Source organism: Dyella sp. ASV21 (genome assembly GCF_016428975.1).
In the GTDB taxonomy this organism is placed as follows: Bacteria; Pseudomonadota; Gammaproteobacteria; order Xanthomonadales; family Rhodanobacteraceae; genus Dyella.
The window spans coordinates 1-47,500 of record NZ_JAELTT010000011.1 but is presented as its reverse complement, the minus strand read 5'-3'; the positions used below and the strand labels follow the sequence as shown (position 1 = coordinate 47,500).

The following is a 47,500-nucleotide window of genomic DNA, read 5'->3' as shown; positions in this document are numbered from 1 at the left end:
GTGCTAACGTCCGTCGTGAAAAGGGAAACAACCCAGACCCGCAGCTAAGGTCCCAAAGTTATAGCTAAGTGGAAAACGATGTGGAAAGGCATAGACAGCCAGGAGGTTGGCTTAGAAGCAGCCACCCTTTAAAGAAAGCGTAATAGCTCACTGGTCGAGTCGGTCTGCGCGGAAGATTTAACGGGGCTAAGCTATACACCGAAGCTCGGGGTGCACACTTTGTGTGCGCGGTAGAGGAGCGTTCCGTAAGCCTGTGAAGGTGGATTGAGAAGTCTGCTGGAGGTATCGGAAGTGCGAATGCTGACATGAGTAACGATAATGGGGGTGAAAAGCCCCCACGCCGAAAGCCCAAGGTTTCCTCGCGCAACGTTCATCGGCGCAGGGTGAGTCGGCCCCTAAGGCGAGGCAGAAATGCGTAGTCGATGGGAAGCTGGTTAATATTCCAGCACTTGTCTGTAGTGCGATGTGGGGACGGAGAAAGTTAGGTCTACCGGGCGTTGGTTGTCCCGGGGAAAGGCGGTAGGCATGAGGGTTAGGCAAATCCGGCCCTCTTTATGCCGAGCACCGAGACGAGTCCTATTGGACGAAGTGACTGATACTACGCTTCCAGGAAAAGCCACTAAGCTTCAGCTACAGAGAAACCGTACCGTAAACCGACACTGGTAGGCAGGGTGAGAATCCCAAGGCGCTTGAGAGAACTCGGGTGAAGGAACTAGGCAAAATGGCACCGTAACTTCGGGAGAAGGTGCGCCCTCCGATGTGGTCACGTGCGTGACTGAGCATTGGAGGGTCGCAGTAACCTGGCCGCTGCGACTGTTTATCAAAAACACAGCACTCTGCAAACACGAAAGTGGACGTATAGGGTGTGACGCCTGCCCGGTGCTGGAAGGTTAATTGATGGGGTCAGCCGCAAGGCGAAGCTCTTGATCGAAGCCCCAGTAAACGGCGGCCGTAACTATAACGGTCCTAAGGTAGCGAAATTCCTTGTCGGGTAAGTTCCGACCTGCACGAATGGCGTAACGACAGCGGCGCTGTCTCCACCCGAGACTCAGTGAAATTGAAATCGCTGTGAAGATGCAGCGTTCCCGCGGCAAGACGGAAAGACCCCGTGAACCTTTACTACAGCTTCACACTGAACGTTGAGTTCTTCTGTGTAGGATAGGTGGGAGGCTATGAAACCGAGACGCTAGTTTCGGTGGAGCCATCCTTGAAATACCACCCTGAAGTGCTTGACGTTCTAACCTAGGTCCGTAATCCGGATCAGGGACCGTGTGTGGTGGGTAGTTTGACTGGGGCGGTCTCCTCCCAAAGAGTAACGGAGGAGCACGAAGGTACGCTCAGCGCGGTCGGACATCGCGCACTGTGTGCAAAGGCATAAGCGTGCTTGACTGCGAGATCGACGGATCAAGCAGGTACGAAAGTAGGTCTTAGTGATCCGGTGGTTCTGTATGGAAGGGCCATCGCTCAACGGATAAAAGGTACTCCGGGGATAACAGGCTGATACCGCCCAAGAGTTCATATCGACGGCGGTGTTTGGCACCTCGATGTCGGCTCATCACATCCTGGGGCTGTAGCCGGTCCCAAGGGTATGGCTGTTCGCCATTTAAAGTGGTACGCGAGCTGGGTTCAGAACGTCGTGAGACAGTTCGGTCCCTATCTGTCGTGGGCGTTGGAGATTTGAGGGGGGCTGCTCCTAGTACGAGAGGACCGGAGTGGACGTTCCGCTGGTGTTCGGGTTGTCATGCCAATGGCATTGCCCGGTAGCTATGAACGGAAGCGATAACCGCTGAAAGCATCTAAGCGGGAAGCGCGCCCCAAGATGAGATCTCCCGAGTCCCAGAGACTCCTTAAGGCACCATCAAGACTAGGTGGTTGATAGGCGCGGTGTGGAAGTGCAGCAATGCATTGAGCTTACGCGTACTAATGAGCCGTGCGGCTTGACCATATAACCCCAAGACGCTTCGCGAGACGGTCCGTCTCAACGAACATCCCGATTTCACCAGACGCTTGTCACTCGTTTACCCCTTTGCTGGAATGGCGCCTCACGGCGACTTCCACACCCTCTCCCTGGCGGCTATAGCGCTGTGGTACCACCCGATCCCATCCCGAACTCGGAAGTGAAACGCAGCTGCGCCGATGGTAGTGTGAATCCTCATGCAAGAGTAGGTCACCGCCAGGGTCTTTTTACCCGCAAACGCCTTCCCATCGGGGAAGGCGTTTGTCTTTGCGCGAAAGAAAAGTGCTTGCCATAGCGGATCTGCGCAGAGGCGCAGTCCTGCATTCCCCTTATCGCTATGATGCAAAGCCAGCCTGCCTGACTCGTTCGGAGCGCTTTATTCGTGTTTGTCCATGTAGAAACCCGTCGACGTCACCACGTGCAGTGGGCCACTGTGCTGCTGGTCGTCACGTGCGTGATCAGCTTTGTGGGTTTGGCTTTGATGCCAGCGCCACAGCGAGTGTCTATGTGGCTGCAATGGGGCACGGTACCTGCCGATATCTTTGACCCCAAGTTACCGATCCTGCATCAGTTGGCCGACCCTGCCCTGCTGCGCCTTGCCACAGCGCTTTTCATCCATCTGGCTTGGCTACACTTGCTCGGTAACCTGCTGTTCCTGGTGATCTTTGGCATTCCCGCGGAACGAACGCTGGGTTCGTTGCGTTTCCTATTGCTCTTTCTGTTGGGCGGCGTGATTGCGAACCTGGTCGGAGCTCTTTCGCTGGCTGGCGTGCGCGCTCCGATCATCGGTTGCAGCGGTGCCGTGTCTGCCGTGCTTGGTACGTACATCGCGCTGTTCCCGCGTGCACACCTCGGCCTGGTGCTGCCGCTCGGCTTGTACCTGGAGTTTGTGCGCGTACCTGCCTTCTTGTTGATCGGCATCTGGGTACTGCTACAGCTGCTCTTTAGCTATGCAGGCCCCAGTTATGGTGCGGTGGTCTGGTGGACGCATATCGCCGGTTTTCTGTTCGGCGTGCTGTTTGCGTTGCTTTCGCGCAATGCCATTGCGCGACGTTTGCGCGGCTAAAATAGACGCATGCGTACCAAGAAACTCTACAAAGTAACCTTCCTTCACCTGGGCAAGTGCTACGAGCTATATGCGCGGCACGTGGCTTCCAGCGCCCTGTGGGGCTTTACCGAAGTGGGTGAGTTGGTGTTCGAGCCTGCGGGCGAAGGCCTGTTGGTGGACCCCACCGAAGAGCGCTTGCGCGAGGAGTTCAAGGACACACGTGTGCTGCATTTGCCGATGCAGTCGGTTGTTCGCATTGAGGAAGTGGAGCAGAAAGGCGCGCTGGTTATTCGCGACGCGACCGATGGTCAGAAGATCACGCCGTTCCCTATGCCACCGCGCAGTCGGTGATCCGCCGCTTAAGTGTGGCGTACCACGGCGATCACGATTTCCAACACGATAAGCAGGATGATCGCCAGCTCCAATAGTTCGCCTCGCTTGCTGGAGGCCTCCTCGTAAAGTGCGGAGTAGCTGTCGCGGATAATGGCCAGCTTGCGATCCACGGCCTTGCTGACATGCGGCACGCGAAACAGCTCCAGCGCCGAGGCGTAGACGCGCGCGAGATAGACGTCCTCGGTAACCTGCAGTGCGTTGTCCACTTTTTCGGTGATCTCGGTGACTTCCGCCACCAAGGTATAGAGCTTGCGCGCCAGATCGGCATAACGGCGCGCTGCGAGCGGGCTGGCTGCGTGATGGGTCGCCTCCACCAGGTCGTACATGCGCGGCAGTTCGGCATCCAGCAGCTCGTCGTAGTAGCGCAGCTCGAGCAACTGCGCATTGGCGACCTCAAGGATATCCACCACATCGGAGTCGTCGCGCGGCTCATAGATGAAGGCGCGATCCCAGGTGAGCACCGCCAGGTCGTCGGTGTAATAGGAGAAGCGCTGCCGCAGCAAGTCCTGGCGTGCAGATTCGGAGAGTGCCCGCGTTTCGCCGGAAAGCAGTGGTACGAGATCGATTTCCTCGTGCAGACTAGCGGTGCTGGTGACGCCTTCCAACGCATGGACCAGGCCGAGCAAATAGTCCTCGTGAAGCGGATCGACGCTAGGCCGCATCAAGGCGGGGCGCATCAGCTCCACGATCTGCGACGCCAGGTCATGCCATATGCGCGTTCCCGAACCCAGTCCCAGTGTGGCGTCCACGGCGTTGACGCGAGCGGTGTAGTGCGGCCAGCTCAAATCATCGGTGGCGACCTTGATGGAGAAAGCGGCGACGCCGAATTCATAGAGCCGCACACCCACGGTTGCCGTCATGGCTTCGCTATCGATGGCGAGTTGCAGCGGCTCCAGCGTCAGTTCCACCGGCGGTACGCCGAAACTCACGGCCTTGGGCGGGGCACTGAGTAAACGACCGCGCGCAGCGGCGGTATGGGCATGTCGCGCCCATAAGGCTTCCGCCGCCGTCAGGTCGATGGTGTCCGCGATGTCCACCAGACGCATGGCGATAACCGCACCACGGTGAACATGCGGTTGTCGTTTTTCCATGAAACGTTCTCCATACCAAGGCAGCACGCCTCCCGGGGAAGCGTCGCGCGCATGGGAGGATTCTAGGCTTGCCCCATGACAAGGCGGGGTGGATCAGCCCGTTGCCAACCCATGGTGTCGTGCGAATTGACGAAGCAGGCGGCGCGCCAACGGGGTCGGCGCCACCTGGCGAAAAGTGTGATGAGGATCGAAGCCTTCCTTGTGCATCGCCTCGCGTTTGCGATGGATATAGGCGCGCATCACGTCCGCGTTGAATTCCGGGTGGAACTGTACGCTCAACGCGCTGGGTCCATATCGAAGCAAATGGTGGGCATCGCGCGCCGATCGGGCCAGCACGGTAGCACCCTTGGGTGGTTCCAGCACGCTTTGCTCGTGCGTGGTGTGGGCGCGGAAACTCGACGGCAGGTGCGATGCCAGCACATCATTGGTCGCGGTGGGCAGCACCTCGATCGGCATCGTTCCGATTTCCCTGCCGCCGGGCAGGTAATCCACTCGACCGCCCAACGCATGCGACATCAGTTGATGGCCGTAGCAGACGCCGAACATCGGCAGCTCAAGATCCATGGCATCGCGGATCCAGCCGGCCGTGCGTTCGCTCCATGCGGCGCGTTCGGTCACCATGGCCGCCGAACCGGTAATCAGTGCACCAGCGACTTCGTTAGGTGCGGGAAGGGATTCGCCAGCTTCCACATCCACCACTCGAACCCGATCTGGCGAAAGCTGCGCACCCAGGCGGAACCAGTGGGGAAAATCGCCATGGCGTGCGCGGATGGGGGCGGGTGCGCGACCGGTGCGGATAATCAGGACAGGCTTCATGCGTGCTGGAATTGTGGAAACGTCAAAAGGAGATGATGCGGATTCAGGCTGAACCGTGTTCGATCGGCGGTATTACCGTGAGTACTTCCTGCACGGTCGTCAGGCCCCGTGCCACCTGGTCAGCCGCTGAAATGCGTAGCGGACGCATGCCTTCGGCCAACGCGGCGTGGCCGAAATGTCCCAGATCCAATTGCGCCGAAATCAATCCGCGCAGGCGCGGCGATAACTGCATCATCTCGTACACGCCGGTGCGCCCCATGAAGCCGGTATTGCGGCATTCCAGGCAACCCACCGGTTTATAGACCTTCTCCGGCAGCGGCATCGACCAACCATGCGTGAGTGCGGTCCATTCGTGCTCGTCTTGCCGGGCGACCGCCTTGCAGTGAGGACATAGCGTGCGCACCAGGCGTTGTGCCACCACGCCGGTGAGCGTGGACTGGGTCAGATAGTGCGGTACACCGAGGTCCAGCAGGCGGGTGACCGCGCTGGGCGCGTCGTTGGTGTGCAGGGTCGAGAGCACCAGATGACCGGTGAGCGAGGCTTGCACCGCCATCTGCGCCGTTTCCAGGTCGCGGATTTCGCCCACCATGATGATGTCCGGGTCCTGGCGCAGCAGCGTGCGCACGCCAGCGGCAAAATCTAGGTCGATCGCTTGCTGTACCTGCATCTGGTTGAACTCGGGGGAGACCATTTCGATCGGGTCTTCCACCGTGCATACATTGAGCTCCGGCGTCGCCAGGTGCTTGAGCGTGGAATACAGCGTGGTGGTCTTGCCCGAACCGGTGGGGCCGGTCACCAGCACGATGCCGTGCGGACGCTCCACCATGGCGCGCCACACTTCCGCCTCCATCGCGGAGAAGCCCAACTGGGAGAAATCCTTGGCGACGATGTCCGGATCGAAAATGCGCATCACCACCTTTTCGCCGAAGGCGGTGGGCATGGTGGAGATACGCAGCTCCACTTCGCGGCCGCCACCGGAGCGGGTCTTGATACGGCCGTCCTGCGGGCGTCGCTTCTCGGCCACGTCCATGCGCGAAAGAATCTTGATGCGTGCGGTGACCGCGGTCATCACCGGCGGGGGCAGCTCAAACACCTTGTGCATCACGCCGTCGATGCGAAAGCGCATCTGCCCCGCCTCGCGGCGCGGTTCCAGATGGATGTCCGAGGCACGTTGTTCGAAGGCGTATTGCAGCAACCAATCGACGATATGCACCACATGGCGATCATCGGCGCCCACTTCGCCGCTCTTGCCCAACTCGACCAATTGCTCGAAGTTGAGAATGGCGGAGGAGTCGTAGCCGCTGCCCTTGGCATCCTGCGCCAGCTGAATCGAGCGCTGGACACCGTAGAACTCCAACAAGTAGCGATTGATGTCCAGCGGGTTGGAGACCACCCGCTTGATATCCCGCCGCAGCATCTGCGACAGGTCCGCGGCCCAGGCGTTGTCGAACGGCTCGCAGGTGGCAAAGGTGACCTCGCCCGGCGAGGCGGCCACCGGCAGAATCCGATGGCGCTCAGCGTAGGCGCGACTGACCACCTGGGTCACCGCGGCCGCATTGATCTTCATCGGATCGATCTTGAGGTAGGGCAGGGCGGCGTGCCCGGCCAGCCATTCGGTCAGCGCTTCCATGCTGAGCGGGCGGCCCGGATCACGCTGGTTGGGCAACTTGGCGTTGGCCACGATCACCAGCGGATGCAGTTCCACCGTGCTGCGCCCGCTTCGGCTACCCATGCGTACCTGCTTGGCATCCTCGGCCAGTACGTAGCCATCCACCACCAGGGCGGCGAGCAGTTCATCCAGGGTCAGCCGGGAGTGACGGCCAAGCAGGGAAACGGATTGCGGTGAAGCGGCCATGCGGCGATCTCTCCCTCAGGTGCCTTCCCACAAAATCCAGCGGAGAAAGCGGTCCCGGCTATACTAACCCGCTTTATCGAAGCCCACGGGAAGCCATGTCCGCGCGCACTTTTCAGGATGTGATCCAGACCCTCAACCGCTACTGGGCGGCACAGGGTTGTGTCTTGCTGCAGCCCCTCGACACCGAGGTCGGCGCCGGCACCTTCCACCCCGCGACTTTTCTGCGCTCGCTCGGTCCCGAGCCGTGGTCGGCGGCCTATGTGCAGCCCTCGCGCCGTCCCACCGATGGACGCTACGGCGAAAACCCGAACCGCCTGCAGCATTACTACCAGTACCAGGTGGTGATGAAGCCCAATCCGGACAACATCCTGGATCTGTACATCGGCTCGCTGAAGGAGCTGGGCCTGGACCCCTTGGTACACGACCTGCGCTTCGTCGAGGACAACTGGGAATCGCCCACGCTGGGCGCCTGGGGCCTGGGCTGGGAGGTGTGGCTGAATGGCATGGAGGTGACACAGTTCACCTACTTCCAGCAGGCCGGCGGCCTGGAGTGCCGTCCCGTCACCGGTGAGATCACCTACGGTCTCGAACGCCTGGCGATGTATCTGCAGAACGTGGACAACGTCTATGACCTGGTGTGGACCGAAGGCCCGCATGGCAAGGTCACCTACGGCGACGTGTTCCACCAGAACGAGGTGGAGCAGAGCACCTACAACTTCGAGCACGCCAATGTGCCGGAATTGCTGCGCTGGTTCGACGTGTGCGAAGGCGAGGCCAATAAGCTGATCGCCGCCGGTCTGCCGCTGCCTGCCTACGAGCAGGTGATGAAGGCCAGCCACACCTTCAACCTGCTCGATGCCCGTCGCGCCATCAGCGTGACCGAGCGCCAGCGCTACATCCTTCGCGTGCGAACGCTGGCCCGCGCGGTGGCCGAAACCTATGTGGCGCAGCGCGAGAAGTTGGGTTTTCCGGGCCTGAAGAAGAACGTGAAGGAGCAGGCCGCATGAGCGCCGTAAACAAGCCGCTGTTGATCGAACTGGGCACCGAGGAACTGCCGCCCAAGGCGCTGGACGAGCTGGCCGGCGCCTTCCTGCGCGGCATCTGCGATGGGCTTGCCAAGCGCGGCGTGGACGCCGCGCTCGATCTGGCCAAGGGCTATGCATCGCCGCGTCGTTTGGCCGTCTATATTCCGCAGGTGGCGGTGAATCAGCCCGAGCAGAGCGTCGAGCGTCGCGGCCCTGCGGTGAATGCCGCGTTGGACGCCAGCGGCCAGCCGAGCAAGGCGCTGCAGGGCTTCGCGCAATCGTGCGGTGTCACGGTGGAACAGCTGGAAAAGCTGGAAACCGACAAGGGCGCCTGGTTCGTGTTCCGCGCCGTGAAGCCGGGTCAGCCAGTGGCGACGCTGCTGCCGGAGATCGTGGACGAAGCCCTCAAGGGCCTGCCCATTCCCAAGCCCATGCGCTGGGGCGATCACGATTACAGCTTTGTGCGCCCGGCGCACTGGCTGGTGATGCTGCATGGCGCGGACATCGTCGATGGCGGCGTACTGGGCCTCAAGAGCGGCCGTCAGTCGCGCGGCCACCGTTTCATGCACCCGCAGCCGGTGCACATCGCCGATGCCGATAGTTGGCTCGATCACATGCGTGCCGCCAAGGTGCTGGCCGACCCGGCCGAGCGTCGCCAGAAGATCCGCGACGAAGTGGCCCGCGCGGCCAGGGACACCGGTGGCGTCCCGCAGCTGGATGACGCCCTGCTGGACGAAATCGCCAACCTCACCGAATGGCCGGTGGCGATCGCGTGCCAGTTTGAGCGTGCGTTCCTCGCCGTGCCGCCGGAAGCGCTGGTTACCACCATGGAGACCAACCAGAAGTTCGTGCCGGTGTTCGACGCCGAGGGCAAGCTCACCGAGCACTTCATCGGTATCGCCAATATCGACAGCAAGCAGCCAGGCGAAATCCGCAAGGGCTACGAGCGCGTGATCCGCCCGCGTTTTGCGGATGCCAAGTTCTTCTGGGATGAAGACCTCAAGACGCCGCTCGCCGGCTACCAGGACGCGTTGAAGAACGTGACCTACCAGCAATCGCTGGGCAGCCTCTGGGACAAGAGCGTGCGCGTCGCCGAGCTGGCACGCATCGTAGCCAGCCGCGTCGGCGTGGATGCCGGCGCCGCCACGCGTGCCGCCGCGCTGAGCAAATGCGATCTGCTTACCCGCATGGTCGGCGAATTCCCCGAGCTGCAGGGGGTGATGGGCCGTTACTACGCCACCCATCATGGCGAGTCCGCCGATGTGGCCGACGCGCTGGACAGCCACTACCAGCCGCGGTTCGCCGGTGACGCCATTGCCGCCGGTTCGGTAGGTCGCGTGCTCGCCGCGGCCGATCGCCTGGACACACTGGCCGGCATCTTCGCCGTCGGCATGAAGCCCAGTGGCAACAAGGATCCATTCGCCCTGCGCCGTGCCGCGCTAGGCCTGGCCCGCACTCTTGTCGAGGGCGGCCTGGAGCTCGATCTGCGCGGCAGCTTTGTCGAAGCATTGGAGCTGCTGCCCGAAGCCGCGCTCGCCGCCGGCCTCAAGCCGGGCAAGGACGGCAAGGCACCGGTGCTGGACGCCGGTAAGCGCCGCGCCACCCTGGCCGACGAACTGGTCGATTTCGTGCTGGAGCGCCTGCGTGGCTATTACGCCGAGCAGGGCTTTACCGCCGAGCAGTTCGAGGCGGTCTTGGCCGTGGCCCCGACCAGCCTGGTCGACTTCGACCGCCGTCTGCGCGCGGTGGGCGAATTCGGTCGTCGGCCGGAGGCGTTGAGCCTTGCCGCCGCCAACAAGCGCGTGGCCAACATCCTGCGCAAGCAGGCCGAGGACGCGGGTGCGCCTGCCGTGGGTACCACGGTCGACCCGACGCATTTCGAGGCCGACGCCGAGCGTGCGCTGGCCTCAGCGCTGGATGCGGCGCGCGCCGATACGGCGGCGCCCCTTCAGGCTGGCGATTACGGTGCGGTGCTCAGCCGCTTGGCTCAGCTGCAGGCGCCGGTCGATGCGTTCTTCGATAGCGTGCTGGTCAATGCGGACGATCCGGCCGTGCGCGCCAATCGCCTGGCCCTGTTGGGGCAGCTCAAGGCCCAGTTCGGTGCGATTGCCGACATCGCCCGCCTGTAAGCGTCGGGCGCGGCGCCCAACAAAAACGGCAGCCTCGCGGCTGCCGTTTTTTTATGCCTTACGCAAAAGCCAAGGGTTCAGGCGAGCGCCTGACGGCCACGCTTCACGCGCTCATGCAAGCGCTGGTTGAACGACACCATGGCGCCGGCGTCCACGTCGTTGCCGCCCGGGCCAAGGATTTCGTAAAGATCCGCCAGCATGTCGGCGTTGTCGGCCAGGGTGAGGCGGCTTTCGGCCAGGTCCAGCTCCGACTGCAGAATGCGCAGCGCCGTATTCAGGCGCTGCGGGTCCATGGCGATGCCGCTGGCGTGCAGGGTATCGGCCGCGGTACGCAGCTTGGAGCGATGGCGGTTGGTGGATGCCTCGGCGTTGGGCAGCTCTTCGCCCGACGCGATGGCGTCGGTGGCCTGGATCTGGCCTTCGCCGGCCACCAGCCACACCAGGGAAATACCCATGGTCTTGGCCAGTGTTACGCAACGAGCGCGCGAGGGGTCGGTGTTGCCGTCGCGCCAGCTGCGCACCACGCCCTCGGAAAAGCCGCACATGCGCGCAATCTCGGTCACGCTGCCCACTCGCTGAATCAGCACCTTGATACGGTCGGCAAAGGTGCTCGTAGATTCGATGTTCGTCATTTTATGCGTATTCATCGCGGATTCCTGGCGGATGGCGACTCGTTGTGATGGAGCGTGAACCGAAAGTGGAGCTCAGTGCGTGAAGCATGCATCGTGGTCGTGTAACTGCCGCACTATCTTTCCACAGGTTTCGCAAGTTTTATTGGATTTGTTGCCCGTCGGAGCAACTTCTGCCGATTTCAAGAACGCAAAGGCACTCGATTGGTAATCAACCTTCCGCTCTTTTGTTCAGCATCCAGACAGGAATCTGAGACCGGTAAGCCTTTCCTGCCAGCGACATAGGGGGTTCCGTCCCATCCGCCCCGGAGAACATCGCTCGGCGCGTGTGTCATATGTAACGTAAGTTACCCTTCAATAAACTTACGAAGGGGCGGAGACTTTTGCGAGGCGGCTTGACCGGCGCGATAGCGGAAAAGCGGCTATTTCCGGGCGGGCCTTTCTTTCAGTGAGGCCGGCCCTTGGTGGTAAGGGTGTAAGCCAAAACCTTGCGGCGCATGAAAAAAACGGCGGCCATGTGAGGCGTTAACCGACAGGCCGGCAGGCGGCCCAGGCGGATACGCAAGCGCATGGTGTGAACTTTTACAAGCCCTTACCTTTGGGCTATCCTCAGAGCTTCCCCCGTGATGAGTCGAGGCGTATTTGGACGTCTGTCGGTTCTCGCGTAAGCCCTGACAGTCGATAGAGGTTTTCCCATGCGCAGGTTGGTTTGGTCGCTGATGTCGGTTGCGGCACTGGCTCTCGCCGGTTGCGGCAATTCTTCCGATTCCTCCCAGGGCGCCGCTCCGGGTACCGCTCCGTCCGGCTCCACGGGTGCGGCCGCTCCGGCCAAGGCCAACGCGATCACCGGTCAGGTGACGCTGCGTGACGCCGCCCAGGTGTCGCCGGCCGCCAAGCTGCAGCTGACCCTGATCGACGTGTCCACCCAGGACGCGCAGCCGCTGGCCACCAAGTCGGTGGACTCCGCCAACACGTTCCCGCTGTCGTTCGAACTGGAATTCAATCCGGCGGACGTGAACCCGGCTGGCCTGTATGTGCTCAAGGCCGACCTGGTCGATGGCGACCGTCACTACACCCCGCCGCTGCAGACCCAGGTGCTGACCAAGGGTGCACCGATGCAGGTGAACATCCAGCTGGTGGGCGAGCAGACCGCTGGCGAGAAGGAACTGGCTGCCTTCACCGCCGTGCAGAAGCAGATCGGCGGCATGAAGATCAGCAGCGGCACCAAGCTGGACGACAAGGTGTCGCGTGGCTGGCAGGTGTTCCGTGAGGCGGGCGAAGTGAAGTTCATCCGCGAGCAGGTGGACTACGGCGACAAGGGCTTCACCAGCACCGATTACGCCTACAAGGACGGCAAGCCGTGGGTGGTCGTGCAGCAAAAGAAGTCGAGCAAGGACGCCAAGCCGACCTCGACCGAGCGCGCGGCCTGGGCCCAGGACGGCACGCTGGTGCTCAAGACCGCCGAAGCCGGCGGCAAGACCTCTCCGCTGAGCGATGACGACGCGGGCAGCCTGCAGAAGCAGGCCCAGTCGATCCTCAGCCTGGCGACCAACGGCAAGGGCAAGTAAGCCCTCCGGTTCGGTCGTCACCATCAAAGCCGCTTGCGCAAGCAGGCGGCTTTTTTGTTGCCCATGATTTCCCCGATAAGCGGGTTGCCCAGGAAAAAGGCCGCCCGCTTGCGCGGACGGCCTTTTGGGCCTTGCGATGAGCTGGGCGGCTTAGAAGGCGTACTTCAGGCCCAGGTTCACGCTGTCGTACTTCTGGCTGCTGTCGCTGAAGCGGCCGCTGTAACCCAGCCAGCCGGTGAAGGACTGGCTGAACTGCGCGCCCAGGCCGACGTCGGCGGTGCCCCAGGTCTTGTCCGGGCTGAAGCCGGCGAGGCTGAAGCTGCCCGGCATGCTGTTGAGGCCCGCGGTGATCATGCGCGGATCGGCCTTGCTGTCATGGTTCCAGGCCACTTCGGCGTACGGCGTCAGCATCACGCTGCCGGCCTGCCAGTGACCCTGCACGCGCCAGCCCAGCGTGGAGAGCAACGAATCGCGCTGCTGGCTGCCGAACCACATCGCGCTGCTGTCGTCACCGCTTTCGTTGTAGCCATTGACCTTGACCGTCTGCCATTCCACCGTGGCGAACGGGCCCGTGCGCAGGCTCGACACGTCGAACCACCAGCCGCCGGTGATGCCACCACCCAGGTGGTTGCCGTCTGCCTTGGCGGACTCGGTGCGCTGGTAATTGCCCAGCTCGATGCGGCGCTCGATGTCGGAGAAATTGTCCTGACCGAAATCGACATAGCCGCCGATGTAGCCACCGCCCTGGTGATAGGTGAGGTAACCCAGGCCCGACACATCCTGCAGCTTGTAGCCGCCACCACCGGTGAAGTCGGCATTGTGCTGGCCGATGTTCATCGACACGCCGCCGGACAGGTTGTCGTTGAAGCGCACATCCGCGCCAACGGTAAGGTTGACGTTGTTGCTGGTGGTGCGCGGCGAGCTGGTGCTGCCGTCAAAGCGCTGATCGCCATAATCGACGCTGGCGAACACGCGGGTGTCGCTGCCCTGGCCATCGGCCAGCATCTGGTTGCGGATCGCGCGGTTCTGCGCCGAGATCGACGCGAGCGGCGCTTCGGCCAGCAGCGAGGCGTAGCCCGGTGCGTTGATGATCGACATCACGTACTGACCCAGCATGGCGTCAGCAGCCGTGCTCGGGTGTACGCCATCGGCGAACAGATAGGTCTGGTCCGCGCCGGCCGGGTAATGGAACGGCAGGTTCGAACCCTGCGGACCGCACGCCACCGAACTGGAGCCCACGCCGCAGGCCGGCTGGGTGACGTTGGTGAAGCCGAACGCCGACGGATTGGCCACCACTTCGTTGATCAGCGCGAAGGTGTTGACCGGGATGATGTTGAGGCCGTTGTTGCTGAGCTGGGTAATGCCGGCCTGGAGCACGCCGTTGTACACCAGTGACAGCTGCGTGCCGCCGGACTGCGCGGCGGCGCCGCCCGCGATGCTCTCCGGCGTCTTGCCAATATCGGGCAGGTTGTACACCACCACGTACTTGGCGCCAGCCGCCTGCAGGCTACCCAGCAGCTTTACTTCGGCCGCGGCGGCAGCTGCCGTTCCCGCGGCAATGGTGTTGCTGTCGGTATAGGCACCGGTGAGGTAGAAGATGTCATTGGCACCACCCCACACCTGATAGAGCGTGCGCGGATCCGCCTTGCCGCCGGTGCTGGCCAGGTAAGCCTGCAACTGCTGCGGAATGTTCTGGATGGCCAGCGTGGTGGCGTTGTTGATCAGGCCGGCACCACCCCAGGCGTAATCCGTACCACCGGCCTGCGACGGCGCGATGGGAAAGCCAAGCGCCTTGGCGACGTTCTCGACGGCGGTGGAACCCGGATTGGTGGTGAAGCGGGTCGGCGGCTGGTTGTTCGGGAAATACTTCAGCGAAATATTGCCGGCATCGCTCAAGCTGTCGCCGAATACCACGACGTTGTCGAACCGGTTGTCGGCGGCGAACGCATGGGAACTGAAGAGCAGGGCCGTGGTGACGGCGCCCGCGAGTAGGCGAAGACGAGGCATGACGATAACGCTCCTGGGCTGGGTAGCCATTTGTTATTCCCTTGTTACGGTAATGCAAGCCCGTACGTGTGCGCATGCTGCGCCGCATCGCGCCAGCGTGCGATGCATCGAAGGAACCTGCAACAAAACGGGGGCGACCGGCTGGCGGTCGCCCCCGTGAGTACGGCGGAAGGCGCGGCTTAGCGCTTCATGGCGCGCGAAAGGGCATCGGCAAAGGCGCTATTGGCCGGTGCCGGAGCAGCCTTGGGGGCTTGGGCGCCCGGTCGCGGGCCACGGTTGTCGCGAGGAGCGCGGGCATCGTTGCTGCCTGCCGGGCGGCCGCCGCGAGCCTGCTGGCCCGGTTCGTCGTCCAGGCGCATGGACAGGCCGATGCGCTGGCGCGGCAGGTCCACCTCCATCACCTTGACCTTCACGATGTCGCCCGCCTTCACCGCATCGCGCGGATCCTTCACGAAGGTATGCGAGAGGGCCGACACGTGTACCAGGCCATCCTGGTGCACGCCGATGTCCACGAAGGCGCCGAACGCCGCCACATTGGTTACGCGGCCTTCCAGCACCATGCCGGGGCGCAGGTCCTTCAGGTCTTCCACGCCTTCGGCGAAGCTGGGGGCGACGAACTCCGGGCGCGGATCACGGCCCGGCTTCTCCAGTTCCTTGAGGATGTCGCGCACGGTCGGCAGGCCGAACGTTTCGTCGGTGAACTGCTCGGCCTTCAGGCCGCGCAGGAAGCCAGTGTCGCCGATGATGTTGCGCACCTCGCGGCCGCACTGGGCAATGATGCGCTCCACCACCGGATAGGCTTCCGGGTGCACCGCGCTGGCATCCAGCGGGTTGTCGCCATTGGGTACGCGCAGGAAGCCGGCGCACTGTTCGAACGCCTTGTCGCCCAGACGCGGCACCTTGAGCAGGGCCTTGCGGTTGGCGAACGGGCCGTTGGCATCGCGATGCTTCACCACGTTCTCGGCCACGCTGGGCGAGAGGCCGGCCACGCGCGAGAGCAGCGCGGCCGAAGCGGTGTTCACATCCACGCCCACCGCATTCACGCAGTCCTCGACCTTGGCATCCAGTGCGCGCGCCAGCTTCACCTGGTTAACGTCGTGCTGGTACTGACCCACGCCAATGGCCTTCGGTTCGATCTTCACCAGCTCGGCCAGCGGATCCTGCAGGCGGCGCGCGATGGACACCGCGCCACGCAAACTCACGTCCAGCTCCGGGAATTCCTTGGCCGCGGTTTCGGAGGCCGAATACACCGATGCGCCCGCTTCGCTCACCACGATCTTGGAGAGCTTGAGGTCGGCGTGCTTCTTCATCACTTCGCCGGCCAACTTGTCGGTTTCACGCGAGGCGGTGCCGTTGCCGATGGCAATCAGGTTCACGCCGTGCTGCTTGCTGAGCAGGGCCAGGCGCTGGATCGACTGATCCCACTGATTGCGCGGCTCGTGCGGATAAATGGTGTCGGTGGCAAGCAGCTTGCCGGTGGGGTCGACCACGGCCACTTTCACGCCGGTGCGGATACCCGGGTCCAGGCCCATCACGGTCTTGGCGCCGGCCGGTGCGGCCAGCATCAAATCCTTGAGGTTGTCGCCGAACACGCGAATGGCTTCGTCCTCGGCGCCTTCGCGCACGCGGCCGAACAGGTCCAGCGTAAGGTGCAGGTGCAGCTTCACGCGCCAGGTCAGGCGCACCGTTTCACGCAACCATGCATCGGCGGGGCGACCGCGATCCAGGATGCCGGCGCGCGATGCCACGCGACCTTCGCCCTCCTGGTGGCCCTGCTCCATGTCCAGCGCGGGAGCCAGCTCCAGCTCGATCACACCCTCGTTGCGCGCGCGCATCAACGCCAGCAGGCGGTGCGAGGGAATCTTGCCGATCGGCTCGACGTGGTCGAAGTAGTCGCGGAACTTGGCGCCTTCGTTCTCCTTGCCTTGCACCACCTTGGCGCGGATCTGTCCCTTGTCCCACAACCAGTCGCGCAGTTCGCCCAGCAGGGTGGCGTCTTCGGCGATGCTTTCCATCAGGATCGCGCGGGCGCCGTCCAGTGCGGCGCGTACGTCGGCCACACCCTTTTCGGCGTCCACGAAGGCGGCAGCAACGACCTCGGGGGATTGCGTGGGGTCCTCGCGCAGGCCGATGGCCAGCGGCTCCAGACCAGCTTCCCGCGCAATCTGCGCTTTGGTGCGGCGCTTGGGCTTGTACGGCAGGTAAAGGTCTTCCAGGCGCGCCTTGGTGTCGGCGGCGAGGATGTCGCCCTTCAGCGCATCGCTGAGCTTGCCCTGTTCCTCGATGCTGGCAAGGATCGCGTCGCGGCGATCTTCCAGCTCGCGCAGATAGCGCAGGCGTTCTTCCAGCATGCGCAGCTGCGTGTCGTCGAGTCCGCCAGTCGCTTCCTTACGGTAGCGAGCGATGAACGGCACGGTGGCGCCACCGTCGAGCAGATCCACTGCGGCGCGCACCTGGTCCGACTTGGCGGCGATGTCCTGGGCAATACGTTGTTCGATGCTGAGCATGAGGCTGAAGCGATTCCTGTGCGTTCGACAAGTCGGCAAGCCGCCAAAGCGAGCTGCCGGACGCCCGATGATAGCAAGTCGATGCGTGGGCTCAGTCGCGTGCCGCCGGCGCCTGTTCAGGACGCAGGCGCAGGAAACCGGCGGCATGCGCCGACAAGCCATCGCCAGGGTAATCAGAGGCCATGCGGTGGGCGCGTGGCCAGCGGCGCGCATGCTGGCTCAGGGTGTGGGCCATCGGTATCAGTACCAGCGCGGGGCGCGGCAGCACATGGGGCGAGGACAGCCGATCGCTGGGCGCATGCCACAGGCTCACCGCCGCCAGCATGGCCACGATCACCGCCACCGTAAGCAGGGCCGCCAGCCATTGCAGGGGCGGCGCGGGACGCATGGGGGGCGGTGGCGGAAGGTGTCCACGCGGGGTCTGCGTATCCGTCAAGCTGGTCGTAGCTGTGGGTGCCTCGTCAGTGAGCGCCAGCGGCATCACCGGTATGCGATGCACCTCGCCGATAAAGCGATAGCCGAGACTATGCACCGTGGCGATGTAGCGGGGAGACGTTGCGCAGTCGCCGAGCGAGTGGCGTAATTGCGAAACGGCCCGCGTCAGCACGCCTGGCGTAACGTGCCGATGGCCCCAGGCCGCATCGAGCAGCTCATCCTTGCTTACCACTTCGCCGGCTTGTTGAAGCAACACCATCAGCACGGTGTACGCCTTGGGCTCCACCGATAGCGGTGTGCCGGCGCGCTCCAGTCGATGCGAGCGCGGCTCTACGAGCAGGTCATCGCAGTGATAGATCCATGCGCCATCCGCTTGAAACTGGGCCATGACGATGCCTGGTTCGCAGCCCCCTGCGGTTTGCAAGCTTGCTCCGATGCCCACGGCAGGCGCATCCGCCATTGGTCATAAGCGGCGTATGGGGCCGGCGCGAGCCGTATCCATGTGGACGGCTCGATGGCCAAACCGGCGACGGCAGGAACTGACCGGCTCGGATCATGCATGCGTGCTATGGGCGCGAGCGCAACGTGAACTGGATGTTGAGTCGATGTTCGTCTCAACACGATGTACCTCGTGGCTGGGCCGGGCGCATGTATGGAAGGCGCGCGTTCTCGCCGGTGCGCGATACCTCACGCGTCGCATGTCTCACGCGCCGCTGCGTGTAACCATCGGCGGTACACGCTTCGCTGAGCGGCGGCGTCAGGGCGCGACGCGGATCACGCGAGGATGGCCAGGCGCGCGCGGCGTGGTGGCGCATGCGCGTCTGGCCATGGCATCAGGCATTGATGGAGCTGTTGCGTTCCTGCGGATCGTGCGTGGTCGTCGGTGCTTCGTTGGCGCGACCGTTGAGCACCAGGGTTTGCGCCAGCATGTCGTGAAGACCCTGTTTGCGCTGCGTCCACGCAACCATCAGGAAACCGATGCACAGCATGAAGGCGCTGAGCAGCTTGCCGAAATACCGGCCCGTGGCACGCACGAAACTAATGCGTTGGCCCTGCAGGTCGGTCACCCGAATACCGAGCGCGAGCTTGCCCAGCGTGGCTTGCCAGGGCGAGCTTTCGCACGCGGCGAAATAGAGCCAGCCAACCACAGTCTGGGCGAGCAGGGCCGGGCCCATCGCGCTGAAATAGGCATCGAGCGCCTGCAGTGCCAGCTGAGGGTCGTTGCCGGCCGCGAGCTTGGCCTGCAGATAGACCTCAGCCGCCTGATTCGCACCGAGCAGGCTGCCCAGCAGCATGTTGGGAATCCATAGCACCAGGGCGTCCAGTATGTAGGCGCCAAGGCGCTTCCAGAAGCCCGCGTAGCTGGTCAGCGTGGGCGTTTCCCTGGTGTAAGTGGGCGGCACCGTGTCGGCTGTCGGTGGCGTGAAGGCCGGTGGCTGGGCACCGCGCTCATCGGGGAACAGACGCGATAGCGGCTGCCAGTCGGTCATGCCCTCATACCAGCCCAGATCGTCCACGCTCAGCTGGCCGCTGCGCAGCCATTGGCGCACGTCCACTTCCTTATAGGGGCCGTGTCGCTCGCCGTCTCGACCGATCCAGACTTCCATGAGGCACTCCGCGATGAACTCAACGGCGCCCATCATGCCACGCGGACCTGCGGCTTTGGCGCGTGGTCCGCTCGAATATCACGCCGCGTCGCGGCGCTTGAGGTGCACCAGCAGCAGCGAGATGGCCGCCGGCGTGACGCCGCTGATGCGCGCCGCCTGGCCAATGGTTTCCGGCTGCGCGCGCTTGAGTTTGAGCAGCACCTCGGCCGATAGCCCGCGTACCTTGTCGTAGTCGAAGCTGCCAGGTATCGCGGTCTGTTCGTGGCGCCGCTGTCGCGCGATTTCCTCGCGCTGCCGTTCCAGGTAGCCGGCGTACTTGGTCTGTACCTCGACCTGCGCGGCGACATCGGCATCGTCCACTGCCGGGCCGATGCCTTCCACAGTGGTCAGGGTGGCGTAGTCGAGTTCGGGGCGACGCAGCAGATCGAGCGCATTCGTCTCGCGGCTGAGCGTGATACCAAGGTGCTGCGTAACCTTCGCTCCCAGCGCATTGGCTGGCGCGGCCCATAGCGAACCCAGGCGCTGCGTTTCGCGCTCCACGGCGTCACGCTTGGTGCGCAGGGCGTCGTAGCGTGCCTGCGGCACCACGCCGAGGCGGTGACCCGTTTCGGTGAGGCGCAGGTCAGCGTTGTCTTCGCGCAGGTGCAGGCGGTACTCGGCACGCGAAGTGAACATGCGGTACGGCTCGATGGTGCCGTTGCTGGTGAGGTCGTCGATCAGCACGCCGATATACGCCTCATCGCGCCGCGGATACCACGGCGTCTCGCCCTTCACCGCGAGCGCGGCGTTGAGGCCGGCGATCAAGCCTTGCGCGCCGGCTTCTTCGTAGCCGGTGGTGCCGTTGATCTGTCCGGCGAAGTACAAGCCGCCAATTGTCTTGGTTTCCAGCCACGGATGCAGGCCGCGCGGATCGAAATAGTCGTATTCGATGGCGTAGCCGGGTCGCGTGATGTGCGCGTTCTCGAAGCCCTTGATGGAGCGCACCAGGGCGAGCTGCACGTCATAGGGCAGCGAGGTGGAGATGCCGTTGGGGTAGACCTCGAAGGTGTCCAGGCCTTCGGGCTCGATGAAAATCTGGTGCGAACTCTTCTCGGCGAAGCGCACCACCTTGTCCTCGATCGAGGGGCAATAGCGCGGGCCGATGCCTTCGATCTGGCCGCTGTACAGTGGCGACCGATCGAGCGAGCTGCGGATCAGTTCGTGAGTGTGTTCGCTGGTGTGGGTAATCCAGCAGCTCACCTGGCGCGGGTGTTCGGCGCGCGAGCCCAGATAGGAGAACACCGGGGCGGGATCGTCGCCCGGCTGTTCCTCCAGGCCGGTGAAATCGATGCTCCGCAAGTCGATACGCGGCGGTGTGCCAGTCTTGAGTCGATCCGCGGCCACCGGCAACTCGCGTAGCTTCTGTGCCAGCGTGCTGGCGGGGGGGTCGCCGGCGCGGCCGCCCGCGTACTGCGCTGGGCCGATATGGATCTTGCCGGCGAGGAAGGTGCCAGCGGTGAGCACCACCGCGCGTGCGTGGAATTTCAGGCCCATCTGGGTCACCACGCCGGTGACGCGGGCGCCTTCCAGAATCAGGTCGTCCACGGCCTGCTGGAACAGTTCCAGGTTGGGCTGGGTTTCCACCATCTGGCGAATCGCCGCCTTGTACAGCGCACGGTCGGCCTGGCAGCGCGTGGCGCGCACGGCCGGTCCCTTGGAGGCGTTCAAGGTGCGCCACTGGATGCCGGCGCGATCCGCCGCACGCGCCATGGCGCCGCCGAGGGCGTCGATTTCCTTGACCAGGTGGCCCTTGCCGATGCCACCGATGGCCGGGTTACAGCTCATCTGGCCAATCGTCTCGATGTTGTGGCTGAGCAGCAGCGTGCGCGCGCCGGTGCGGGCCGCAGCCAAGGCAGCCTCGGTGCCGGCGTGGCCGCCGCCGATCACGATGACGTCATAGGGTGTCGGGTGAAACATGGCGTACTGCCCCGAATGTGCAGGAATGGACCAAATACGACGCTAATGGTAGCGCCTCTAAGGGCCTCAAGGCCCTGGCATGCTTCCTGCTTCAACTTCCACGCACTTTCACGGGCAGACGCTGCGCGACAACGCGCGCCGAGATCGAACGACAGGGGTTCGATTGCGTGCCGGGAGAGGAAGCAAGACGGCGCCCCTTGGGGCGCCGTCGTTTTTTTGGGCCGGCGCCTGGAGGCGCTATATCGGTACCCATGGAAGATCTGGCGCCCGGCGGTCTCAGGAACAGGGGGAATCCAGGATGACCGTGTTGCCGGGCGCCAGAAACTTGGAATAGCTTGCTGACAGCCACTTCGCTGTGCGTCTGGGAGCGATATTTACGCCTGCTGCGTGAACGTGCAGTGACTAAAACGCTCGTTTGTGCCGAGTCGCGGCACCTGCTGACGCGCAGCGTCATTCCGTGATGCATGCACCGACAAAACGTGATCATCATCACATGGCTGGCACGTCCATTGCTTTCCCTCCTCAGCCAGTCAAGGCAACTGTTCTGGGGGGACTCATGTCATGGACTTCAGTGTTGATTTCCAGCCGGTATACCAGCATCACGATCTGCTGATCGAGTTAGGTCGCGTAGAGATGGCCATGGAGCATCTCGAAGCGCGCAGCGAAAACGAGCGCCGGGAGTTGCGTCCGCGTCTGCTGTCGCGCATGCATCGCTTGCGCGACGAGCTGCAGCGACTCGAAGCCTGAGTGCCGGATGCGTCCGGCTCACGCCGGGTAAAAAGTTTGGACGTCCAAACGAACCTCGCCACACCACGCGGCGATAACCGATCAAACCGCTCGCGGGAGCCCGCGTCTAAACGGCTTCCATCGAATGTCGGCTTACGCCCGGGTGCCCCGTCTTGGACGGGACGCACTCGGGCGCATATCTCCGGCGCTTAGCTGTGCAGCATGCTCTGCACGATCTCGGTGAGGTTGCGTGACAGCCCGTTCTGCTCGGCTAGCGAGGCGATCGCGGCCTTGGCCGCCGTGCGACGGTGAGGTTCCAAACGCTGCCAGCCATTGAGCGCGGTGGCCAGGCGTGCGGAAACCTGCGGGTTCAGGCGGTCCAGCTCGCGCAGGCGCTCCACCAGCAGGCGGTAGCCGCTGCCGTCGGCCCGATGGAAGCCATCCGGGTTGCTGCGCGCCCAGGAACCGAATAGCGCATTCACGCGGTTGGGGTTCTTCAGCGTAAAGGTCGCATCGGCTTCCAGCATCTGCACGCGATCGAGCACCAGCTCGCCCGGCAGCTGCGTTTGCACCGCGAACCACTTGTCCATCGCCAGCGGGTTGTCGGCGTAGCGCTCGCGGAAATGCAGCAACGCGGCGTGTGCTTGGGGCGCATTGCCGCGCACCAGTACCGAAAGTGCGGCAAGACGGTCGGTCATGCTTGGCGCGTTGTCGTACTGCAGCGTCGCCAGCGTATGCGCGGTCCACGGATCAATGCGTGCGAGCAGCTCCAATACGCGGCGCTTGAGTCGCCGCTGTCCCTGGCTGATGGCATCGAGCGCCAGCGTGGTCTGCGCATTCAGGGCTTCGTAGCGCTGAATAAGCGCCGCTTGTCCGATGCGCAGGGCCAGGCTTTCCTGCAGTTGCTGGCGCAAGGCGTGCACATGTTGGGGGTTGACCAGTCGCTCGCGCTCGGACAGCTCGATCTCACCTGGCGGGGTCAGCAGGTCGGCCAGCAAGGCAGCGTCGATCGCGCTGTCGCTGAATAGGGCGGCCAGCGCATCGCACCATGCATCGAGCGCTTCGGTGGCAGTGCCGTCACGCAGATTGTCGAAGGCGCGTGCAGCCAGTTGCTGGCCGGCTTCCCAGCGGTTGAAGCCATCCGGGTCATGGCGCAGCAGCCGGGCCAGATCGGCCGGTGCGTAGTCGCACTCGAGGATGACCGGCGCGGAGAAACCACGCAGCAAAGACGGCACCGGAACCGTATCCACGTGCTGGAACACGAACCGCTGCTCGGATTTCTCCATCACCAGCACGCGTTCGGTAGCGCCAGCGGCGCCGCCGTCACCATCCGCCACGTGCAGCGGCAGCATCTGGCCGTGGTCATCGAACAAGGCGAGCTTCACCGGAATCGGCAGGGGCTGCTTGTGCGGCTGATTCGGCGTGGCTGGCGTGTGCTGGGCGAGGGTGAGCGTATAGGTGCGTTGCGCGGCGTCGTAGTGGCCGCTTGCAGTGAGCCGTGGCGTGCCGGCCTGGGCATACCAGCTGAGGAAGGGCAGCAGATCAGTGCCGTTGGCTTCGCCCAGGGCGCCGAGGAAATCCTCCAGCGTGGCGGCATGGCCATCGTGGCGACTGAAGTACAGGTCCATGCCGCGACGAAAGCCCTCGTGTCCGAGATGGCCCGCCACCATGCGCACCAGCTCCGAGCCTTTCTCGTACACGGTGGCGGTGTAGAAATTATTGATCTCGCTGTACTGCGCGGGGCGCACGGGATGCGCCAGCGGGCCGGCGTCCTCAGGGAACTGGGCACGGCGCAGCAGGGCGACATCCTCGATGCGCTTGAGTGGCGCGGAGTTCATGTCGGCCGAGAATTGCTGCTCGCGGAATACGGTGAGGCCTTCCTTCAGCGACAGTTGAAACCAGTCGCGACAGGTCACGCGGTTGCCGCTCCAGTTGTGGAAATACTCGTGCGCCACCACCGCTTCCACCGCGCGATATTCGTCGTCGGTGCTGGAGTCGGCATCGGCCAACAGGTACTTGGCGTTGAAGATGTTGAGGCCCTTGTTCTCCATCGCGCCCATGTTGAAGTCATGCGTGGCGACGACGTGGAACACGTCCAAGTCGTACTCGCGGCCGTAGTTCTGCTCGTCCCAGCGCATGGAGCGCTGCAGCGCGTCCATGGCGTATTCGCAACGGCCGATGGCATCGGCTTCGGCCCAGATCACCAACTGCACCGGGCGACCGCTGGCGGTGACGTAAGCGCGCTCGATTTTCTCCAGCCGTCCTGCCACCAGGGCGAACAGGTAACTGGGCTTGGGGTGGGGGTCGACGAAACGCGCCCAATGGCGGCCGTTGTCCAGCTCGCCCGCGCCATCGGGGTTGCCGCCGGCCAGCAGTACAGGGAAGCGTGCGCGGTCGGCGCGCAGGGTCACCGTGTAGCTGGCCAACACATCCGGGCGGTCCGGGAAGAAGGTGATATGGCGGAAGCCTTCGGCTTCGCACTGGGTCAGCAGGAAGCCACGCTCGCGCGGCCCGGACAGGTACAACCCCTCCAGCGCGGTATTGGCAGCCGGCTGCACGCGCACGCGCGTTTCCAGCACGCTGCCGTCGCGTGCGCCATCCACTTCCAACACGCTGTCGGCGTAGCGCCAGGCGCTCTCGGGCAGCGCTTCGCCGTCCAGGTGGATGGCCAGCAGCTCCAGCCCCTCGCCATCCAGTCGCAACGGTTCAGCGCGGTCCGCCGCGTGCTGCAACTGCAGGCGGGCGGTGACTTCGGTGGAGTCGATGCCCAAGTCGAAGGTCAGCTCGACATGCGAAACCCGCCATGCGGGAGCGCGATAGTCGCTGAGCCGGATCACGGCGGGGGAGGCGTCACGAAGGCTGGTCATGGGAACCATGGAGGCGTATGGGACCGATCAGGCTAACATGCGGCCCTTTCCCGGCAGGACAAGTCGATGACGCAGTATCAGGCAGAACCTGGACACCTGGGCCCCCACGATATCGTGCTGTTGGCCGATCCGGCGCGTGGGCGCCGAATCCGCATTGCCCGTCGCGGCGCCACCCTGCTGAGCTTTGAGGTGCCGGTGGGCGAGGCCAGCGTGGACATTGCCGATGGTTACCGCGACGCTGGCGAGCTCGATACCCGCCCCAGTTCGCGCTTCGCCATCATGGTGCCGTTCGCCAACCGCATCGCCGATGCCCGCTACGTATTCGACGGCGAGCCGCACGATCTGCAGCCGGGGGTGGAAGGCGCCTCCCGTGCCGCGCGCCATGGTTTTGTGCGAGGCGTGGAGTTCACCCTGGAAGCGCTGGCCGCCGACGCGCAATCGGCGCGGGTGCGCTTTTCCACCCAGGCCATTCGGCCCGGCGTGCATCCCGGCTATCCGTATGCGATCGATCTGTCGGTGAGCTACACGCTGGATGCCGAGGGCCTTACCCTGGAGGCGGTCATGCGCAACGTCGGCGATCACGCGGCGCCGTGCTTCTTCGGCTGGCATCCGTATTTCCGCGTGGGTGACGAGCCGATCGAAAGCTGGGAGCTGGCGATTCCCGCCGCCACCGTGGTGCGCACCGATGCGGACTACATCCCGCTGGCGGGCGATGCCGCGCGCGCGTCGATCGCGGAGCAGCCGGCGCTGGATTTTCGCCATCTGCAGGCCATCGGCGCTCGCGAGCTGAACCACGCCTTTGCCGACCTCAAGCCGGATGCCGACGGCCGTGCCCGCACGCATCTACGCAACCCCGCCAGCGGCTTGGGCATTGCGCTGTGGCAGCGCAGCGGCGTCATGTTGGCGTTCACCGCCGACACCGTGACGCGCGATGTGCGTCGCTCGGTGGCGCTGGAGCCGATGGAAAGCTGGTCCGATGCATTCAACCGCTCCGACTGCGCGGCGGCCATTCGTCTTGAACCGGGCGCCGAGCGACGTTACGTCTGCGGCGTGGAGATTCACAGCCCATGAGTGCATTCGACCATCCGATTACGCTGCCCAGCTTTGCCCAGGTGCAGCAAGCTGCGGCGCGCATCGCGCTCTATGCGGTGCGTACGCCGGTGCTGCGCAGCGCCGCCCTGAACGCCTTGAGCGGGGCGGATCTCTACTTCAAATGCGAGAACCTGCAGCGCGGCGGCGCCTTCAAGTTTCGCGGCGCCTGCAATGCCGTGTGGTCGATGGAGGATGAACAAGCCGCGCAGGGCGTGGTAACGCATTCCTCCGGCAATCACGGCAACGCCCTGGCGTTGGCGGCCGCGACGCGCGGGATTCCGGCGCATGTGATCGTGCCCGAGGGTGCGGTGCGCACCAAGGTGCAGGCGATCGAGCGCGCGGGCGCCATCCTGCACCGTTGCGCCGCCACGCAGGCCGCGCGTGAAGCCAAGGCGGAGGAAGTGCGCCTCGCTACGGGAGCTGACCTGGTCCATCCCTATGCCGACGCGCGCGTGATGGCCGGCCAGGGCACGGCCGTGCTGGAGTTGCTGGAGCAGGCCGAGGGCCTGGACGCGGTGATCGCCCCGGTGGGCGGCGGCGGCCTCATGGCGGGCACGGCCATCGCCGCGCATGGCGTATCGCCGACCTTGATGGTGCATGGCGCCGAGCCGATGGGCGCGGATGACGCTGCGCGTTCGCTGGCGGCCGGACAGCGGGTAGGTCCGTTCGTACCCGACACGATCTGCGACGGTTTGCGCACGCTGATCGGCGAACCCAATTTTGCGGCATTACGCATGCATCGCGTGGAAGTCACCACGGTCAGCGACGAGGAAGTCATCGCCGCGATGAAGCTGCTGTGGAACGAGTTGAAGCTGGTGGTGGAAAGCTCCAGCGCCACCGTGCTGGCCGCCGTGCTCAAGCGCCCCGAGCGCTTCCATGGTCAGCGCGTGGGTTTGATCCTTACCGGCGGCAATGTGGATATCGACGCACTGCCCTGGTAGCGGGCGCCGGGGCCTGGGCCGCAACGAGGCGTTGCGGCCTGGTCGGATGCCGCTGCGTGAGGCGTCCGCCGGCGCGTAGCCTCAGACCTTCTTGATGAAGCAGGTCTTCAGCACCAGGGTCGAGCGTCCATCGCGGCACTCGATCTCTTCGGGGTTGTCTTCATCGACGCGGATCGACTTGAACACGGTGCCGCGCTTGAGCGTCTGCGACGAGCCCTTCACCTTCAGGTCCTTGATGACCTGCACCGAATCGCCATCGGCCAACACGGCGCCGTTGCTGTCCTTCACGTTCAAGAGCGTCTTCCTCGTACGAATGAAGTACGTATGGTAGCGCCGCAGTGCTTAGCGGCGCTGCAGGCGCACGCCGCTCACGGCCAGCAAACCCAGCAGAATGAACACGATGCCCAGCACCTCCATGCCGCTGGGTTGCTCGTGCAGGATCAACCACGCCAGCAGCACGCTCACGATGGGCACGCCCAGGCTGGCCAGGCTGGCAACAGCGGTGGGCATGCGTTGCAGGACCACCAGCCACAGGCCCCAGGCGATGCTGGAGGCCATCACCACGCTGTAGGCAAGGCCGCCGATAAAGCCCCAGGTCCAATCGATCGAGCGCTGTGGCACGCATAGCGCCACCACCACCAGCGCCAATGCGCCGAACAGCATCTGCCACGCGGTGAGATTGAGCGGCGTGGGTGCATGGCGTTGAAACACGCGCTTGCTCAGCACCGTACCCAGTGCCCAGGCCGCGCCCGCGCCGATGGCGAGCAAGGTACTGGTGAGGTTACCCAGGCCGTGCCAGGGTTCGATAATGCAGGTGAGGCCCAGTGCGGCCAGCGCGAGGCCCAGCCAGCGCTGCGGTGAAAGGCGCTCATCCAGGATGACCCAGGCCAGCAGCACCGCCCAGAACGGCATGGTGTAGGCGAGCAGGGCCACGCGTCCGGCGCCACCGCTCACCAGCGCCAACTGGCCCAGGCCCTGGAACGCCGTGGTCTGGCACAGGCCGATCAACATCGTGGGCAGCAACGGCGGCGGACGTAGCGACTGGCGCGACACCAGCAGCGCGCCGAACAGCACCAGTGCGCCCAGCACATAACGGATCGCCGCGAAATCGAACGGCCCGGCGTGCGTGAGCACCTGCTTCATCACTACCCAGCTATAGGCCCAGATCAGGATGGTGGCGAGCAGTGCCATTACGGCGCCACGGGAAGGTGTCGATGCAGTCATGTCGATCCGATGGATGAGTGCGTGGTGCGCGCCATGGCTGGCCTTGTTACACGCGCTTGGGTGGGATAGCGTCGCGGCTTGCCCGGAAACATACAAGGGGATGGACATGGCGCGATCGCGTTCATGGAACGCACTGGTGGCCTGCGTTGGACTGGCCGCCTACGTCGGCATGCTGCTGCGCGTTCCGGTGCTGGTGCAGTGGGTGCAGAGCGGCATGCTATCGCTGACGCAGGCCGCGCCCACGGTGATCGGCGCCTTGTTGCTGCTGGTGGCCAGCTTCGGATTGTTGCTGCGGCGGCCGGCGCGGGGCGGGCTGTTCGCGCTATCGATGTTATTGCTGCTGGCGGGACGCATCGGCCTGCCCGCCCAGGTGTTCTCGTTCTGGCCATGGCTTGCCGTGGCGGCGGCGCTCGCTGGTGCCTTGCTGGCTTTTCTTCCACATCGCGGCACGCCTGCCGCCTGATCAGGATCGTTCGCATGACCCGCAAAGACGCCAAGGCCCTGGTGCGCTGTCCCTGGGGCAACAGCCCCGACATGCACGACTACCACGACAGCGAGTGGGGTACGCCGCTGCACGACGATCAGGCACTGTTCGAGTTTCTCTGCCTGGAAGGCGCGCAGGCGGGCCTGTCCTGGCGCACCATCCTGCTCAAGCGCGAGCACTATCGCCGCATATTCCACGATTTCGACATCGCGCGCGTCGCTGCGATGAAGGATCGCGAGCTGGAAAAAGCGCTGCTCGATCCCGGCATCGTGCGCAATCGGCTCAAGGTGTACGCCACGCGCGACAACGCGGTGGCCGCGCTGGAGGTGATCGAGGAATTCGGCAGCCTCGATCGTTATCTGTGGTCGTTCGTGGACGGCAAGCCGATCCGCAACAAATGGACCGGGCAAGGCGACGTACCGGCCAGCACGCCGCTATCGGATCACATGAGCAAGACGCTGAAGAAGCGCGGCTTCCGTTTCGTCGGCACCACGATTTGCTATGCCTTCATGCAGGCTACCGGCATGGTCAACGACCACACCGTGAGCTGCTTCCGCCACAAGCGGGTTTGATCAGCGCCGGCGCGAGCCGCGCAGGCTGTCGACAGAGAAACTCGCCATTTCGCCGCCGCCGGCCATGCGGCGCGATTGGCCCGAGGGCGGGCCCCAGGCGTGCGCGGTCACTACTTCCCAGGTGGCCGGAATGCGGCCATTCACGCGCATGGTTTCGTACGCGGCCAGCATGCGCTGGTAGTGCGACTTGCCAAGCAGGTGACGTTCGCGTTCGCGGTCGGCATTGGTAGCGCCCAGGCCCTGCAGCTCCTTGAGCAGCAAGCGCGGTTCGCTATAGGTGAGCGTGTAGCGATCCACGTCCAGCACCGGATCGCGCAGGCCCGCGTTGATCATCGCATCGCCCAGGTCGTGCATATCCAGGAAGCGGCTCACATGCGGCTGCTGATCGGCTTCGGCCCAGGCGGCGCGCAGTTCCTTCAGCGTATCCGGGCCGAAGGTGGAGAACACCAACAGGCCGCCGGGCTTGAGCACGCGCACGCACTCGCCGAACAGGGCCGGCAAGTCGTCGATCCACTGAAAGCACAGGTTGGAGTGCAGCACATCCACGCTGTGGTCGGGCAGCGGCAACGCGGTGGCTTCGGCGCATACACGCTGAAACGGCTTGAGCCAGCTCACGTGCTTCTTGGCCGCGCGCAGCATCGGCAGCGCCAGGTCCATGGCAACCACCTGCGCCTTGGGGTAGTGCTTGCGTAGCAGCGCCGTGCCACGGCCGGTGCCGGCACCCACGTCGATCACGCGCTCGGGCGCCTCCAGGTAGAAGCCCAGGCGATCGAGCAGCAACGTCTGTACCTCGCGCTGCAAGGCATCGTGCTGTTCATAGGTGTTGGCAGCGCGGCCGAAGTTGCGGCGCACCTGGCGCTGATCGAAGTGAGAGGTGCTCATGCAAAGCGATCCAGCAGCGGCGTCAGGGCAGCCGCTACGTCATGGGCGTAGCCAAAGAAGGGAGCGTGGCCCGCGTGAGCGATTTCCACATAGTCGCCCCGGCCTTGTTCGGCCGACCAGGTCATGGCCAGCGGCGGTACCAGGCGATCGCGATGGCCGGCGATCCATACGTTGGGCACGCTGAGGTTCGGCAAGTCGGCGCGACGATCGGTGTTTTCCAGGATGCGGATGCCTTCCTGCAATACACGCAGGTCCGGTTCGCCGCGCGTGAACATCAACGCGCGCAGGTGACGCAGCTCGGCGCGCGGATCGGGGCTGCCCATGGCTTCCAGCGCGATGAAGCGTTCCAGCGTGGCGTGATAGTCGGTTTCCAGGTCATCGGCGAGCTGGCGAACCAGCCTGGGATCGCTGCCATAGGGCCAGCTATCGTCGCGCGAGAACTTGGGTGTGCCGCAGATCACGCCGAGACCGCGCGCGTGCTGCGGGTGCTCCAGCGCCGCGGTGAGCGCGATCAGGCCGCCCAGCGACCAACCCAGCCAGATCGCTGGCGGCGTGCGTTCGGCAATGGCCTGGGCGCAGGCGGAGGGCTCCAGCGATAGTTCGCTGTGACGCGAATAGCCATGGCCGGGCAGGTCCACCACGTGCAAGGTGCAGCGATCGGCCAGCACCTCGCACAAGGGTTCCATCATGCCGCCGTGCATGGCCCAGCCATGCAGGATGACCACGGGTATCTCGCCGTGGCCGTGGGTTTCAATGTGAAGGCTCACGCGTCCTTCTCCCCGCTGGTGAGCAGCGGCGAGGGCGCAAGATCGGTGTTCACCGCGCCGCGCTCGTCGAACACGAAACAGGTGCCGCGCCAGTGCGCGCCGTCGGTTTCCTCGAAGTACTTCAGGATGCCGCCTTCCAGCTGATAGACATGCTCCATGCCGATGTCCTGCATGTGCAACACGGCCTTTTCGCAGCGAATGCCACCCGTGCAGTACGACACCACGGTCTTGTTGTCGAAGCGCGCGCGATCGGCGGCGATGGCGGCGGGAAATTCGGTAAAGCTGGCGATGCGGTAATCCACCGCCTGCTCGAACAGGCCCGCGTCGGTTTCGTAATCGTTGCGCGTATCGAGCAACACCACTTCGCGACCGTCGTCGTCATGGCCTTGGGCCAGCCAGCGCTGCAGCGTGGCGGGCTTCACCGCCGGTGCGCGGCCGCCTTCCGGGCGAATGGTGGGCATGCGCATGGTGATGATTTCTTTCTTGAGGCGCACGCGCATGCGCCCGAACGGCACGGCGTCGGAGATCGATTCCTTCGGCTCCAACCCGGCAAAGCGTGGGTCATCGCGCAGCCAGTCCATAAAGGTATCGATGGGTGCGCGCGGGCCGGCCAGGAACAGGTTGATGCCCTCGGGCGCCAGCAGGATGGTGCCCTTGAGCTCCAGCGCAAGGCAGCGTTCGAGCACGCGTTCCCGCAGCGCGGGCAGGTCGTCCAGGCTGACGAAGCGGTAGGCGGAAAGATTGATGATCGACATGGGGATGCAGGTACGGCGAGGCCGCCATTATACGGGGCGACCCGGAACGGCTCGGGCCGGCAGCCGCGAGAGCGCCTCCAGCAGCTGATCCACCTGGGTTTCCTCGTGGGCCGCCGACAAGGTGATGCGCAGCCGCGCCTTGCCCGCCGGCACCGTGGGCGGGCGGATCGCGGTGACCAGGAAACCCGCCGCTTCCAGCGCCTGCGAGGCGGCGAGGGCCGCCTGGGCATCGCCCAACAGCAGGGGCTGGATCGCCGTGGGCGAGGGCATCAGCGGCAGGCCGAGTTGGGCTGCGCCTTGGCGAAAGCGGGCGATCAGCGCGTGCAGCTTGTCGCGCCGCCAGCTTTCGTCCCGGGCCAGCCGCAGCGCGGCCAGGGTGGCGGCGGCCAGCGCTGGTGGCATGGCCGTGGTGTAGATATAGGTGCGGGCCGATTGCAGCAGCCCGTCGATCAGCGCCCCGGAACCGGCGACGAAGGCACCACTGCAACCGAGCGCTTTGCCCAGCGTGGCCATCAGCACCGGCACCTCGGGCTGGCCCAGCCCGGCCGCGCCGACGCTGCCTTCCCCGCGCGTGCCGAGCACGCCCAGGCCGTGCGCGTCATCGACCATAAAGGTGGCGCCGCTCTCGCGACATAGCGTGGCCAGCGCAGGCAGCGGCGCGATATCGCCATCCATGCTGAATACGCCGTCGGTGGCGAGCAGCGCACCCGCGGCAGGGCGACTGGCGAGCTGGCGCGCGGCGCCGTCCACATCCGCATGCGGATAGCGTTTGAGTTCCGCGCCGGCCAGTTGTGCACCATCGAGCAGACAGGCGTGGTTGAGCTTGTCCTGCACGCACAGGTCGTCGCGTTGCAGTAGTGCCTGCATCACGCCCAGGTTGGCCATGTAGCCGGTGGAGAACAGCAGGGCGCGTTCGTAGCCGGTCCACTCGGCCAGCGCTTCTTCCAGCGCCGCGTGTTCCGCGCGATGACCGCCGATAAGGTGTGCCGAGCCGCTGCCTACGCCGCTGGCGTCAGCCGCTTGCTGCAACGCACGCACGAGGGCGGGATGCTGGGCCAGGCCCAGGTAATCGTTGTTGCAGAACGCCAGAAGGCGCTGGCCTTCGCGCTGCATCCATGGCCCTTCGGCGCGATCCACCGTGCGCAGGCGCCGCGCCAGGCCCGCCGCCGCGCGTTCGGCGTGCTGGCGGGCGAGGCGTTCGGTAAGCGACGGACGCATCATGCAGCGCTGTGCATGCGCCGCGTCAGGCGGCCGCGCTGCAACCGCAGCCGTTGCCGCAGCTGCCAGCCTCGGCTTCCAGGATGTCGGCGTGCACGGTGTCGGTTTCCTCGACCACCTCCAGCGGATGCAGGTCCAGGCGCTTGAACAACGCGCGGTCGTGTTCCACGTCCGGGTTGCCGGTGGTGAGCAGCTTCTCGCCGTAGAAAATGGAGTTGGCGCCAGCGAAGAAGCACAGTGCCTGCACGGCATCGTCCATCTGCTGGCGACCGGCGGACAGGCGCACCATGGAGGCGGGCATCAGGATGCGCGCAACAGCAATCGTGCGTACGAAATCGAACGGATCGATCGCCTCGGTACCATTGAGGGGCGTGCCTTCCACCTGCACCAACTGGTTGATCGGCACCGATTCGGGGTGCTCGGGCAGGTTGGCCAGGGTCTGCAGCAGGCCGGCGCGCTGCTCGCGCGTTTCACCCATGCCCACGATGCCGCCGCAGCAGGTCTTCAGGCCCGCTTCGCGCACGTGTTCGAGCGTGTCCAGGCGATCCTGATACTGGCGCGTGTGGATGATCTCGCCGTAGAACTCCGGCGCGGTATCCAGGTTGTGGTTGTAGTAATCCAGGCCTGCCTGCTTGAGCGTTGCCGCCTGCGTGCCGTTGAGCATGCCCAGCGTGGCGCAGGTTTCCAGGCCCAGGCCCTTCACCGCGCGTACGATCTCGGCCACCTTCTCCACGTCGCGGTCTTTCGGGCTGCGCCAGGCGGCGCCCATGCAGAAGCGGCTGGCGCCGGCGTTCTTGGCCGCCTGCGCGCGCGCCACCACGGCATCCACGCTCATCAGCTTCTGCGCCTGCACGCCGGTGTCGTAGCGCGCGGCCTGCGGGCAATAGGCACAATCCTCGGGGCAGCCGCCGGTCTTGATCGAGAGCAGGGTGGATACCTGCACCGCGTTGGGGTCGTGGTACTCGCGATGCACCGAATGGGCGCGGTGCAGCAGCTCGTTAAAGGGCAGCGCAAACAGCGCGGCCACGTCGGCGCGGGTCCAGTCGTGACGGATCGGAGAGGCCATGGCGACAGCTCTGGGATGGGGAAAGCGCGACAGTGTGGCAGGGCCTCTTGTCTTGTCAACTTTCAACCGGCGCCAAAGGTTGACGATGCGCAAACGTATGGCTGCCGCTACCATCCAGGCATCCGTGCGTCAGGAGCTTTGGGTATGAGCGAAGGGCAAGGCAGTGGGGGCAATGTGCTGGCGGCCATCTGCAGTTTCTTCATTCCCGGGCTGGGTCAGTTGGTGCAGGGCCGTTTCTGGATCGCCCTGGTGATGTTCGTGCTGGCCGCCATCCTGTGGATCGTGAAGCTGGGCTGGATCATCCACCTGTGGTCGATCCTGGACGCGGCCACGTTCAAGCCCAAGCCCACGAGCTGAGCCTCGGCGCATGGAGGCGTTTGCCTGGTGGCCCCGCGCGCGTCAAGCACTGCGGGATCTCCTGCTCCCCTTGCACTGCCTGCTTTGCGGCGGTGCGGGTGCCCATGGTCTGGATCTGTGCGGGGATTGTGCGGCCGAGTTGCCGCGCAACCGTAGCTGTTGCGCGCGCTGTGCCCTGCCGCTGCCCCACGCGGCGGTGTTGTGCGGGCAATGCCAGCGCCGCCCGCCACCGTGGGCGTCGGCGTGGGTGCCGTTTCGCTATGGCTGGCCGCTGGATCGATTGGAGTCGCGCTTCAAATTTGCCGGTGATCTGGCCGCTGGACGCGCGTTATCTCAACTGTGCCTGCGCGAGCCGTTGCCAGCGCTGCCGCAGGTCATCGTGCCGGTGCCCCTGCATCGCAGCCGCCTGCGCCAGCGTGGCTACAACCAGGCACTGGAGCTTGCCCGCCCGCTGACGCAGGCGTTGGGTGTGCCGTTGCGCCGCGACTTGCTATGGCGCACGCGCAGCACCCATGCACAGACCGAGCTGGGCGCGCTTGCGCGCCGCCGCAATGTGCGTGGTGCCTTTGACGTGCGCAACGTCGATAGCTTGCCAGCGCATGTGGCGTTATTCGACGACGTGATGACCACCGGCGCCACCTTGATCGAATGCGCCCGCGTGCTGCGTCGGGCCGGCGTGCAGCGCGTCGATGTGTGGGCGTTGGCGCGTGCACCCTCGCGTACCTGAGTGGCGCTTCACTTTCCGTGCAAGGATTCCAACAGCTCGGACAGGCCGTTCCAGAACAGTTGCACGCCGATGCAGAAGATCACGAAGGCGAACAGTCGCATGGTGATCTTGGTGCCTACCGTGCCGAGCAGGCGCTCTAGGTCGCCGGCAAAGCGCACGCATAAATAAATGCTCGCGCAAAGCACCAGCAGTGCTACGCCCACCCCGACAAAATGCCCCGCCGACAAGCCCTCGCGCGGTGAACCCGTGCCCAGCGCAATCGCCACGGCGATCGAGCCTGGCCCCACGGTGAGCGGCATGGTGAGCGGGTAGAACGCCTTGGACGCCAGCGAGGCGGGGCTGCGGTGGTCCTTCAGCTCCTGCGTTTCGTCCTGCGTTTCGTCCTCATCGGGCGCCTGAAGCAGGTTCCAGCCGGCCATGCCGATGATGAGGCCACCGGCCACGCGCAGCACCGGAATGGAGATGCCGAAGAAGGCCAGCACATAGGCGCCGATCAGCAGCGAGCCGAGCAGGATGGCAAAACTGTTGGTGGTGATGCGCCAGGCAAGTTCCGCGCGATCGGCCGTGGTCGCGTTGGGCATCATGCTCAATACGATCAGCGCCGATGCTGGAGGATTGATGATAGGGAACAAGCCGGTAATCAGCAGCAACGCGGTCTGCACGATGTCCTTCAGCATGATTCAGCCCCTGCGCGCGTTCATGGGGAAGGCAGCGCCTCGCCGGAGCCGCTGCACGTGCGCGCCGGCTCGCCAGCCAGGGTGAACGTGGCGTCCTTCAGGCCCTTGCCCCAGAACTCATTGCCCTTGTCGTCGGCGTAGCGTGCGCCCGAGGCCGCCATGGCTTGCGGCAACACCAGGGTCTTGCCGCCGAAGCTCAGCTCGACCTGTTCGGCGGAGAAGCGCCCCGTCACCGCCAGGTCGCCGCACTGGTAGGCATATACATGCGCCGCTGGCGCGGGGGCGGCAGCCGGGTGGGCGGGTGCGCTGGCGGTATCGGCCGGCGGCTGGGGAGACTGGCAAGCCGAGACGGCCAGCATCAGGCCAAGCGGCAACAGCGGGGCAAGGCGCATGGTCGGTTCCTCTGTTGAACAGGCGCAGCATCCGGTGCTGCAAGTGGCTCCTGCGTGAAGGACTCCGCGCTGACGCGGCCGGGCCAATGCTTTACGCATATTCACGTATTTCTACGGTGTTCCTTGACACCCTCGGGGCGTCCAATGGGGACGTCGATTGCGCGTCCGTCCATCATCGGCAACGCAACGCCTTGCCTTGTCCAGGAGCGAGCCATGTCTACCGTCCCCGAAACCGCCACCACCAAGCGTGCCGCTTCTCCGAGCAAGGCCAGGCGCAAAGCGCCGCCCGCACCCGGCCCCAAACCGGAAATGCCCGACACGCCGCTATCCCAAGCCTCGCTGCACCAGACGCTGGCGGAAAGGCAGGCGTTCGCCAAAACCTTGCGCCAGCAGTGTTCGCGCAAATTGCTGGGGGGCTGGAAGGCACCGGACCACCGGCCCAACCCGGTCGACATCCTGATCGAAACGTCCAAGGGGCGCGTGGAATCGCTGGTGCCGATTCGCTATGGCCGCATGATGGCCTCGCCATTCGCGTTCTATCGTGGCGCCGCCGCGATCATGGCCAGCGACTTGTCCACCACGGCGAGCACCGGCGTTAATGTGCAGATCTGCGGTGACTGTCATCTGGTCAACTTCGGCGGCTTCGCCACGCCCGAGCGCAAGCTGGTGTTCGACATCAACGATTTCGACGAAACCACCATCGGGCCATGGGAGTGGGACGTGAAGCGCCTATGCGCCAGCCTGGTGGTCGCCGCGCGCGCCAATGGTTGCAGCAGCGCGGACGCACGCGATGCCGCGTGGGTGGCCGCGTCGGCCTATCGCGACCATCTGGCCCAGTATGGCGACATGCCCCTGCTCGATGCCTGGTATGACCATATCGATCTGGAGCAAGTGATCGATCGCATTCAGGACGAGCAGATGAAGAAGCTCGCCACCAAAAGCGTACGCAAGGCGGTGGAGTACACGGCGCACACCAAGGAGTTCGTCAAGCTCACCGTGGCTGGCGGATCGCCTGTGCGCATCCAGGATGAGCCGCCGCTGCTGTATCACGATCCCGCCTTGCAGAACACCATCACGGCCGACGAGCGCGCCCAGGCGTTCGAGGATTACCGTGCCTCCATGCAGCCGGAGCGGCGCGTGCTGCTCGATCGCTTCCAGGCCATCGACTCGGCGGTGAAAGTCGTTGGCGTGGGTAGCGTGGGCACCTACTGCGGCATCATTCTGATGATATCGGGCAACGGCGATCCGCTGTTCCTGCAGTTCAAGGAGGCGCGGCAGTCGGTGATCGATCCCTTCATCGGCAAGAACCCGTATCGCCATCAGGGTGAACGCGTGGTGGCGGGGCAGCGCCTGATGCAATCGGCGAGCGATATGTTCCTGGGATGGACGCAAAGCCCCAAGCGCCACTTCTACGTGCGCCAGCTGCGCGACGCCAAGATTTCACCGCAGGTGGAACTGATGAACGGTACCAACCTGCGCCGTTACGGTCGCTTGTGCGCGCATGCACTAGCACGCGCGCATGCGCGTTCGGGAGATGCGGTGATGCTGGCGGCGTACCTCGGCAAAAGCGATGCCTTTGCTGACGCCATTGCCTCGTTCTCGGTAGCCTACGCCGATCAGAACGAGCGCGATCACGCCGCGTTGGTCAAGGCGGTTCGCGCTGGCCGCATCGACGCCACCACCATCAATTGATCGCCGCGCTGCGCAGGAGCGGATTGCCGCCCGTCGCACGCACGGGCGACACCTGCCACGGGCGCAGGCATCCTGGGGCGTGCAGCTCGACCGGCTAGGGGCGGTGCGAGGTTGTGCCCGCACCGCACTAGCCCATGAGTTGGTGCGCCGTCGTCGCAGGTTTCGCGCTAAGGTGCGGCAAGGGGGATAACGCAGGACCGGGGATGCGAGGCGCATCGTCGGGCTATCCGCCCGCGCCGTCATTGTCCTTGCTGCCGGAGAACCCGCTCCATGCGTCTGTTGCCGCTGTTCGCTGCCATCACCCTCAGCCTGTCCGTTACCGCTACCCATGCCGAGGATGCACCGACGCCGGCGCGTGTCGCGGTGCGCGCCGCGCACCTGGTGGACCCCCAGAGCGGGCAGCTGCGCGACAACCCGGTGGTGGTGATCGAGGGCGAGCGCATCGTGGAAGTGCGTTACGACGGCCAGGCACCGGCCAACGCCAAGCTGATCGACCTGGGCAGTGCCACCTTGCTGCCGGGCCTGATCGACTGCCATGTGCACCTCACCGGCGACCCGGGCGAGATCAAGGGCGACTACTACGAAGCCATCCTCAAGCGCAGCTCGATCGATTCGGCCATCCTGGCCCCCATCTACGCCAAGCGCACGCTCGATGCGGGCTTTACCACGGTGCGCAACCTGGGCGCGGGTGATTACGTGGATGTCGCGTTGCGCAACGCGATCGACCACGGTGATATTCCCGGTCCGCGCATGCTGGTGTCCGGTCCGCCCCTGGGCGCCACGGGCGGCCATGCCGACGGCACCACGGGCTTCTCGCCGTGGATCACCTTCAACGGTATCGACGGCGTGGCGGACGGTGTCGACGCCATCCGCCATCGCGTGCGCGAGAACGTGAAGAACGGCGCCGACGTCATCAAGTTCATGGCCAGCGCCGGTGTGCTCAGCGCCGAGGCCTCGGTGGGCGCGCCGCAGTACTCGCAGGAGGAGATGAACGCCATCGTCGACGAGGCACATCGCTGGGGCAAAAAGGTCGCCGCCCATGCGCATGGGGCCGAGGCGATCAAGATGGCGATACGCGCCGGGGTGGATTCGGTGGAGCACAGCAGCCTGATCGATGACGAAGGCCTCAAGCTCGCCAAGCAGCATGGCACCTATCTGGATTTCGATATCTACAACGACGACTACATCCTCGCCGAGTACGCCAAGAAAGGGTTCCCCGCCAGCACGGTGGAGAAGGAGCGCATGGTTGGACGCGTGCAGCGCGAGAACTTCCAGCGCGCGGTCAAGGCCGGTGAAAAGCTCGCCTTCGGCACCGACGCGGGCGTGTATCCGCATGGCTGGAACGCCAAGCAGTTCGCCAAGATGACCCAGTGGGGCATGACGCCCATGCAATCCATCCAGGCTGCCACCGTCAACGCCGCCGACCTGCTTGGCATCAAGGAAAAGGCGGGCGCGGTGGCGCCGGGCTACTACGCCGACCTCGTCGCGGTGAATGGCGAACCGCTCAAGGACATCACCCAGCTCGAACACGTGGGTTTTGTGATGAAGGCCGGCGCGGTGGAGAAGAACGAGTTATCGCGCTGAAACAAGGGGGCCATGGCACTGCGCCCTGCAAAGGGCGAGGGTCGCTGGAGCCCGCGCCGTGCGTCTATCGCGTCGCTGCCCGTGCCTGCGGTTGCGCGGGCGGTGTATCCATCCATCGCACTTATGCACTTGCCATGTGCCCCAATGAAGGATCGTCATGAACAGATCGAGTACGAGAGCCGCATTCGCCACCTTGGCCACGGCCGCGTTACTGGCGACGGGCCTGTCCGTCCGCGCGGAAGAAGCGGAGGACGATGCCGCACTCACGCAGACCATCACTGCGTTGGACGCCAAGGTATTCGATGCCTACAACCGCTGCGACATGGATACGTTCAGCCGCTACTTTTCGCCCACGGTAGAGTTCTACCACGACAAGGGCGGCGCCTCGTTCGATCGCGCCACCGTGGTCGCCAATACGCGCAAATACATCTGCCACAAAGTGCGCCGCGAGCTGCTTCCCGACACGCTCAAGGTGTATCCCATCAAGGACTACGGCGCCATCGAGGAAGGCGAGCATCGTTTCTGCCAGGTCGACGGAGGCCCGTGCGAAGGCGCTGCCAAGTTCCTGATGATCTGGCAGCGCGGCAAGGACGGTGCGTGGACCATGACGCGCGTGGTCAGCTACGGGCACCGCGCGCTTACCGACGCGGAGAAAGCAGCGTCGTCCGCCAAGCCTTAGGGCGTCCTGGCTTAGGTCAGACGCGCCAGCGCCGCCCAAACATCGGTGATGCCGACGCAGATGGCCGCATCCGACGACCCAGGCGGGCCAGAGGCGGATAATCGCGCCGCACGTTGCGCTGCGCTCGCTTTGGGTTACTCCGGCAACACTTCGCCGGAGCCGCCGAAGTCCTTGGGGAAATCCTTGAGCTTGGGCAGGCCATCCTTCACCGGCAGCACGCGCTCTTGATAGTTCACGTGCAGCGCGGGGACGAACGTCAGCGCGGGGATCATCGCGGCGAACACGTCGGTGAGCTTGAGTGGCGGGTGCTCGGCGAAGAGATGGCCGCCACACTGCTTGCACCATTTGCGAAAGCTCATCGGGGTCTTGTTATACGTGCCGATCTGATCGATGCCCTTGGTTACCTTGATGGCGTCAGGCGACCACAGCGTGAAGGCATTCAGCGGGCCGGCCGACCAATGGCGACACGATTCGCAGTGGCAGTAGCCCATCGCCGCCGGCTCGCCGCTGACGGTGAACTCGACTGCGCCACAGAAGCAGCGTCCTTTGTACTCGCTCATACATCACCTCGGCTGTGCGGATGCGGGTGGATGCGATTGCCGATGCTCCGCGCCGTTCATACGCCAGCCGATGTGCCGCGCGCGTCAACGCGGTGGCGGCTCAGCTGGCGGTGTCGCTCATGGCCTGGGCGCGTTGTAGCAACAAGGCCCGCTCGCGCGTATTGCGCGTGAGCGCGGCCGCACGCTCGAACTCCTGGCGCGCTTCGCTGTGCCGACCGAGGCGCCGCAGCAGGTCGCCGCGTACGCTGGGCAGCAGGTGGTAGTGGCGCAACAGTGGTTCGTCGCGGAGCGCGTCCACCAGCTGCAGGCCGATCTGCGGGCCGAACGCCTGCGCGTGTGCCACCGCCCGGTTCAGTGCAATGACCGGGGAGGGCTGGCGACGCGCCAACGTGTCATACAGCATGGCGATGCATGCCCAATCGGTGTCTTCCACGCGAAGCGCGCGCGCGTGGCAGGCGGCGAGGGACGCTTGCAGTACGTAGGAGCCTTCGCCGCCGCCGAGCTTCTCCGCCAGCTCCAGCGCCGCCAGGCCACGGCGTATCAACAACTGATCCCAGCGCGCGCGGTTCTGCTCGGCAAGCAGGATGGGGTCGCCGTGTGCGTCGGTGCGTGCGGGTATGCGGGAAGCCTGGATCTCCATCAAAGCCACCAGGCCGTGCACTTCCGGTTCGCGTGGCGCCAGGCCCGCCAGCACGCGGCCCAGGCGCATGGCTTCTTCGCACAGCGTCGGACGCATCCAGTCGTCGCCGGCACTGGCGGCATAGCCTTCGTTGAAGATCAGGTAGATCACTTCCAGCACCGATGCCAGCCGCACGCTTAGTTCATCCCCGCGCGGCACCTCGAACGGCACCTTGGCTTCACTCAAGCTGCGCTTGGCGCGCACGATACGTTGCGCCACGGTGGGTTCGGGCACCAGGAACGCACGTGCGATCTCGGGTGTGGTCAAGCCGCCGAGCAGGCGTAGGGTGAGCGCCACGCGCGCCTCGGTAGAGAGCAGCGGGTGGCAGGCGGTGAACATCAGGCTCAGCAGGTCGTCGCCGATCGGGTCGTCGAGCATGGCATCCGCATCCCCCACGGTCTGCGCGAGCTGATCCTCGATTTCGCGGGTCAGCTCGTCCTCTTTGCGCCGATGCAGCGCTCGCCGGCGCAGCTGGTCGATGGCCCGGTGCTTGGCGGTGGTCATCAGCCAGGCCCCAGGGTTACGTGGCACGCCGGTGCTGGGCCATTGTTCCAGCGCGGCGACCAGCGCGTCCTGTGCCAGCTCCTCGGCGGTGCCCACGTCGCGCACAATGCGGGCCAGGCCGGCGATGAGGCGCGGTGATTCCATGCGCCACACGGCATCGATGCTGCGATGGATATCAGTGGCCGTCATGACCGTCGATCACAACACCGCGCCGGGCAGGGCGCAAGTGAATCGCGCGCGGCACTCACACCGACGGACCCATCACCATCCAGTGCAGGCCGAACCGGTCGCGCAGCATGCCAAAGCTGGAGGCGAAGAAGGTTTTGCTGAGCGGCATGATCAGCTCTCCCCCGTCGAGCAGCGCGTTGAACCAGCGTGCGGTGTCCTCATCGCTTGGGGCGACGAGGGTGAGCGAGAAGCCACGGAAGTCAGTGGCGCCGCGACACTCGCCATCGGAAAGATTCACCAGCGACTCGCCGACGCGCATGCTGGCATGCATGATCTTCTCGCCATCGGGCGGGGTGGGGCCGGCGCCGCCAGGCTCGGGGTTGTCCTTGTAACGCACCAGTGTTTGCACCTGGGCGCCCACGGCCTGACTGTAGAACGCCAGCGCCTCCTCGGCGCGACCCTCGAAGAACAGATACGGCTGGATCAACATGGTGGGCTCCGTGCTCAGGTGCGTTGTGGGATGGTGGCGCGCATGCGCTCTTCCTGCGCGCGCAGTTTGGGCGCCAGCATGTCGTCGAATTCCTCTGCTTCGAACACGCGGCGGATCTCCACCTCGCAGGGCATGCCCTCGAACGGATTGGGTGCGCGCTTGAGCCATTCCACGGCTTCTTCCAGCGAGACGCATTGCAGCAGCCAGAAGCCGGCGATCAGTTCCTTGGTTTCCGCAAAGGGGCCATTGATCACGCTGCGCTCTTCACCGTCGTAGCGCACGCGGGCGCCGTGCGCGCTTGGATGCAGGCCTTCGGCGGCCAGCAGCACGCCGGCCTTGATCAGTTCCTCGTTGAAGCGGCCCATCTCGGTCAGCAGCTTTTCGCTCGGCATGTCGCCGGCTTCGGAGACACGGGTCGCCCGTACCATCGCTATGAATCGCATTGTTGTCGCTCCGTCGGGTGGCTGGAAAGAGCGGCCCGGACGCGACGTCGGCGGCAGCTCTTACCCCTGCGTCGAACGGCCGGCGCCGAAATCGACACGATGGAACGACAGACCATGCGCCGGGGCATGTGCTCCGGCCGTGAGCGGTCAGCGCATCGCCAGCGCCAGCACGATGCCGATCCAAACCACCATGCCCAGCCAGTTGTTGTTGCGGAAAGCCCACAGGCAGGCGTCGCGCTCGCGCGCACGGATGCGCCACATCTGCCAGCCGAACAGACCGGCCGCACCCAGCAGCGACAACCAGTACGGCCAGCCCAGTGCGCTGCGCTGGCCCACGAACAGCATGGCCAGCAGGAAGGTGCCCATCAGGATGCCCAGGATGGGCAGGTCCGCATCGCCGAACAGGATCGCGGTGGATTTGGCGCCGGCTTTGAGGTCGTCCTCGCGGTCCACCATGGCGTACTGGGTGTCGTAGATCACCGACCACAGGATGTTGGCGATGAATAGCAGCCAGCCCACGGCCGGCACATGGCCGGTGACGGCGCCGAAGGCCATCGGGATGGACCAGCCGAAGGCCGCGCCCAGCACCACTTGGGGCAGGTGGGTATAGCGCTTGGTGAACGGGTAGATCGCCGCGAGTGCGGCACCGCCGAAGGACAGCCATACGGTGAAGGCATTGGTGAACAGCACCAGCACAAAGGAGAACGCCAGCAGGGCGCCGAACACCATCAACGCCTCGCGCGGCGTCACCCGGCCGGCGGCGATGGGGCGGCCGGCGGTGCGCGCTACCTGCGGGTCGAGCTTGCGGTCGGCGTAGTCGTTGATGGCGCAGCCGGCGGCGCGCATGGAGAACACGCCCAGGGTAAAGATCACCAGCAGCTTGACCGGGGGAAAGTCCGCCGCGCCCAGCCACAGCGCCCACCAGGTGGGCCACAGCAGCAGCAGCGCGCCGATCGGGCGATCCATGCGGGTGAGCACCAGGTAGTCGCGCGCCTTGGTGCGATAGGCCGCGGGCAGGCGCTGCAACAGCCAGTCCAGGACACGCGTGGCGCGCGTGGAGCTGTCTTCCGGCTGGGCGTGGGAGGATGTCTTAGACGCAACGCCGGGGCGCGTGCGCGCGGCGATGGATGACGACAAAGTGCGCCGTTGGCGCTTGCGGGACGAGGGAGCCATCCGTCGAGTTTAGCGTGGCGACCCCCTGCGGGTCGTGTGACATGGCGCCGGTTTGCGCGGCGCGGGTTGTCGCCGGGCGGTCATAAAGCGCTTTAAACTGAATGGATTACCGTCGAAGGAACGAGGCCCTGCCATGCCCCGCGCACTCAGTCACGTGGCCCTGATCGTGGCCCATCCCACGCGTACCGCGCACCTGCTCACTGGCGTATTCGAGGATGCCCGCATCACCCAGGAGGAAGATCCCGACCATGCGCATCCGGAGGCGGTGGTGCAGTTGGCCGGGGTGGCGTTCGTGCTGATCAAGGGCCAGGGGCCCGCGTCACGCAACGGCGATCACATCGCCTTCCGCGTGAGCAAGGCCGAGCAATTGGCCTGTGCCCATCGCCTGGAAACGCTGGCGCTGGATTTCCAGATGGCGCGCGAAGATACCGCGTTGTACTTCAGCGACTACGACAACCACGTTTTCGAGCTGGAAGTGACCGAAAGCGAGGACTGACCCGCTTACTCGCGCAACAGCAGGCGATAGGCGGGGTTGTCGCTTTCGTCGCGATGCGGATAGCCGAGCGTATGCAGGAAGGCCTGGAACAAGGCGCGCTCTTCTTCCGGCACCTGGATGCCGACCAGGATGCGTCCGTAGTCGGCACCCTGGTTGCGGTAGTGGAACAGGCTGATGTTCCAGTCCGGATGCATATGACCCAGGAAGCGGGTCAGCGCGCCGGGACGCTCGGGAAACTCGAAGCGATACAGCAGCTCGTTGCATGCCAGCGGTGAGCTGCCGCCGATCATATGGCGTAGGTGCTGTTTGGCCAGTTCATCATCGGTGAGGTCGAGCACGCCGAAACCATGGGCACGAAAGGCATCGCTCAGCGTTTGCCGCTCCTCGCCATGGCTGATCTGCACGCCCACGAAAATATGCGCGCGCGACGCATCGCCAATGCGGTAGTTGAACTCGGTGATGCTGCGCTGGTCGAGCGCGGCGCAGAAGCGGCGGAAGCTGCCGCGTTCTTCCGGTATGGTCACCGCGAACACGGCCTCGCGCTGCTCACCCACCTCCGCGCGCTCAGCGATAAAACGCAGGCGGTCGAAATTGAGGTTGGCGCCGGAGACCACCGCAACCATCGGAGCGTCGCTGTTGCCGTGGCTGGCGATATATTGCTTGAGTCCGGCAAGCGCCAGCGCTCCGGCCGGCTCCGGCACGCTGCGCGTGTCCTGGAATACATCGCGGATGGCGGCGCAGAGGGCGTCGGTATCCACGCGTACCATCCCGTCCACATGGCGTTGGCACAACTCGAAGGTGAGGTCGCCCACTCGCTTCACGGCGGTGCCGTCAGCGAACAGGCCCACCTCGGCCAGCGTGACCGGTGCGCCGGCATCCAGCGAACGAACCATCGCATCGGAGTCGCAGGTCTGCACGCCGAATACCTTGATTTCCGGGCGCAGTGCTTTGACATAGCCGGCGATGCCCGCCAGCAAACCGCCCCCGCCCACGGGCACGAAAATCGCGTGCAACGGACCGGGATGCTGGCGCAGGATCTCCATGCCCACGGTCGCCTGGCCGGCAATCACGTCGGCATCATCGAACGGATGCACGAAGGTGTAGCCATGCTGCGCCTGCAGGCGTGCGGCGGCGGCCTGGGCGTCACTGTACGAATCACCGGCCAGCACCACCTCGACCAGGGCGCCGCCGAAGCGGCGCACCGCATCCACCTTCACCTGTGGCGCCGTTACCGGCATCACGATCACCGCGCGGATGCCCAGTCGCGCCGCCGCCAGTGCCACGCCTTGCGCATGGTTGCCGGCCGAAGCGGCGATCACGCCGTGCGCACGCTGCGCGGCATCCAGTGCAGCCATGCGGTTATAGGCACCGCGCAGCTTGAAGGAAAACACCGGCTGCTGGTCTTCGCGCTTGAGCAGTACGCGCTGTCCCAGCCTGGTGGAAAGCAATGGCGCTGGCTCCAACGCCGTTTCGCGGGCGACGTCGTACACGCGCGCGCCCAGCGTGCGACGCAGCAGTTCATGCGCGCTGAGCCGCTCGGGTGAGACTTGTGCGGCCACTGCGTTCATGCGGCGGGCGCGATGGCCGGGTGCGTCACTTCGATCACATCGACCAGCTTGCGCGTCTGCTTGATGATCTGTTCCACCGTTTCATCGGCGCCGTGCATCACCAGGGTGAGCTGGGACACATCCGGGTCCTGGGTGGCTGCCACGGTGAGTGAGTCGATATTGCAGTGGCGCGCGGCGAACATGCCGGCCACACGCATCAGCGCGCCGGATTCGTTTTGCAGCAGGATGGACAGCGTGTGTTTCATAAAATGCTCCGTACCCTTCAGCTAAGCCGTCTTTGCCCCGCGTGCGGGGGTGTCTTTCAACAGCCGTATGGCTGGTCGCCCAGGGCCTTTCATCGCGCGTGCCGACAGCGGCTGGATTTCCGCGCTGGCCGGATCTAGAACATGTCGCTCTGCGACCCCCCCGACTCCGACGGTGCCACGCGCGACGGGATGAAGTCCCCGGTAATCATCTGCGCATAGGTGGAGCCCGGACCCACCATGGGGTACACGCCAGCGTCGGGATCGATCATCACCTCCAGGAACGCCGGTCCGTCGAAGGCGAGGAAGTCGGCGATGGTCCGCGCAAGATCTTCCTTGCGCTCCAGTCGTTGCGCCCACTCAAAACCATCGGCTTGCGCGGCCTTGATGAAATCCTTCTTGTGCAGGCTTTTGTCCGAGGAGGCAAAGCGGCCCCTGAAGAACAGCTTCTGCCACTGACGGACCATGCCGTCGCCGATGTTGTTGAGCACCACTACTTTCACCGGCAAGCCATACGTGGTGACGGTTTCCAGCTCACCCAGGTTCATGCGGATGCTTGCATCGCCATCGATATCGATGACCACCGCATTGCGCCGCGCGAACTGCGCGCCGATGGCGGCCGGCAAGCCGAAGCCCATCGTGCCCATGGAGCCGGAGGTCAGCCAATGGCGCGGTTCGCGAAAGTCGAAGTACTGCGCGGCCCACATCTGATGTTGGCCTACGCCGGTACTGATTACCGCGCGGCCTTGGGTGTGCCGGTTGATCTCCTCGATCACGGCTTGCGGCTGAATCAGCGCGCTGTCGCGATCGTAGTTCAGTGCGTGCACGCGCTTGAGTTCGGCGATGTGCGCATGCCACGCCTGATAGCGGCCATCGGTGGCGAAGTGCTGGCCGTGGCGCATGCCGTACTGTTGCAGGCGCGACAGCGTGCGATCCAAGTCGCCGTGGTGATGCCACTGCACGGCCTTGACCTTGCCGATCTCGGCGGGGTCGATGTCGATCTGCGCGATAAAGCGCGCGTTGGGGGCAAAGCGATCCGGCACGCTGGCCACGCGATCGTCGAAGCGCGCGCCGAGCGCCAGCAGGAAGTCGCAATCTTCCACGGCATAGTTGGCGTAGGCGGTGCCGTGCATGCCCAGCATGTGCAGGGCCAGCGGCTCGGTGGTGTCCACCGCGCCCACGCCCATCAGCGTGGTGGTCACCGGCAAGCCGAACTGCTGCACGAACGCGCGCAAGGTGGTCGCCGCCTCGGCGGCGATCACGCCGCCGCCGGCGTAGATCAGCGGGCGCTTGGCCTTGCCCAGCGCCCCGAAGAAGGCCGCGCACTGCGCATCGTCCAGGCGTGCATGGTCGATGGCGTGCTGGCGCGCACGATAGCCCAGGATGGGCAGGGTGCCATGGCCGGCAAAGTTGAGCGGGGTGTTCTGTACATCTTTGGGAATATCGACCACC

At 64.8% G+C, this 47,500-nt stretch carries 42 protein-coding genes, 2 rRNA genes and 1 pseudogene (1 of these 45 cut by a window edge); 18 read left to right on the top strand and 27 right to left on the bottom strand.

Translation table 11 applies throughout. The features are described 5' to 3' along the window. From JHD67_RS05930 to JHD67_RS05915, 4 genes are all read left to right on the top strand, one after another. Positions 1-1,945, top strand: a 23S ribosomal RNA gene (locus JHD67_RS05930) (it extends 934 nt beyond the left edge of the window). Positions 1,946-2,066: 121 nt separating this feature from the next. After that, a 5S ribosomal RNA gene (gene rrf, locus JHD67_RS05925) occupies positions 2,067-2,179 on the top strand. A 160-nt stretch (positions 2,180-2,339) separates the two neighbouring features. Beyond that, positions 2,340-3,023, top strand: a complete 684-nt coding sequence (locus JHD67_RS05920) for a rhomboid family intramembrane serine protease (protein WP_199098287.1) — start codon at positions 2,340-2,342, stop codon at positions 3,021-3,023. 9 nt (positions 3,024-3,032) lie between these two features. After that, the gene (locus JHD67_RS05915) at positions 3,033-3,356 is read left to right on the top strand and encodes a DUF1820 family protein (protein ID WP_199098285.1); all 324 of its coding nucleotides are present in this window, start codon (positions 3,033-3,035) and stop codon (positions 3,354-3,356) included. Between the two features lie 8 nt (positions 3,357-3,364). Here JHD67_RS05915 and JHD67_RS05910 read toward each other — a convergent pair whose 3' ends face one another. The 3 genes from JHD67_RS05910 to JHD67_RS05900 all read right to left on the bottom strand — a co-directional run bounded on the left by JHD67_RS05910 (position 3,365) and on the right by JHD67_RS05900 (position 7,160). Then, a complete protein-coding gene (locus JHD67_RS05910; protein ID WP_233171662.1) occupies positions 3,365-4,489 on the bottom strand; it encodes a hypothetical protein in 1,125 nt (374 codons plus the stop codon). A gap of 93 nt (positions 4,490-4,582) precedes the next feature. Next, complete coding sequence (locus JHD67_RS05905; protein ID WP_199098283.1) at positions 4,583-5,305, bottom strand: glutamine amidotransferase; 723 nt, start codon at positions 5,303-5,305, stop codon at positions 4,583-4,585. Between the two features lie 43 nt (positions 5,306-5,348). Then, positions 5,349-7,160 (bottom strand): GspE/PulE family protein, encoded by a 1,812-nt coding sequence (locus JHD67_RS05900; protein WP_199098281.1) that lies wholly within the window; start codon positions 7,158-7,160, stop codon positions 5,349-5,351. 95 nt (positions 7,161-7,255) lie between these two features. Between JHD67_RS05900 and glyQ the strand changes: the two genes are divergently transcribed. Together glyQ and glyS are read left to right on the top strand one after the other, a co-directional pair. Next, positions 7,256-8,167: a glycine--tRNA ligase subunit alpha gene (gene glyQ, locus JHD67_RS05895; RefSeq protein ID WP_199098279.1), complete on the top strand. Its 912-nt coding sequence runs from the start codon at positions 7,256-7,258 to the stop codon at positions 8,165-8,167. Beyond that, positions 8,164-10,314: a glycine--tRNA ligase subunit beta gene (gene glyS / locus JHD67_RS05890; protein ID WP_199098277.1), complete on the top strand. Its 2,151-nt coding sequence runs from the start codon at positions 8,164-8,166 to the stop codon at positions 10,312-10,314. Before glyQ ends, glyS begins: the two co-directional genes overlap by 4 nt. 77 nt (positions 10,315-10,391) lie before the next feature. Here glyS and JHD67_RS05885 read toward each other — a convergent pair whose 3' ends face one another. Beyond that, the gene (locus tag JHD67_RS05885; RefSeq protein WP_199098275.1) at positions 10,392-10,961 is read right to left on the bottom strand and encodes a helix-turn-helix transcriptional regulator; all 570 of its coding nucleotides are present in this window, start codon (positions 10,959-10,961) and stop codon (positions 10,392-10,394) included. Between the two features lie 677 nt (positions 10,962-11,638). Here JHD67_RS05885 and JHD67_RS05880 point away from each other — a divergent pair. Further along, the gene (locus JHD67_RS05880; RefSeq protein ID WP_199098273.1) at positions 11,639-12,511 is read left to right on the top strand and encodes a DUF1481 domain-containing protein; all 873 of its coding nucleotides are present in this window, start codon (positions 11,639-11,641) and stop codon (positions 12,509-12,511) included. A 150-nt stretch (positions 12,512-12,661) separates the two neighbouring features. Here the strand turns inward: JHD67_RS05880 and JHD67_RS05875 are convergent, their stop codons facing one another. From JHD67_RS05875 to mnmG, 5 genes are all read right to left on the bottom strand, one after another. Beyond that, positions 12,662-14,518 (bottom strand): autotransporter domain-containing protein, encoded by a 1,857-nt coding sequence (locus JHD67_RS05875; protein ID WP_199098271.1) that lies wholly within the window; start codon positions 14,516-14,518, stop codon positions 12,662-12,664. Between the two features lie 179 nt (positions 14,519-14,697). Continuing rightward, positions 14,698-17,025, bottom strand: a complete 2,328-nt coding sequence (locus JHD67_RS05870) for a Tex family protein (RefSeq protein WP_199098269.1) — start codon at positions 17,023-17,025, stop codon at positions 14,698-14,700. Positions 17,026-17,116: 91 nt separating this feature from the next. After that, positions 17,117-17,848: a winged helix-turn-helix domain-containing protein gene (locus JHD67_RS05865; protein ID WP_199098267.1), complete on the bottom strand. Its 732-nt coding sequence runs from the start codon at positions 17,846-17,848 to the stop codon at positions 17,117-17,119. A gap of 445 nt (positions 17,849-18,293) precedes the next feature. Beyond that, on the bottom strand, positions 18,294-19,067 hold the full coding sequence (locus JHD67_RS05860) for an RDD family protein (protein ID WP_199098265.1): 774 nt from the start codon (positions 19,065-19,067) through the stop codon (positions 18,294-18,296). Positions 19,068-19,145: 78 nt separating this feature from the next. Next, on the bottom strand, positions 19,146-21,023 hold the full coding sequence (gene mnmG, locus JHD67_RS05855) for a tRNA uridine-5-carboxymethylaminomethyl(34) synthesis enzyme MnmG (RefSeq protein ID WP_199098263.1): 1,878 nt from the start codon (positions 21,021-21,023) through the stop codon (positions 19,146-19,148). 561 nt (positions 21,024-21,584) lie between these two features. Here mnmG and JHD67_RS05850 point away from each other — a divergent pair. Continuing rightward, positions 21,585-21,770 (top strand): hypothetical protein, encoded by a 186-nt coding sequence (locus JHD67_RS05850; RefSeq protein ID WP_199098261.1) that lies wholly within the window; start codon positions 21,585-21,587, stop codon positions 21,768-21,770. Positions 21,771-21,958: 188 nt separating this feature from the next. Here JHD67_RS05850 and pepN read toward each other — a convergent pair whose 3' ends face one another. Then, positions 21,959-24,616, bottom strand: a complete 2,658-nt coding sequence (pepN, locus tag JHD67_RS05845; RefSeq protein ID WP_199098259.1) for an aminopeptidase N — start codon at positions 24,614-24,616, stop codon at positions 21,959-21,961. A gap of 66 nt (positions 24,617-24,682) precedes the next feature. Here pepN and JHD67_RS05840 point away from each other — a divergent pair, with 66 nt between their 5' ends. Then, on the top strand, positions 24,683-25,687 hold the full coding sequence (locus JHD67_RS05840) for an aldose epimerase (RefSeq protein WP_199098257.1): 1,005 nt from the start codon (positions 24,683-24,685) through the stop codon (positions 25,685-25,687). Next, positions 25,684-26,649: a pyridoxal-phosphate dependent enzyme gene (locus tag JHD67_RS05835; RefSeq protein WP_199098255.1), complete on the top strand. Its 966-nt coding sequence runs from the start codon at positions 25,684-25,686 to the stop codon at positions 26,647-26,649. Before JHD67_RS05840 ends, JHD67_RS05835 begins: the two co-directional genes overlap by 4 nt. Positions 26,650-26,730: 81 nt before the next feature. On the opposite strand, the pseudogene JHD67_RS05830 reads toward JHD67_RS05835, so the two are convergent. Both JHD67_RS05830 and JHD67_RS05825 read right to left on the bottom strand, forming a co-directional pair. After that, positions 26,731-26,937, bottom strand: a pseudogene (locus JHD67_RS05830) (alkylphosphonate utilization protein); the annotation flags it as partial. A gap of 54 nt (positions 26,938-26,991) precedes the next feature. Next, the gene (locus JHD67_RS05825) at positions 26,992-27,873 is read right to left on the bottom strand and encodes an EamA family transporter (protein WP_199098253.1); all 882 of its coding nucleotides are present in this window, start codon (positions 27,871-27,873) and stop codon (positions 26,992-26,994) included. A gap of 106 nt (positions 27,874-27,979) precedes the next feature. Between JHD67_RS05825 and JHD67_RS05820 the strand changes: the two genes are divergently transcribed. Then, on the top strand, positions 27,980-28,336 hold the full coding sequence (locus JHD67_RS05820; RefSeq protein ID WP_199098251.1) for a hypothetical protein: 357 nt from the start codon (positions 27,980-27,982) through the stop codon (positions 28,334-28,336). Positions 28,337-28,350: 14 nt separating this feature from the next. Further along, positions 28,351-28,929, top strand: coding sequence for a DNA-3-methyladenine glycosylase I (locus tag JHD67_RS05815; RefSeq protein ID WP_199098249.1), 579 nt, complete (start codon positions 28,351-28,353; stop codon positions 28,927-28,929). On the opposite strand, the gene bioC is transcribed toward JHD67_RS05815, so the two are convergent. From bioC to bioB, 5 genes are read right to left on the bottom strand one after another with little or no spacing between them, the layout of a single operon-like run. Continuing rightward, the gene (gene bioC, locus JHD67_RS05810; protein ID WP_199098247.1) at positions 28,930-29,811 is read right to left on the bottom strand and encodes a malonyl-ACP O-methyltransferase BioC; all 882 of its coding nucleotides are present in this window, start codon (positions 29,809-29,811) and stop codon (positions 28,930-28,932) included. After that, on the bottom strand, positions 29,808-30,578 hold the full coding sequence (gene bioH, locus JHD67_RS05805; protein ID WP_199098245.1) for a pimeloyl-ACP methyl ester esterase BioH: 771 nt from the start codon (positions 30,576-30,578) through the stop codon (positions 29,808-29,810). Before bioH ends, bioC begins: the two co-directional genes overlap by 4 nt. Next, entirely contained in the window at positions 30,575-31,333 is a 759-nt protein-coding gene (locus tag JHD67_RS05800; protein WP_199098243.1) for a sulfurtransferase, read from the bottom strand. Before JHD67_RS05800 ends, bioH begins: the two co-directional genes overlap by 4 nt. A gap of 27 nt (positions 31,334-31,360) precedes the next feature. Next, on the bottom strand, positions 31,361-32,554 hold the full coding sequence (gene bioF, locus JHD67_RS05795) for an 8-amino-7-oxononanoate synthase (protein ID WP_199098241.1): 1,194 nt from the start codon (positions 32,552-32,554) through the stop codon (positions 31,361-31,363). 22 nt (positions 32,555-32,576) lie between these two features. Beyond that, complete coding sequence (gene bioB, locus JHD67_RS05790; RefSeq protein WP_199098239.1) at positions 32,577-33,617, bottom strand: biotin synthase BioB; 1,041 nt, start codon at positions 33,615-33,617, stop codon at positions 32,577-32,579. A gap of 144 nt (positions 33,618-33,761) precedes the next feature. Here bioB and JHD67_RS05785 point away from each other — a divergent pair, with 144 nt between their 5' ends. Both JHD67_RS05785 and JHD67_RS05780 read left to right on the top strand, forming a co-directional pair. Continuing rightward, entirely contained in the window at positions 33,762-33,974 is a 213-nt protein-coding gene (locus JHD67_RS05785) for a hypothetical protein (RefSeq protein WP_199098237.1), read from the top strand. A 10-nt stretch (positions 33,975-33,984) separates the two neighbouring features. Further along, positions 33,985-34,701, top strand: a complete 717-nt coding sequence (locus tag JHD67_RS05780; RefSeq protein ID WP_199098235.1) for a ComF family protein — start codon at positions 33,985-33,987, stop codon at positions 34,699-34,701. 8 nt (positions 34,702-34,709) lie between these two features. On the opposite strand, the gene JHD67_RS05775 is transcribed toward JHD67_RS05780, so the two are convergent. Continuing rightward, a complete protein-coding gene (locus JHD67_RS05775) occupies positions 34,710-35,378 on the bottom strand; it encodes a MarC family protein (protein ID WP_199098233.1) in 669 nt (222 codons plus the stop codon). 20 nt (positions 35,379-35,398) lie between these two features. After that, the gene (locus JHD67_RS05770) at positions 35,399-35,770 is read right to left on the bottom strand and encodes an MliC family protein (RefSeq protein ID WP_199098231.1); all 372 of its coding nucleotides are present in this window, start codon (positions 35,768-35,770) and stop codon (positions 35,399-35,401) included. A gap of 213 nt (positions 35,771-35,983) precedes the next feature. On the opposite strand from JHD67_RS05770, the gene JHD67_RS05765 reads away from it, so the two are divergent. The 3 genes from JHD67_RS05765 (at position 35,984) to JHD67_RS05755 (ending at position 39,725) form a co-directional block, all read left to right on the top strand. Next, complete coding sequence (locus tag JHD67_RS05765) at positions 35,984-37,462, top strand: DUF2252 domain-containing protein (RefSeq protein WP_233171661.1); 1,479 nt, start codon at positions 35,984-35,986, stop codon at positions 37,460-37,462. 270 nt (positions 37,463-37,732) lie between these two features. Next, positions 37,733-39,046: an amidohydrolase family protein gene (locus JHD67_RS05760; RefSeq protein ID WP_199098229.1), complete on the top strand. Its 1,314-nt coding sequence runs from the start codon at positions 37,733-37,735 to the stop codon at positions 39,044-39,046. Positions 39,047-39,203: 157 nt separating this feature from the next. Then, entirely contained in the window at positions 39,204-39,725 is a 522-nt protein-coding gene (locus JHD67_RS05755) for a nuclear transport factor 2 family protein (protein ID WP_199098227.1), read from the top strand. Between the two features lie 134 nt (positions 39,726-39,859). Here the strand turns inward: JHD67_RS05755 and JHD67_RS05750 are convergent, their stop codons facing one another. The 5 genes from JHD67_RS05750 to ubiA form a co-directional block, all read right to left on the bottom strand. Continuing rightward, positions 39,860-40,285, bottom strand: coding sequence for a GFA family protein (locus JHD67_RS05750; RefSeq protein ID WP_233171660.1), 426 nt, complete (start codon positions 40,283-40,285; stop codon positions 39,860-39,862). Positions 40,286-40,385: 100 nt separating this feature from the next. Further along, a complete protein-coding gene (locus JHD67_RS05745) occupies positions 40,386-41,657 on the bottom strand; it encodes an RNA polymerase sigma factor (protein ID WP_199098225.1) in 1,272 nt (423 codons plus the stop codon). A 55-nt stretch (positions 41,658-41,712) separates the two neighbouring features. Then, positions 41,713-42,126, bottom strand: coding sequence for a VOC family protein (locus tag JHD67_RS05740; RefSeq protein ID WP_199098223.1), 414 nt, complete (start codon positions 42,124-42,126; stop codon positions 41,713-41,715). 14 nt (positions 42,127-42,140) lie between these two features. Continuing rightward, positions 42,141-42,569 (bottom strand): YciI family protein, encoded by a 429-nt coding sequence (locus JHD67_RS05735; protein WP_199098221.1) that lies wholly within the window; start codon positions 42,567-42,569, stop codon positions 42,141-42,143. Positions 42,570-42,716: 147 nt separating this feature from the next. Beyond that, positions 42,717-43,742, bottom strand: coding sequence for a 4-hydroxybenzoate octaprenyltransferase (ubiA, locus tag JHD67_RS05730; RefSeq protein WP_199098219.1), 1,026 nt, complete (start codon positions 43,740-43,742; stop codon positions 42,717-42,719). Between the two features lie 133 nt (positions 43,743-43,875). Here ubiA and JHD67_RS05725 point away from each other — a divergent pair, with 133 nt between their 5' ends. After that, the gene (locus JHD67_RS05725; protein WP_199098217.1) at positions 43,876-44,238 is read left to right on the top strand and encodes a hypothetical protein; all 363 of its coding nucleotides are present in this window, start codon (positions 43,876-43,878) and stop codon (positions 44,236-44,238) included. A gap of 5 nt (positions 44,239-44,243) precedes the next feature. Here the strand turns inward: JHD67_RS05725 and ilvA are convergent, their stop codons facing one another. The 3 genes from ilvA to JHD67_RS05710 form a co-directional block, all read right to left on the bottom strand. Beyond that, entirely contained in the window at positions 44,244-45,806 is a 1,563-nt protein-coding gene (gene ilvA, locus JHD67_RS05720; protein WP_199098215.1) for a threonine ammonia-lyase, biosynthetic, read from the bottom strand. Then, complete coding sequence (gene ilvN, locus JHD67_RS05715) at positions 45,803-46,051, bottom strand: acetolactate synthase small subunit (protein WP_199098213.1); 249 nt, start codon at positions 46,049-46,051, stop codon at positions 45,803-45,805. Before ilvN ends, ilvA begins: the two co-directional genes overlap by 4 nt. Positions 46,052-46,185: 134 nt before the next feature. Further along, positions 46,186-47,500, bottom strand: a 1,315-nt coding sequence (locus tag JHD67_RS05710; RefSeq protein WP_199098211.1) for a thiamine pyrophosphate-dependent enzyme, incomplete at its 5' end; no start/stop codon positions are given.

Coding starts and splice junctions, on each gene's coding strand:
- JHD67_RS05910 (WP_233171662.1), bottom strand. CDS start 4,489: ATGGAAAAACGACAACCGCATGTTCACCGTGGTGCGGTTATCGCCATG.
- JHD67_RS05885 (WP_199098275.1), bottom strand. CDS start 10,961: ATGAATACGCATAAAATGACGAACATCGAATCTACGAGCACCTTTGCC.
- ilvN (WP_199098213.1), bottom strand. CDS start 46,051: ATGAAACACACGCTGTCCATCCTGCTGCAAAACGAATCCGGCGCGCTG.
- JHD67_RS05865 (WP_199098267.1), bottom strand. CDS start 17,848: ATGGCCCAGTTTCAAGCGGATGGCGCATGGATCTATCACTGCGATGAC.
- JHD67_RS05880 (WP_199098273.1), top strand. CDS start 11,639: ATGCGCAGGTTGGTTTGGTCGCTGATGTCGGTTGCGGCACTGGCTCTC.
- JHD67_RS05800 (WP_199098243.1), bottom strand. CDS start 31,333: ATGTCGATCATCAATCTTTCCGCCTACCGCTTCGTCAGCCTGGACGAC.
- bioC (WP_199098247.1), bottom strand. CDS start 29,811: ATGAGCACCTCTCACTTCGATCAGCGCCAGGTGCGCCGCAACTTCGGC.
- JHD67_RS05850 (WP_199098261.1), top strand. CDS start 21,585: ATGGACTTCAGTGTTGATTTCCAGCCGGTATACCAGCATCACGATCTG.
- JHD67_RS05915 (WP_199098285.1), top strand. CDS start 3,033: ATGCGTACCAAGAAACTCTACAAAGTAACCTTCCTTCACCTGGGCAAG.
- JHD67_RS05825 (WP_199098253.1), bottom strand. CDS start 27,873: ATGACTGCATCGACACCTTCCCGTGGCGCCGTAATGGCACTGCTCGCC.
- glyS (WP_199098277.1), top strand. CDS start 8,164: ATGAGCGCCGTAAACAAGCCGCTGTTGATCGAACTGGGCACCGAGGAA.
- JHD67_RS05785 (WP_199098237.1), top strand. CDS start 33,762: ATGAGCGAAGGGCAAGGCAGTGGGGGCAATGTGCTGGCGGCCATCTGC.
- ilvA (WP_199098215.1), bottom strand. CDS start 45,806: ATGAACGCAGTGGCCGCACAAGTCTCACCCGAGCGGCTCAGCGCGCAT.
- JHD67_RS05735 (WP_199098221.1), bottom strand. CDS start 42,569: ATGCGATTCATAGCGATGGTACGGGCGACCCGTGTCTCCGAAGCCGGC.
- JHD67_RS05820 (WP_199098251.1), top strand. CDS start 27,980: ATGGCGCGATCGCGTTCATGGAACGCACTGGTGGCCTGCGTTGGACTG.
- JHD67_RS05780 (WP_199098235.1), top strand. CDS start 33,985: ATGGAGGCGTTTGCCTGGTGGCCCCGCGCGCGTCAAGCACTGCGGGAT.
- JHD67_RS05860 (WP_199098265.1), bottom strand. CDS start 19,067: ATGGAAGTCTGGATCGGTCGAGACGGCGAGCGACACGGCCCCTATAAG.
- JHD67_RS05750 (WP_233171660.1), bottom strand. CDS start 40,285: ATGAGCGAGTACAAAGGACGCTGCTTCTGTGGCGCAGTCGAGTTCACC.
- bioF (WP_199098241.1), bottom strand. CDS start 32,554: ATGATGCGTCCGTCGCTTACCGAACGCCTCGCCCGCCAGCACGCCGAA.
- JHD67_RS05740 (WP_199098223.1), bottom strand. CDS start 42,126: ATGTTGATCCAGCCGTATCTGTTCTTCGAGGGTCGCGCCGAGGAGGCG.
- JHD67_RS05900 (WP_199098281.1), bottom strand. CDS start 7,160: ATGGCCGCTTCACCGCAATCCGTTTCCCTGCTTGGCCGTCACTCCCGG.
- JHD67_RS05775 (WP_199098233.1), bottom strand. CDS start 35,378: ATGCTGAAGGACATCGTGCAGACCGCGTTGCTGCTGATTACCGGCTTG.
- glyQ (WP_199098279.1), top strand. CDS start 7,256: ATGTCCGCGCGCACTTTTCAGGATGTGATCCAGACCCTCAACCGCTAC.
- JHD67_RS05755 (WP_199098227.1), top strand. CDS start 39,204: ATGAACAGATCGAGTACGAGAGCCGCATTCGCCACCTTGGCCACGGCC.
- JHD67_RS05815 (WP_199098249.1), top strand. CDS start 28,351: ATGACCCGCAAAGACGCCAAGGCCCTGGTGCGCTGTCCCTGGGGCAAC.
- mnmG (WP_199098263.1), bottom strand. CDS start 21,023: ATGTTTCACCCGACACCCTATGACGTCATCGTGATCGGCGGCGGCCAC.
- JHD67_RS05760 (WP_199098229.1), top strand. CDS start 37,733: ATGCGTCTGTTGCCGCTGTTCGCTGCCATCACCCTCAGCCTGTCCGTT.
- pepN (WP_199098259.1), bottom strand. CDS start 24,616: ATGACCAGCCTTCGTGACGCCTCCCCCGCCGTGATCCGGCTCAGCGAC.
- JHD67_RS05870 (WP_199098269.1), bottom strand. CDS start 17,025: ATGCTCAGCATCGAACAACGTATTGCCCAGGACATCGCCGCCAAGTCG.
- JHD67_RS05765 (WP_233171661.1), top strand. CDS start 35,984: ATGTCTACCGTCCCCGAAACCGCCACCACCAAGCGTGCCGCTTCTCCG.
- JHD67_RS05725 (WP_199098217.1), top strand. CDS start 43,876: ATGCCCCGCGCACTCAGTCACGTGGCCCTGATCGTGGCCCATCCCACG.
- JHD67_RS05770 (WP_199098231.1), bottom strand. CDS start 35,770: ATGCGCCTTGCCCCGCTGTTGCCGCTTGGCCTGATGCTGGCCGTCTCG.
- JHD67_RS05905 (WP_199098283.1), bottom strand. CDS start 5,305: ATGAAGCCTGTCCTGATTATCCGCACCGGTCGCGCACCCGCCCCCATC.
- JHD67_RS05875 (WP_199098271.1), bottom strand. CDS start 14,518: ATGCCTCGTCTTCGCCTACTCGCGGGCGCCGTCACCACGGCCCTGCTC.
- ubiA (WP_199098219.1), bottom strand. CDS start 43,742: ATGGCTCCCTCGTCCCGCAAGCGCCAACGGCGCACTTTGTCGTCATCC.
- JHD67_RS05745 (WP_199098225.1), bottom strand. CDS start 41,657: ATGACGGCCACTGATATCCATCGCAGCATCGATGCCGTGTGGCGCATG.
- bioB (WP_199098239.1), bottom strand. CDS start 33,617: ATGGCCTCTCCGATCCGTCACGACTGGACCCGCGCCGACGTGGCCGCG.
- JHD67_RS05835 (WP_199098255.1), top strand. CDS start 25,684: ATGAGTGCATTCGACCATCCGATTACGCTGCCCAGCTTTGCCCAGGTG.
- JHD67_RS05840 (WP_199098257.1), top strand. CDS start 24,683: ATGACGCAGTATCAGGCAGAACCTGGACACCTGGGCCCCCACGATATC.